This window comes from Opitutaceae bacterium TAV5, assembly GCA_000242935.3.
Taxonomy (GTDB): domain Bacteria; phylum Verrucomicrobiota; class Verrucomicrobiia; order Opitutales; family Opitutaceae; genus Geminisphaera.
In genome coordinates this window covers 628,818-686,488 of sequence record CP007053.1, presented here as the reverse complement: position 1 = coordinate 686,488, position 57,671 = coordinate 628,818, and the positions used below count along the sequence as shown (strand labels likewise).

At 61.3% G+C, this 57,671-nt stretch carries 49 protein-coding genes and 1 tRNA gene (2 of these 50 cut by a window edge); 24 read left to right on the top strand and 26 right to left on the bottom strand.

Annotated features, from left to right (window positions below; genetic code table 11):
* Window positions 1–598 carry the 3' portion of an amidohydrolase gene (locus tag OPIT5_03450; protein ID AHF89464.1) on the top strand. Its footprint begins 260 nt before the window's first position, so only the last 598 of its 858 coding nucleotides appear in the window; the start codon falls outside the window, past its left edge; its stop codon occupies window positions 596–598.
* Window positions 599–732: 134 nt separating this feature from the next.
* Here OPIT5_03450 and OPIT5_03445 read toward each other — a convergent pair whose 3' ends face one another.
* The 3 genes from OPIT5_03445 to OPIT5_03435 form a co-directional block, all read right to left on the bottom strand.
* Window positions 733–1,092: a hypothetical protein gene (locus tag OPIT5_03445; GenBank protein ID AHF89463.1), complete on the bottom strand. Its 360-nt coding sequence runs from the start codon at window positions 1,090–1,092 to the stop codon at window positions 733–735.
* 140 nt (window positions 1,093–1,232) lie between these two features.
* The gene (locus tag OPIT5_03440; protein ID AHF89462.1) at window positions 1,233–1,484 is read right to left on the bottom strand and encodes a 50S ribosomal protein L27; all 252 of its coding nucleotides are present in this window, start codon (window positions 1,482–1,484) and stop codon (window positions 1,233–1,235) included.
* A 72-nt stretch (window positions 1,485–1,556) separates the two neighbouring features.
* Window positions 1,557–1,871: a 50S ribosomal protein L21 gene (locus OPIT5_03435; protein ID AHF89461.1), complete on the bottom strand. Its 315-nt coding sequence runs from the start codon at window positions 1,869–1,871 to the stop codon at window positions 1,557–1,559.
* A 186-nt stretch (window positions 1,872–2,057) separates the two neighbouring features.
* Between OPIT5_03435 and OPIT5_03430 the strand changes: the two genes are divergently transcribed.
* From OPIT5_03430 to OPIT5_03405, 6 genes are all read left to right on the top strand, one after another.
* Window positions 2,058–2,723 carry a hypothetical protein gene (locus OPIT5_03430; GenBank protein AHF89460.1) on the top strand — a complete coding sequence of 222 codons (666 nt, stop codon included), beginning with the start codon at window positions 2,058–2,060 and terminating at the stop codon, window positions 2,721–2,723.
* 168 nt (window positions 2,724–2,891) lie between these two features.
* The gene (locus OPIT5_03425; GenBank protein ID AHF89459.1) at window positions 2,892–4,019 is read left to right on the top strand and encodes a 3'-5' exonuclease; all 1,128 of its coding nucleotides are present in this window, start codon (window positions 2,892–2,894) and stop codon (window positions 4,017–4,019) included.
* A 99-nt stretch (window positions 4,020–4,118) separates the two neighbouring features.
* Window positions 4,119–4,376: a hypothetical protein gene (locus OPIT5_03420; GenBank protein ID AHF89458.1), complete on the top strand. Its 258-nt coding sequence runs from the start codon at window positions 4,119–4,121 to the stop codon at window positions 4,374–4,376.
* 135 nt (window positions 4,377–4,511) lie between these two features.
* The gene (locus tag OPIT5_03415) at window positions 4,512–5,522 is read left to right on the top strand and encodes an RNA 3-phosphate cyclase (GenBank protein ID AHF89457.1); all 1,011 of its coding nucleotides are present in this window, start codon (window positions 4,512–4,514) and stop codon (window positions 5,520–5,522) included.
* Window positions 5,523–5,533: 11 nt separating this feature from the next.
* Window positions 5,534–6,619 carry a prephenate dehydratase gene (locus OPIT5_03410; GenBank protein ID AHF89456.1) on the top strand — a complete coding sequence of 362 codons (1,086 nt, stop codon included), beginning with the start codon at window positions 5,534–5,536 and terminating at the stop codon, window positions 6,617–6,619.
* Between the two features lie 390 nt (window positions 6,620–7,009).
* Window positions 7,010–8,035 (top strand): peptide chain release factor 2, encoded by a 1,026-nt coding sequence (locus OPIT5_03405; GenBank protein AHF89455.1) that lies wholly within the window; start codon window positions 7,010–7,012, stop codon window positions 8,033–8,035.
* A gap of 47 nt (window positions 8,036–8,082) precedes the next feature.
* On the opposite strand, the gene OPIT5_03400 is transcribed toward OPIT5_03405, so the two are convergent.
* From OPIT5_03400 to OPIT5_03375, 6 genes are all read right to left on the bottom strand, one after another.
* The gene (locus OPIT5_03400; GenBank protein ID AHF89454.1) at window positions 8,083–8,556 is read right to left on the bottom strand and encodes a transposase; all 474 of its coding nucleotides are present in this window, start codon (window positions 8,554–8,556) and stop codon (window positions 8,083–8,085) included.
* Window positions 8,553–9,020 (bottom strand): transcriptional regulator, encoded by a 468-nt coding sequence (locus OPIT5_03395; protein ID AHF89453.1) that lies wholly within the window; start codon window positions 9,018–9,020, stop codon window positions 8,553–8,555. Before OPIT5_03395 ends, OPIT5_03400 begins: the two co-directional genes overlap by 4 nt.
* Before the next feature lie 123 nt (window positions 9,021–9,143).
* Entirely contained in the window at window positions 9,144–10,172 is a 1,029-nt protein-coding gene (locus tag OPIT5_03390) for a hypothetical protein (GenBank protein AHF89452.1), read from the bottom strand.
* Between the two features lie 21 nt (window positions 10,173–10,193).
* Entirely contained in the window at window positions 10,194–11,045 is an 852-nt protein-coding gene (locus OPIT5_03385; protein AHF89451.1) for a ligase, read from the bottom strand.
* Between the two features lie 103 nt (window positions 11,046–11,148).
* On the bottom strand, window positions 11,149–12,081 hold the full coding sequence (locus OPIT5_03380; protein ID AHF89450.1) for a dTDP-4-dehydrorhamnose reductase: 933 nt from the start codon (window positions 12,079–12,081) through the stop codon (window positions 11,149–11,151).
* 146 nt (window positions 12,082–12,227) lie between these two features.
* Entirely contained in the window at window positions 12,228–12,866 is a 639-nt protein-coding gene (locus OPIT5_03375; GenBank protein AHF89449.1) for a pyridoxamine 5'-phosphate oxidase, read from the bottom strand.
* Window positions 12,867–13,088: 222 nt separating this feature from the next.
* Between OPIT5_03375 and OPIT5_03370 the strand changes: the two genes are divergently transcribed.
* The 5 genes from OPIT5_03370 (at window position 13,089) to OPIT5_03350 (ending at window position 17,111) form a co-directional block, all read left to right on the top strand.
* The gene (locus tag OPIT5_03370; GenBank protein ID AHF89448.1) at window positions 13,089–13,268 is read left to right on the top strand and encodes a 50S ribosomal protein L32; all 180 of its coding nucleotides are present in this window, start codon (window positions 13,089–13,091) and stop codon (window positions 13,266–13,268) included.
* Window positions 13,269–13,332: 64 nt separating this feature from the next.
* Entirely contained in the window at window positions 13,333–14,451 is a 1,119-nt protein-coding gene (locus OPIT5_03365) for a fatty acid synthesis protein PlsX (protein ID AHF89447.1), read from the top strand.
* A gap of 39 nt (window positions 14,452–14,490) precedes the next feature.
* Entirely contained in the window at window positions 14,491–15,471 is a 981-nt protein-coding gene (locus tag OPIT5_03360; GenBank protein AHF89446.1) for a 3-oxoacyl-ACP synthase, read from the top strand.
* A gap of 7 nt (window positions 15,472–15,478) precedes the next feature.
* On the top strand, window positions 15,479–16,558 hold the full coding sequence (locus OPIT5_03355; GenBank protein ID AHF89445.1) for a hypothetical protein: 1,080 nt from the start codon (window positions 15,479–15,481) through the stop codon (window positions 16,556–16,558).
* Between the two features lies 1 nt (window position 16,559).
* A complete protein-coding gene (locus OPIT5_03350) occupies window positions 16,560–17,111 on the top strand; it encodes a hypothetical protein (GenBank protein AHF89444.1) in 552 nt (183 codons plus the stop codon).
* Window positions 17,112–17,158: 47 nt separating this feature from the next.
* Here OPIT5_03350 and OPIT5_03345 read toward each other — a convergent pair whose 3' ends face one another.
* From OPIT5_03345 to OPIT5_03330, 4 genes are all read right to left on the bottom strand, one after another.
* The gene (locus tag OPIT5_03345; GenBank protein ID AHF89443.1) at window positions 17,159–18,478 is read right to left on the bottom strand and encodes a dihydrolipoamide acetyltransferase; all 1,320 of its coding nucleotides are present in this window, start codon (window positions 18,476–18,478) and stop codon (window positions 17,159–17,161) included.
* Between the two features lie 157 nt (window positions 18,479–18,635).
* Window positions 18,636–19,616, bottom strand: coding sequence for a pyruvate dehydrogenase subunit beta (locus tag OPIT5_03340; protein AHF89442.1), 981 nt, complete (start codon window positions 19,614–19,616; stop codon window positions 18,636–18,638).
* 56 nt (window positions 19,617–19,672) lie between these two features.
* Window positions 19,673–20,806 carry a dehydrogenase gene (locus tag OPIT5_03335; protein ID AHF89441.1) on the bottom strand — a complete coding sequence of 378 codons (1,134 nt, stop codon included), beginning with the start codon at window positions 20,804–20,806 and terminating at the stop codon, window positions 19,673–19,675.
* 121 nt (window positions 20,807–20,927) lie between these two features.
* Window positions 20,928–21,497: an NUDIX hydrolase gene (locus OPIT5_03330; protein AHF89440.1), complete on the bottom strand. Its 570-nt coding sequence runs from the start codon at window positions 21,495–21,497 to the stop codon at window positions 20,928–20,930.
* Window positions 21,498–21,589: 92 nt separating this feature from the next.
* On the opposite strand from OPIT5_03330, the gene OPIT5_03325 reads away from it, so the two are divergent.
* The 5 genes from OPIT5_03325 (at window position 21,590) to OPIT5_03305 (ending at window position 28,773) form a co-directional block, all read left to right on the top strand.
* The gene (locus OPIT5_03325) at window positions 21,590–22,222 is read left to right on the top strand and encodes a hypothetical protein (protein ID AHF89439.1); all 633 of its coding nucleotides are present in this window, start codon (window positions 21,590–21,592) and stop codon (window positions 22,220–22,222) included.
* A 72-nt stretch (window positions 22,223–22,294) separates the two neighbouring features.
* Complete coding sequence (locus OPIT5_03320; protein ID AHF89438.1) at window positions 22,295–24,013, top strand: fimbrial assembly protein; 1,719 nt, start codon at window positions 22,295–22,297, stop codon at window positions 24,011–24,013.
* A 17-nt stretch (window positions 24,014–24,030) separates the two neighbouring features.
* Window positions 24,031–25,071, top strand: coding sequence for a hypothetical protein (locus OPIT5_03315; GenBank protein ID AHF89437.1), 1,041 nt, complete (start codon window positions 24,031–24,033; stop codon window positions 25,069–25,071).
* Window positions 25,072–25,079: 8 nt separating this feature from the next.
* Window positions 25,080–26,015 (top strand): hypothetical protein, encoded by a 936-nt coding sequence (locus tag OPIT5_03310; protein AHF89436.1) that lies wholly within the window; start codon window positions 25,080–25,082, stop codon window positions 26,013–26,015.
* A gap of 70 nt (window positions 26,016–26,085) precedes the next feature.
* Window positions 26,086–28,773 carry a type II and III secretion system protein gene (locus OPIT5_03305; protein AHF89435.1) on the top strand — a complete coding sequence of 896 codons (2,688 nt, stop codon included), beginning with the start codon at window positions 26,086–26,088 and terminating at the stop codon, window positions 28,771–28,773.
* 333 nt (window positions 28,774–29,106) lie between these two features.
* Here OPIT5_03305 and OPIT5_03300 read toward each other — a convergent pair whose 3' ends face one another.
* Window positions 29,107–29,262 (bottom strand): hypothetical protein, encoded by a 156-nt coding sequence (locus OPIT5_03300; GenBank protein ID AHF94007.1) that lies wholly within the window; start codon window positions 29,260–29,262, stop codon window positions 29,107–29,109.
* Window positions 29,263–30,291: 1,029 nt separating this feature from the next.
* Here OPIT5_03300 and OPIT5_03295 point away from each other — a divergent pair.
* Complete coding sequence (locus OPIT5_03295) at window positions 30,292–36,177, top strand: hypothetical protein (protein ID AHF94006.1); 5,886 nt, start codon at window positions 30,292–30,294, stop codon at window positions 36,175–36,177.
* Between the two features lie 323 nt (window positions 36,178–36,500).
* Here the strand turns inward: OPIT5_03295 and OPIT5_03290 are convergent, their stop codons facing one another.
* From OPIT5_03290 to OPIT5_03280, 3 genes are all read right to left on the bottom strand, one after another.
* Window positions 36,501–37,811, bottom strand: a complete 1,311-nt coding sequence (locus tag OPIT5_03290) for a hypothetical protein (protein AHF94005.1) — start codon at window positions 37,809–37,811, stop codon at window positions 36,501–36,503.
* A gap of 647 nt (window positions 37,812–38,458) precedes the next feature.
* Complete coding sequence (locus OPIT5_03285) at window positions 38,459–38,761, bottom strand: hypothetical protein (protein ID AHF94004.1); 303 nt, start codon at window positions 38,759–38,761, stop codon at window positions 38,459–38,461.
* 2,599 nt (window positions 38,762–41,360) lie between these two features.
* The gene (locus tag OPIT5_03280) at window positions 41,361–42,719 is read right to left on the bottom strand and encodes a hypothetical protein (GenBank protein ID AHF94003.1); all 1,359 of its coding nucleotides are present in this window, start codon (window positions 42,717–42,719) and stop codon (window positions 41,361–41,363) included.
* Window positions 42,720–42,905: 186 nt separating this feature from the next.
* Between OPIT5_03280 and OPIT5_03275 the strand changes: the two genes are divergently transcribed.
* Window positions 42,906–43,622: a hypothetical protein gene (locus OPIT5_03275; protein ID AHF89434.1), complete on the top strand. Its 717-nt coding sequence runs from the start codon at window positions 42,906–42,908 to the stop codon at window positions 43,620–43,622.
* A 126-nt stretch (window positions 43,623–43,748) separates the two neighbouring features.
* Here the strand turns inward: OPIT5_03275 and OPIT5_03270 are convergent, their stop codons facing one another.
* The 3 genes from OPIT5_03270 to OPIT5_03260 form a co-directional block, all read right to left on the bottom strand.
* Entirely contained in the window at window positions 43,749–44,699 is a 951-nt protein-coding gene (locus OPIT5_03270; protein ID AHF89433.1) for a protein-(glutamine-N5) methyltransferase, read from the bottom strand.
* Entirely contained in the window at window positions 44,683–45,327 is a 645-nt protein-coding gene (locus OPIT5_03265; protein ID AHF89432.1) for a peptidase M50, read from the bottom strand. Before OPIT5_03265 ends, OPIT5_03270 begins: the two co-directional genes overlap by 17 nt.
* Before the next feature lie 87 nt (window positions 45,328–45,414).
* Entirely contained in the window at window positions 45,415–46,371 is a 957-nt protein-coding gene (locus OPIT5_03260; protein AHF89431.1) for a hypothetical protein, read from the bottom strand.
* 399 nt (window positions 46,372–46,770) lie between these two features.
* Between OPIT5_03260 and OPIT5_03255 the strand changes: the two genes are divergently transcribed.
* From OPIT5_03255 to OPIT5_03245, 3 genes are all read left to right on the top strand, one after another.
* Window positions 46,771–48,117, top strand: a complete 1,347-nt coding sequence (locus OPIT5_03255; GenBank protein ID AHF89430.1) for a sodium:proton antiporter — start codon at window positions 46,771–46,773, stop codon at window positions 48,115–48,117.
* A gap of 131 nt (window positions 48,118–48,248) precedes the next feature.
* Window positions 48,249–49,289, top strand: a complete 1,041-nt coding sequence (locus OPIT5_03250) for a deacetylase (GenBank protein ID AHF89429.1) — start codon at window positions 48,249–48,251, stop codon at window positions 49,287–49,289.
* Window positions 49,290–49,507: 218 nt separating this feature from the next.
* Complete coding sequence (locus OPIT5_03245; GenBank protein ID AHF89428.1) at window positions 49,508–49,915, top strand: hypothetical protein; 408 nt, start codon at window positions 49,508–49,510, stop codon at window positions 49,913–49,915.
* A 180-nt stretch (window positions 49,916–50,095) separates the two neighbouring features.
* Here the strand turns inward: OPIT5_03245 and OPIT5_03240 are convergent, their stop codons facing one another.
* On the bottom strand, window positions 50,096–50,899 hold the full coding sequence (locus OPIT5_03240) for a hypothetical protein (protein ID AHF89427.1): 804 nt from the start codon (window positions 50,897–50,899) through the stop codon (window positions 50,096–50,098).
* Window positions 50,896–52,053, bottom strand: coding sequence for a DNA repair protein RecF (locus OPIT5_03235; GenBank protein AHF89426.1), 1,158 nt, complete (start codon window positions 52,051–52,053; stop codon window positions 50,896–50,898). Before OPIT5_03235 ends, OPIT5_03240 begins: the two co-directional genes overlap by 4 nt.
* Before the next feature lie 320 nt (window positions 52,054–52,373).
* On the opposite strand from OPIT5_03235, the gene OPIT5_03230 reads away from it, so the two are divergent.
* Complete coding sequence (locus OPIT5_03230; GenBank protein ID AHF89425.1) at window positions 52,374–53,390, top strand: glutamine synthetase; 1,017 nt, start codon at window positions 52,374–52,376, stop codon at window positions 53,388–53,390.
* Between the two features lie 174 nt (window positions 53,391–53,564).
* Window positions 53,565–53,639: transfer RNA gene (locus tag OPIT5_03225), tRNA-Cys, on the top strand.
* A gap of 381 nt (window positions 53,640–54,020) precedes the next feature.
* Here the strand turns inward: OPIT5_03225 and OPIT5_03215 are convergent.
* From OPIT5_03215 to OPIT5_03200, 4 genes are all read right to left on the bottom strand, one after another.
* Window positions 54,021–54,269: a hypothetical protein gene (locus tag OPIT5_03215; GenBank protein AHF89424.1), complete on the bottom strand. Its 249-nt coding sequence runs from the start codon at window positions 54,267–54,269 to the stop codon at window positions 54,021–54,023.
* A 51-nt stretch (window positions 54,270–54,320) separates the two neighbouring features.
* Window positions 54,321–55,628: an ABC transporter gene (locus tag OPIT5_03210; GenBank protein AHF89423.1), complete on the bottom strand. Its 1,308-nt coding sequence runs from the start codon at window positions 55,626–55,628 to the stop codon at window positions 54,321–54,323.
* Between the two features lie 18 nt (window positions 55,629–55,646).
* Window positions 55,647–56,396, bottom strand: a complete 750-nt coding sequence (locus OPIT5_03205) for a ribonuclease PH (GenBank protein AHF89422.1) — start codon at window positions 56,394–56,396, stop codon at window positions 55,647–55,649.
* A 61-nt stretch (window positions 56,397–56,457) separates the two neighbouring features.
* Window positions 56,458–57,671 carry the 3' portion of a lysophospholipase gene (locus tag OPIT5_03200; protein AHF89421.1) on the bottom strand. 592 nt of this gene lie beyond the right edge of the window, so only the last 1,214 of its 1,806 coding nucleotides appear in the window; its start codon lies off the right edge, out of view; it ends in the stop codon at window positions 56,458–56,460.

The window sequence follows — 57,671 nt, the reverse complement described above, 5'->3', positions numbered from 1 at the left end:
TGCAAAGTGCGTGCGGCAGCACCCGGACCGGCTGGAGGCATTCGCGACGTTTCACCCGGATGCGGGGGAAGACGAGGTGCGGGCCGAGTTGCGACGCGCCCGCGAGGACGGGTTGACCGGCCTGGGAGAACTGTCGCCGCATTCGCAACACGTGCCGGTGACGCATCCGGCGCTGATGGCGGCGCTCGCCCAGGCGGGAACCTGGGGCTGGCCCGTATGCGTGCATGTGACCGATCCGTTGAGCCGCCCTTACCCGGGGCGGGTGGTGACGCCCCTGGAGGAACTGGTTGCGCTGGCGCGGCGGTTTCCGGAGACGCGCTTCCTCTTGGCACACTGGGCAGGCGGATCCGATGTCCGCGATCTTTGCAATGTATGGGTGGATACGGCGGCGGCGCCTCTCATCTATGGAACCGGCGCGTGGCAGATGACCGGCCGCACCTGCCGGCCGGAGCAGGTGATCTTCGGATCGGATTTTCCGCTGCGTCTTCGCACCGGGCAACCGGCCGCGGAAGGGTGGCGGGCGTTTGTCGCGGAGGCACCGGTTGCGGTCCGCGAGGCGGAGGGGAACTGGAAGGCGCTGCGCGCAACACGGCATTGATGGAGCGGCGGCATTTTTCTGCCAATCCCGCTGCTGGCGACGCAACGCGTCATCGGTCCGGATGGCGAGGCACCGGGCGAGGCGCTGGTGCGCCTCGTCGCAGCGGGATTGGCAGAAAAATGCCGCCGCTCCTTTTACCGCCGCGGTCCGAATTGCCAGAGCAGCAGCGCGCCGATGGCGAGCACGGTAATCCCGAGAACAACCAGCAGCAGGCAACCGCGGCGCACATCGTCGGGCGCGGAGGCCTGGGCGATTTTGTGCTGGGTGATGATTTCCTCGGCCCGCGCCATCGCCTTGGCCGTGCCGGGCGGCTCGGGTTCTCCCAGTGTTTCGTGCGGCTGGTGAGCCGTGCCCGAGGGGGTGTGATGGACGGCAATGACAGGGACATCGGCCGGATCCTTGCCCTCGGCGACGGCGATCTCCCGGTCGAGCCATGCGAGGTGTTCCTCCAGAAGGAATTTTTGCCGGCGGAGATGTTGCAAACGATCAGGCATGATGACGGGAAGGGGATGAACGGTGAACTTCCATGCGACCCGAAGCAAGGGTCCGGGCAAAGCAAAAAAACGCCGGGCAGCGAAGCCCGGCGTCGAAAATGCGGATCGCGCAAGAGGACGCGCGTGTCTCGCGGGATACCTCAGGCTCCCGCTTCGACGATGTTCACCTTGCGGTGCACCTTGTCGAACTGGACGGTGCCGTCCTTGAGCGCGAAGAGCGTCCAGTCGCGGCCGATGCCGACGTGCTTGCCGGCGTGCAGCTTGCTGCCGCGCTGGCGGACGATGATGTTGCCGGCGACGACGGTCTGGCCGCCGAATTTCTTCACGCCGAGACGCTTCGAGTGACTCTCGCGTCCGTTGCTGGTTGAGCCTGCACCTTTTTTATGCGCCATGGCTTGATGTCTCCTTTGTTGTGGTTAAACGGGTTGCTGGATGATGACGGGAGCGTCCGGCAGCGAAGTGCCTCAGGCCGAGATGGACTCGATCTTGATCACGGACAGTTCCTGACGGTGGCCGCGCTTGCGGGTGTAACCCTTGCGCTTCTTTTTCTTGAACACGATGACCTTGTCGCCGCGCTTGTTCTCGAGAATTTTGGCCGTGACCTTGGCGCCGGCGAGGGTGGGCGTGCCGACCTTGAAGGCTTCGCCTTCACCCGCTGACAGCACATCGGTGATCTCGACAGTGGCGCCCGCTTCGGTGTCAGGGAAACGGTTCACGATAAGAATATCGCCTTCGGAAACAGCGAACTGCTGACCTTGGGTTTTGATGGTCGCTTTCATAAAAGTAAAAGGAAGAAGACACGGATTAGTCGTTCGCGATGCAAGGAGATTTTCGGAAAAACCTCGGCGATGCGCGCCGGCCGGCGGCCAGGCGGTCGATGAAACCCGGGAACTTGCAGCCGGACGGCAGCTTTTGCGACTTCTCCCGATGTTTTTGAGTGGAATTTGAGCGGCCCGCCGAACAGGATGGGCGTCATGCGTTTCCTCACACCCCGGTTTTCCGTGCTGTTAATTGCCGCGCTGACGACAGCGCTGGCTGCGCAGGCTCGCATCGGCGAGACCCAGGGCCAGATCGAAGGCCGGATGCTTCGGGAAGGAGTCGGCAAGGCGTTTTCCTCGTGGCCGAAAAACATGACCCCCCGCGACCGCGAGCGGGCGGAGCGAAGCAATCCGCTGCCGGCCCTGCAGCCGTATTTCCCGGAAGGGACGCGCGAGGCCGCTTACTGGAAAACCGCCGTGCGCCAGCGGATCAACGCCGAGGAAGGCTGGCGCGTGCAGGTGTGCTATTTCCGGGGCGTCTCGGTGCTGGAGACTTACCAGCGGGTGGGCGTCGCTCTCAACGACTTCGAAGTCAAGGCCATCCTCAACCTCAACCGCGGCGGCGACCAGCCCTGGGTCAAGGTCGAGAAGGGGGCTGCCGGAGAAAGCAGTTTTGGCGGCTACGGGTACGAACTGGTCCGCGACGGCGCGCCCTGGCTGCGGGCCAAGGTGCAGGACAATATCCTGATCATTTTCAACGTGAAGTTCGACCAGGCCGTTTTCGAGAAGCGGAAGGTGGAAACCGAAAAGGAGCGCGAGGAGCGCCAGCGCACCCAGCAGGAGAAATTGCCCGAGAGCGTGGAGGGTTTGTAACCCTTGCGCAAAGCGCAGGCTTGGATTCGGGCGGGATTTTGCTAATGGCTCTTTCCCGTGCTGACCGGCGGGGTCCCCTCCGCGGCCGGTTGGCCTCCCGGATTATTCATAAACCATTCGATGCCCAAGCGCCTGTTTTCACGCATCCTTCCACGTCGTCTCCGCTGTATGCTCGGAGTAAAAATTCCTGCCCGCCCGCCGTCTTTCCAGTTGATCGACCAGCCTGCGCAACTCGCGCCGCTCCTTGCCGCCATCGACCGCGTCGACGAGGTCGCCCTCGATACCGAGGCGGACAACATGTACCACTACCACACGCGGGTGTGCCTCCTGCAATTTCTCGTCGACGGCGATGTCTACCTCGTCGACCTGATGCCCCCGCTGCCGCTCGCGCCGCTCTGGGAAAAGCTTTCGAAAAAACACCTCGTCATGCACGGCAGCGATTTCGATCTGCGCCTGCTGCACGACCTCTGCGAGTTTCGCCCGAAAAGCCTGTTCGACACGATGCTGGCCGCCCAGCTTCTCAACCGCAAACGCATCGGTCTGGCCGCGCTCCTCTCCGATCATTTTGGCGTCACGCTCGACAAGGGGGGCCAGAAAGCCAACTGGTCCCGGCGCCCGCTCACCGCCAAGCTCCTCGATTACGCCTCGCTCGATGTCTGGCACCTTTTCGAACTGCGCGACATCCTCACCCGCGAACTCGGCCGGCTCGGCCGGCTCGAGTGGCTCGACCAGCAATGCCGGCGCCAGATCGAATCCGGCGCGCTCGGTTTCCCGGACGATGACGAACACGCGTGGCGGGTCGGCCCGGTCGATCGCCTCCGCGGACGCGGCCTCGGGACCTTGCACGCCGTCTGGCACTGGCGCGAGGAGTGGGCCGAAAAGCTCGACGTGCCGCCCTTCAAGGTCTGCAACAACGATTTTCTCTTCCGCATGGCCCTTGCCGCCGAACGCGGCGACGCTCCCGAATCCATCCTTGCGACCGTCAATCTCGGCAAACGCCACGGGCGCCTCGCGCCCTCGCTTGCCGCGGCGGTCCGCGCCGGTTACGCGCGCGACCCGCAGACACTCCCGCGCCGTCCGCGCGCCGAGCGCACCTCGCTGTCCGTCGAGGAGACCGCCCGGCAGGATCGCTTCAAGGCCGTCCGCGACCAGGTCGCCGCGAAACTCGAACTCGATCCCACGCTGATCGCCAACCGCTCCCAGCTCGTGCAGATTGCCCGCGATCCTGCGCGGATCGGGGAAGTCCTGCTGCCCTGGCAAGCCGAGCTGCTCCGGCCCGAAACCGGGCGGGCCTGATCCGGAAAACCGCAAATTCCCGGATTCATTTACATCTCCTGCTTGCCAAAGCCCGAAATGGTTCCCAACGTCCGCCTTTCAAGTCATTCGCTCTCCCCTATGAAATCCAAAGCCCTTCTGTCTCTCGGCCTCTGTGTTGCGATCGTCTCGCTCTCCGGATGCGCCACGCAACAGACCCGCACAGGCCGTACGACCAACGTCCTGGGAGGTCTCGTCACCGTGAAAACCGGTTATTGGCAGAGCCCCAGCCCGACGACGATCGACGGCAACGTCAACGAGCTCTGGGGAGACGCGGGCAACCCGAGCGGCACGCAGGTCTCGCTCGGCTGGGGCCTGATCACCGCCAACGACTACTGAGCCCGTCGGCAGTCCGACACCCTTTCGCCCGCCGGTTTCCTCCGGCGGGTTTTTGTTGGACCGGCGGCGCCACGCCTCCTTTTCAAGGTTGCTTCGCCGGGAGAGCGCCCCTTTTTCTCGCCCCTTCTTTCTCGCATGGCCTTCAACCTGAAACTGGTGCTCAAGGCACTTCTCTTTTCCTCCAGCCAGCCTCTTTCCATCAAGGATATCCAGACGATCCTGGCGCGGTTTCACGAACAGGCGGCCCGGCACCCCGCCATCGAAGCCGAGGACGAAACCGCTGCGTCCGCTGACCCCGTTGGCGATCCGGATGGCGCAGTGGACGCATCCGCTGAACCTGCCGCCCCGGTTGCTCTCGCCGAATCCGGAACCGCCTCCGAAGCCCCCCCCCCCTCGTCCGACGCTGGCGATACCGCCGTCGAACCCGTGCCGGAACCCGTCGATGACGATTCGCTCTACCGCGACGTGCCCTCGCTGGTCACCGCCGCGCAGATACGCGAAGTGATGGACGAGCTCGCCGCCGATTTCCGCGCCGCCAACGACATCTATTTTCTCGTCGACGGGGCACAGGGCTACCGTCTCGTCACGCATCCGCGCTTCGCGCGCTGGATTCGCATCATGCGCGACGAGCCCCCGCCCGTGAAACTCTCGCAGTCGGCGCTGGAAACGCTCGCCGTCGTCGCCTACCGCCAGCCCGTGACCCGTTCCGAAATCGAGTCGATCCGCGGCGTCTCTGCCGACGCCGGCCTCAACAAGCTGCTCGAACGCGAACTCGTTTACATCGTCGGCCGCGCCGACCTGCCGGGCCGTCCGTTGCAATACGGCACCACGGACAAGTTCCTCGAATTTGTCGGGGTGAAATCGCTCGTCGAGCTCCCTGCCTCCGACGTGCTTTCCCCGCGCCAGATCGACGAATGGCTCAACCGCTCCGCCAACACCACGCCCCCCGCCGATGCCGAGATGGGCTTGCCGCTGGAGGACGGCGAGGGCGACTCGCCGAGCCTCGAAACCGTGGAAGTCGCGCACGAACCGGCGGAGCCCGTCGCCGACATCGGGGACGTTGTCAGCGAGCCCATCACCGAAGCGGATCCCGGCCCGGACGACTCCGTATCTCCCGACAACCCGAACCCTGAACTCCAGGCCTGAACTCTGTCCCCATGTCCGATCCTCTCCTGCCTCTCCGCGAAAACATCGACCGGCTCGACCGCCAGATTGTCGAACTCCTCAACCAGCGCCTCGCGCATGCCACCGAAATCGGCCGGCACAAGCGCAGCACCGGCGGCCAGATCTACGTGCCCGAGCGCGAGGACGCCGTCCTGCGGAAAGTCGTGTCCTTCAACCAGGGGCCGATCAAGGACGAGGCCCTGCGCGCCATTTACAGCGAGATCATGTCGGCGGCCATCGCCCTCGAAAAACCGCTCCGCATCGCCTACCTCGGCCCCGAGGCGACCAACACCCACCAGGCCGCGCTGAAAAAATTCGGCGCCAGCGTCGACTACCTCGCGCTCACGACGTTCGCCGACATCTTCACCTCGGTCGAGAAAGGCGAGACCGATTACGGCATCATTCCGATCGAAAACTCCACCGAAGGCTCGGTGCGCGACGCGCTCGACCAGTTTGTGACCTCCGACCTCAAGGTCGTGGCGCAGACGCATCTCGAAATCGCCTACTGCCTCATCACGCGCGAACCGCTGGAAAAAATAACCCGCGTCCTTTCCAAGGACCAGGCCCTCGCACAGTGCCGGCTCTGGCTCCAGTCGCACCTGCCGCACGCCACGCTCGTCGATGCGCCGAGCACCGCGCGCGCCGTGCAGATCGCCGGCGCCGAACCGGGCGTCGCCGCCGTGGCCACCGAACTTGCCGCCACGCACTACAACGTGCCCATCGCCGCGAAAAACATCCAGGACAAGGCGGGCAACACCACGCGCTTTTTTGTCATCGGCAAAAAACCCACAGGCCCGGTCGGCGGCGGGCGCGACATGACCAGTCTCCTCATCTCGCTCGGCGAGGAAGGCTCCGTGCAACCGGGCGCGCTGCTCCGCATGCTCGACCCCTTTGCGAAGCGGGGCATCAACCTTTCGAAGATCGAGTCGCGCCCCAGCAAACTGCGTCCCTGGGATTATTACTTCTACCTCGATGTCACCGGCCACTACAGCGACGCCCTGATGAAGGAAGCGGTGGCCGAATTGCGGACCTTCTGTCCGCTCGTGAAATGGCTCGGCAGTTATCCATCGGGGAACTGAACGCAACGTGGCGCGGGCTTTTTCTCCCAAACGCCCGCCTCCGGAGTGGCACGGCCATCCTGGCCGTGGACGGCGCGGAGCGCCGCCGGTGTGTTTTCAGCCGCTGCGGAGAGGCAACGGATGCGGGCGGGATGCACCGCGCCACTGCCCCCCTCTGTTCTCCGCTCTCAGATAAAGGTTGCCCCGTCGGCGTCGCGTTGCGGTCATGACCGTTTCATTTTTCCGGCCCGCACGATTTTTTTTAACACAACACCACAACCATCCGCCACACCATGATCGCACCCGAGACTTTCGACCACATCGAGAACATCAAACGCCGCGCCGGGCATTTATGGAGGTTTCTTTAACGGGGAACAGAAACTCCGCGAGATCGAGGCGCTCGAAGCGCAGATGGGCGCTCCCGATTTCTGGGACAACAATGACCGCGCCCAGAAACACATCGCCAAACTCAACGGCCTGAAGCGCGTCATCCTCCCGCTTGTCGCCTTCCGCAAGAAAATCGATGACCTCGATGCGCTCAACGAACTGATCGAGCTTGGCTCGCCCGCCGAGCAGGAAGAGTTCGGCGCCGAACTCGCCACCCAGGCCAATGCGATGGTGGCCGAACTCGACGACCTCGAGATTAACGCCTTCCTCACCGGCCAGTTCGACCGCAACAACGCCATCTTCTCGATCCAGGCCGGCGCTGGCGGCACCGAGTCCAACGACTGGGCCGACATGCTTTTTCGCATGTACACGCGCTGGGCCGAGCGGCGCGGCTTCGAGATCGAGGTGCAGGATGTGCAACCCGGCGACCAGGCCGGCATCAGCAAGGCCACGCTCCTCATCAAGGGCGAAAACGCCTACGGCTACTGCAAGGCCGAGCGCGGCGTGCACCGCCTCGTGCGCATCTCGCCGTTCGATTCCAACCAGCGCCGCCACACCTCGTTTTGCGCCGTGGACGTGATCGCCGAGATCGACGACGAAATCAAGGTGGACATCCCCGAGGATGAATTGCGGATCGACGTTTACCGCTCCTCCGGCAAGGGCGGCCAGGGCGTCAACACGACCGACTCCGCGGTGCGCATCACGCACTTGCCGACCGGCCTCGTGGTCGTCTGCCAGAACGAACGTTCCCAGCTCAAGAACAAGGCCAGCGCCATGAGCATCCTCAAGGCCCGCCTGTATGAGAAAAGGCAGGACGAGCAGCGCGCCGAGATGGACCGGTTTTACGGCGAAAAGGGCGAGATCGGCTGGGGCGCGCAGATTCGCAGCTACGTGTTGCAGCCCTACCAGATGGTAAAGGACCTGCGCACGGGCGTGAGCACGAGCGACACCCAGGCGGTGCTCGACGGCGACATCGACCGCTTCATCAACGGCTGGCTCCGCGCCGGCTGCCCCCGCCACCGCAACAAGGATATCCAGATGGAGGACTGAGCGCGGGGCGCGAGAATCAAGAATTAGTAATTAAGAATTAGAGCATATTAAATAAAACTGTAACCGCATGCGGCGAACCAGCCAAGTGCGTCTTGGGGAGTGACGGAGCGTAACGCGGAGGCGACAGCCTTGAGGAGGTCGGGGTGATTACGCGCCTGAGCCTTGCGAAGGAGGGCCTTCACCTTGCTCCACATCATCTCGATGGGGTTGAGGTCGGGGGAGTAGGCGGGAAGGAAGCGGACCTGGGCGCCGACCTGTTCGATCAGGGCGAGGGTGTGTTCGTTTTTATGGGAGCCGAGGTTGTCCATGACGACGATGTCGCCTGGACGCAGCGAGGGGACCAGCACCTCGCGCACGTAGGCCTGGAAGACCTCGGTGTTGGTTGCTCCCTTGATGGTCATGCACGCGGTGGTGCCGTCCAGCCGCACCGAGGAAATCATCGTGGTGGTGTTCCAGTGGCCGTGCGGGGCGTGGCAGACCAGCCGTTTTCCTTTGGGCGAGCGGCCCCGCAAACGCGTCATGTTCGTCTTGGCCGCCGACTCGTCGATAAAGACAAGCCGGGCCGGATCGAACGCGCCCTGGCCGCGTTTCCATCCGCGACGCGCCTTGGCAATATCCGGGCGGTTTTGCTCGGCCGCATGGAGCGTCTTTTTTTATATGTCAGTCCCAGCTTCGCGAGCACCTGATGGATCGCCGGAATCGTGCAGACCAGATCGAGGCGCTCCTTGATCTCGGCCAAGGTCAGGTCCGGATGCCTCGCCACCAACGCCTTCAGCTCCTGGCCGCGTTCAGGCAACAACCGCGCCTTCCTTCCGGAAAACCGGTGCCTGGCTTCGATCTGCCCTGTCCTGCGCCTTTGCATCAACAGCTTCTTGACCATCCCCAACGACACCCGGAAACGCTTCGCTACCTCCTCCTGCGTCCACTCTCCCTCATCGTAGGTCTCCACTATCCGGCGCCTCAAATCCAAAGAAATGCTTTTCATCCCGAAAAATTGAACCATCTATTCCAAAATAGATACAGTTTTATTTAAAATGCTCTAAAAATCGGGTGATCGCGTTCCGCCCGTTTCGGGAAGCGTTCGTTTCAATTCTTAATTCTTAATTCCTCATTCAATCACATCCACCGGCGTCCCCACGCTGACGAGGTCGAGCAGGGCCAGCGCATTCCAGTTGGCCAGACGGAAGCAGCCGTGCGATTCGGTGCGGCCGACTTTCTCCGGCTCCGGCGTGCCGTGGATGCCGTAACCGGGCCGGTCGAGCCCCACCCAGGCGAGGCCCACCGGATTGTTCGGCCCGGGCGGCAGGATCAGCTTGCGGCCGAGTTCACGCGCCTCCGCGGATTCAGGGAACGTCGCCGGGTCGAAGGTGTAGTCGGGCCGATGAATGATCACCGTGACATGCAATTCACCGACGGGGCGTTTTTCGACATTGCGCGCGATGCTCACCGGGAAATGCGCGAGGAGTTTTCCGTCGGCGTTGCGCGCCTGGAGCGTGCGCGTTTCGAGGTGAATCTGCACGCGGGCAGCTTTGCTCCGGACCCGGACCCGGGCCGGCGTTCCGACTGGCGGGGCCACGTCGGGGATGGTGATAACCGCGCCGGGCTCCACATGGTCCCAGTCCACGCCGGGGTTGATTTGCCGGAGAAACGCCGGATCGGCATGCGCCTGCTCGGCCACCATTTCGAGAACGGTTTCCCACGACAGCGCGGTCTGCTGCGACTTGCCGAGCCAGGTCGGACTCAGCGGCAGGAGCATGGCGAGATCCTCTTCGGTGACGGTGCGTGTGGTCAGCGGCGGTGTGTCGAGCTGAAGGCGTTCCTGCGTTGCGGCGTCCAGGGCGGCGGTTTCGGGCAGGTCTTCGTTGCGTTGCCAGGCGCGGAGCGCGGCGAGGGTCTGGGCGCCGACCTTGCCGTCGATCGCGCCGCTCGAAAAATCACGCCGCGCGAGCGCGATTTGCGCCTCCAGCCAGTTGGCCGCGGGGCGCGGATAAATCTCGTGCGGAGCGGGCAGGGGAGGGAGCGGCGGCGGTTTTTCGAATGCGATCGGCGGAGGTTTGGCGGAGAGCGTTCCGGCAACGAGGAGCGCGAGCGGCAGGAGCCGGAAGGCGCGGGGGCAGGGGACGCGGGAAAACATCATGCAGGGCGCGTGCGACAGGGGTTAGCGAAAAGCGTTCCATTCGGGCGAGGCGTAGTGCCCGGCGAGCGCATCGAGTTCGCCTTCGGCAAAGTCGGGCCACGGTGTCTCTTCGGCTTCCAGACGCAGCACGCGGGCGAGCGCGGCGGTGAAGGCGTCGTAAAAGGCGTCGCGGTCGAACGCACGCGGAGAGCCGGAGTCCGCCGGCAGCGCGGTTTCGGCGGCGGGACACCAGACGGAGCCCTGGAAGAGGAGTCCGTTCTTCGTGCGTTTCTGGGCGGCGCCGGCGATTTTCTGTCCGGTGCGGGCGTCGATGACATCGAAGGGTTCGGCCTGCACGAAACACACGGAGGCAGCAGCGGGAGCGGCGGCATTCCTGCCGCTGCGACGACGCGAAGCGTCGCCAGAGTTACCTGTGTCAGGCAGCGGCAGGAATGCCGCCGCTCCGGGCTGGCTTGCGGGATCCTGCAACCGGACGTTGGCGCCTTGCGCGGCGAGCGCGTCGGCGAGCGCCTGATGGATGGCGCGGTAGCTTTCGATGGCGCGGGCGGCTTCGAGATCGTGGCCGCGCGGGATCACGAGCGCGTAAGTCCAGTCGTCGCGATGATCGACCACGCCGCCGCCGGTGGGCCGCCGGCAGAGTTCGAGGCGGTTGCCGCTGACGGGATCGTCCTCGCCGCCGCCGGGAAGCTGCGCGCGCACGGCGGCGATCTTCTGGCTGTAGCCGAAGGTGAACGCCGGGCGGTGCCAGCCGTAATGGCGGAAGCGGGCGGCGGGCATGTCACCGGTTTCCGGATACCGTTTCAGGAGGAGAAAATCCGCCGCCATGTTTTCGGCGGCGCCGGCGGAGCGGATCGGAAGGAGATGGAGAGGCATGGGAGAAAATTTATTGGCCCACGAAACACACGAAAAGACACGAAAAAAGACACCTGTATCCGCATTCTGCTTTTCGTGTGTTTCGCGGGCTCCTTTCCGGTCCTCAGTCCTGCGCGAAGTACCATTCGCGGAAGGGCGGCGGGACGACGAGCTGGTCGAGTTGCGCGTCGAAGGATTCGACGGCGGTCTTGATGTTACCGGCGAGCGGCTTGAGGATGAGGCTGAGATCGGCCGGGCGCGTGGCCGCGGCGGCGGGATCGCTGGCGCGGGACACGGGGATGAGTGGCGCGGCGGCCTCGCCGAGCTTGAAATGCGCGCGGATGCGGCGGGCGATGTCGTAGCGCGAAAGCGTTTCGCTGCCGGCCCAGTGAAACACGCCGCGCAACGCCGGGCGTTCGCACAGTTCGAGCAACACCTCGGCGAGGTTTTCCGCCGTGCAGGGTTGGCGAAACTCGTCGGTAAACAGGCGGGGCGCGCGGCCTGCCGCCCAGTCGGCGAAGAGCTTTTCGTGCAGGCTGCGCCGGCCGGAAAGGCTGTTGCCGGTGAGCAGCGGGGCGCGCACCGTGGCGGCAAACTCGGGCGCGGCGGCGGCGAGGGCCTGCTCGCTGGCGAGTTTCTGGCGTCCGTAGCGGTTGAGCGGCGAGGGCGACGCGCTCACCGCATAGGGCGGATGCGAGCCGTCAAAAACCTGCTCGGACGACACGTGCACGAGACGCGCGCTGAGGTGATGGGCGACGGTCGCCAGCTCGGCGGGCAGGTCGACGTTGAGGCGTTGCGAGAGCACGGGTTCGGCGTCGCAGCGGGCGGGGTCGGCGATGGCGGCACAGTTGACGATCGCGTCGGGAAACATGTCGAGCACGGTCGTGGTGATCGCGCCGGGGGTGAGCAGATCCGCCTCGAGGTGCCGGGCGGCGCCTTCGATGTTGTTCCGGTAGCTGCCGCCGAGGACGGCGAGCACGCGATGCCCGCGGCGCTTCGCCGCGCGGGCGAAAGCACTGCCAACCAGACCGGACGCACCGGTGAGAAAGATGTTCATACGGGGAGGAGGCTGAAAACGGAAAAGCTGAAATGCTGAAAACTGAAAAGCTGAAATCAAACCTTCCGAACAACTGCCAGACCACATCCGCAAAACTCCGGTCTTTCAGCTTTTCAGATTTCAGCATTTCAGCTTTCAGGCAAAGGCTACGGAGCCAGGCGTTCGACAATCCACTCGCCGCTCTCGTTGCGGCGGTAGCGGAGCCGGTCATGCAGGCGGCTGCGGCGGCCCTGCCAGAACTCGACCGTCTGCGGCACGAGCCGGAAGCCGCCCCAGTGCGGCGGCAGCGGCACCTCGCCGTCGGCATATTTTTTTTCCACGGCCTTGAAGCTGTCCTCCAGTGTCTTCCGGTTCGGGATCACCGTGCTCTGCGGCGAGGCCCAGGCGCCGAGCTGGCTGGCGCGCGGCCGGCTGTGGAAATACGCGGCGCTCTCCTCGCGGCTGATCCGGGTCACCGCGCCCTCGGCGATCACCTGCCGTTCGAACGGATACCAGGGAAACAGCAGGGAAGCGTGCGGGTTGAGCGCGAGTTCGCGGCCCTTGCGGCTCTCGTAGTTGCCGAAAAAGACAAAACCACGCCCGTCCAGCCCCTTGAGCAGCAGGATGCGCGACGACGGCCGCCCGTCGGGCGTGGAGGTCGAGACGACCATGGCGTTGGGCTCGGGCAACCTGGCCGCCTGGGCCTCCTGGAACCACTTGTCGAACTGGCGGAAGGGGTCGCGGGCGAGGTCCTTTTCGAGGAGCCCGGCCAGGGAGTAATCTTTGCGGAGGTCGGAAAGAGCCATGATTGCCGTCGACGATGCGCTCGCGTCCGCCGGCTGTCGCGCCCAAAAATGGACTTTGCGCGCGCAAGGCAGCCAGGTTCCCGCTTTCTGTTTTCCCCGCAATCCCGTCTTGACCCGGTCTCGCCGGACCTTAGCCATAGTTCCTTTTCGCCCGACGCAGCCTTGTCTGCGGGCCGGTTACATATTGTCTTTAACGATCTTAATTTTTAATCCACCAGTACCATGGCCAATCCGAAACGCAAGCAGTCCAAGAGCCGCAGCTCCCATCGCCGCACCGCCAACGCCTTCAAGGCTCCCGAAATCAGCCGCGATCCCGCTGACGGCAGCGCCGTGCTCCGCCACCGCGTCAACACCAAGACCGGCATGTATCGCGGGCGTCAGGTTCTCGATGTGACGGTCTGAGCGGGCCCTTCGGGGCGCGTTCCGGTCACATCGACAGCCTATACCAAACCCTCCATCACCCGCGATGGTTCCGCATACCGGCGACACCGGCCGCATTGCTATCGATGCAATGAGCGGCGATCTCGGACCTTCCGAAGTCGTCGCAGCCGTGAAGCTGGCTTTCGACGAGTTCCCGCAGATCAACCCGATCACGCTCGTCGGTGCGGAGGAGGTTCTCCGTCCGCTCATCAGGCAGAACGGGCTCGACCACCTTCCCGAGCCGCGCCTCGCCGTGCAGCACGCCAGCGAGGTCATCACCATGGAGGACAAGCCCCTCAAGGCCCTGCGCGCCAAGAAGGACTCGTCCATGGTCCGGGCCATCGAGCTCGTGAAAAAAGGCGAGGCCGCCGCCATCCTCAGTTGCGGCAACACCGGCGCGCTCATGGCCGGCGGCACGCTCCGCCTGCGCACGCTCGACGGGATCGACCGTCCCGCGCTTTCCGCCATTATCCCGAGGAAAAACGGCTATTTCGTCCTCATCGACGCCGGCGCCAATCCCCTCGCCGAGCCCGAGCATATCGCGCACAACGCCCTCCTCGGGCATCACTACGCCCGCGTCATCCTCGGCGTCGAAAGCCCCCGTATCGGCCTGCTCACCATCGGCACCGAAGAAGGCAAGGGCAACCAGCTCACCGCCGCCGCCCACACCATGCTCAAGCAGGTCGGCGCCACCGGGCTGCTCGATTACATCGGCCCCACCGAAGGCTTCCAGATTTTTACCGATCACTGCGACGTGGCCGTGTGCGACGGTTTTACCGGCAACCTTCTTCTCAAGAGCTGGGAATCGCTCCTCCACTTTTTCTCCGGCGAGCTCAAGACCGAGCTCAAGGGCAACCCCATGCGCATGGCCGGCGCCCTCCTCTCGGGCGGCGCGTTCCGGGCGCTCAAGAGCCGGCTCAATCCCGAGCGCTACGGCGGGGCGCCGCTCCTCGGGCTGCGCGGCAATGTGCTCAAGGCCCACGGCTCTTCAAACCGCGCGGCGATCAAGAGCGCCATCCTCTCCGCCAGCAAACTCATCCGCGCCGACCTGCTTTTCCACATCGAGAGCGATGCCGCCCGGCTCAATGCCGCCATCGCTCCCGTTTCCGCTTCTTCAACCAATGCACCGGTTTCCGGTGCCTCCGCCCCGACAGTCACCCCGTAATGCGGAGGTGACCGGCCGGCTCTCCTGCAAACCCTTTCCATGTCTTCCTCTGCCTTCGCGATCCTCGGCACCGGCTCTTTCGCCCCGGCCAACGTGCTCACCAACGAAGAACTTTCGCGCCGCGTTGACACTTCCGACGAGTGGATCGTCACCCGCACCGGCATCCGCGAGCGCCGCATCGCCCGTCCCGACGAATCCACCTCGTCCATGGCCGCCGCCGCCGGCAGCGCTGCCATCGCCGACGCCGGTCTCACGCCTGCCGATATCGATCTGCTCATCGTCGCCACCTGCACCCCTGACCAGCCGCTCCCCGCCACCTCCACGATCGTCCAGACCCGGCTCGGTCTCACCGACAACACCGCCTGCTTCGATCTCAACGCCGCCTGCTCCGGTTTCATCTACGGGCTCGACACCGCCTGGGCGATGCTTTCCAGCGGCCGTTACCGGCACGCGCTCGTCATCGGCGCGGACAAGCTCTCCACCTTTCTCGACTGGAGCGACCGTTCCACCTGCGTCCTGTTCGGCGACGGCGCCGGCGCCATCGTCCTCGGACCCTCGAAAGAGGGCTCGTCGGCCCGCGTCATCGGCTCCCGCCTCGGTGCCATTCCCGGTACGGCCGATCTGCTTTACATCCCGGGTGGCGGCAGCACGCCGCCCTCGCCGGATTCCCCCCGCTCCATTCACATGAAAGGCCGCGAGGTCTTCAAGTACGCGGTCCGCGGCATGCAGGAATCCGCCCGCGCGCTCATCGCACGGCACGGCATCGACCCGGCCGACATCGCCTGCGTGATTCCCCACCAGGCCAACCTCCGCATCATCGAGGCGATCGCCCAGTACCTTCATTTTCCGCTCGACCGTTTCTTCATCAACCTCGACCGCTACGGCAACACCTCCGCGGCCTCCATTCCCATCGCGCTCGACGAGGCCCGCCGTGCCGGACGCATCAGCCAGGGCGACCTCACCCTTCTCGTTGCCTTCGGGGCGGGCTTGACCTGCGGGTCCGCGCTGGTTCGCTGGTAGCCATTTTATGCTCCCGCACTCCCGGCTACGCCGACTGGCCCGTTTCGTTTTCCTCGCCACCCTTGTCGCCGCCACCTTCCTGGCAGGCCCCCCGCTCCGTGCTGCGCTCGTCTGGACCCCCGCCGGCGGCTGGCAGGTCGAAGGCGGCGCGCTCGCCCCGTGGTTTTCCTCGGCCGACGGCCGCAACGCCCTCGAGCTGATGAACAAGGCCCGCGCCGACGAGGAGGCCGGCCGCACCTCCGCCGCGATCAAGGGCTACATCAAGGTCACCAAAAACTACGCCACCTCGATCTACGCCCCCGAAGCCCTTTTCCATCTCGGCAGGCTCTACGAAAAGGAACGCAAATACCCCAAGGCCTTTGATTCCTACCAGGATATCGTTACCAAGCATCCCAATTTCAACAAATTCAACGAGACCATCGGCGCCCAGTACCGCATCGCCACCGGGCTCGTCGACGGCGCCCGTGGCCGCATCTTCGGCATCTTTCCGGGCTTCCGGAACCGCGGCAAGGGCATCGAGCAGCTCGAAAAGATTCTCGTGAGCGCCCCGTACAGCGAGTACGCCCCGCTTTCCCTCATGGCCATCGCCAAGGGCCACACCAAAATGGGCGACCCCGACGGTGCGATCGATGCGCTCGACCGCATGATCAACAATTACCCGCAGAACTTCCTCGCTCCCGACGCCTACATCAAGCTCGCCCAGGCGCACGCCGACCTCGTTTCCGGACCCAACTACGACCAGGCATCCAGCCAGCAGGCGCTCACCTACTTCGAGGATTTTCTCATCCTCTTCCCCAATGATCCCAACGCCGCCGCCGCCACCCGCGGCGAAAGCGACATGCGCAGCATGCTCGCGCAAAGCCGGATCAACATGGGCAATTTTTATTACCGGCACCGCTCCAATTACACCGCCGCCCGCGTTTTTTATAACGAAGCGATCACGCTTTATCCCGATTCTCCGGTCGCGGCCGATGCCAAAAAACTTCTCGCCGAGGTCGACGCTTCCGAAGCCCGCAGCAAGAGCAGGGAGGAAGCCGCGCCCGACCGCTCCACTCCCGCCCCGCAAAAGCGTTTCTGGATTTTCTGACATGCGCCGCCGCTTCGCCGTCGCCCCTCACCGCCCGGCCGTCGCTGCCGGCCTCCTCGCTTTCGCCGTCTGCACGCTTTTCGCGCTGGCCGGTTGTTCCGGCTATCGGCTCGGTACGGGAGTCCGCGCTCCGTTCGACACGCTCTATATCGCTCCGGTGGGTGACTCCGCCGCCGTCCCGCAAGCCCAGGCGGTAGTGACCACGCAACTACGCGAGGCGTTTTTGCGCGACGGCCGTGTGATACTCGTCAATACACCGGAAGACGCCGACGCCGTCCTCCGCGTGGATCTCGTCGGTTACGACCGCAACGCCACGGTGGCGCGTTCCGATGACACCGGGCTGGCGCGCAAATTCGATGTGAAGCTCGAGGCGAAAGTCTCCCTGGTGGACATGCGGGAAAAAAAGCCTCTCTTCGCCAACCGCATGATCGTCGCCGAGCGCCAGCTTTTCGCCGACAACAACCAGCAGATCCAGGCAGAATACCAGTTGCTGCCGCTGCTGGCCGAAACGCTCGCGGACAAGGTCCGCGGGGCGGCGCTGGACACCTGGTAAAGGAGCCGCGGCATTCCCGCCGCGGCCAGCCTGTAGTTGCGCGCGTATTACACGAGCAGCAGCAGCGGGTTCTCCAGCACTTCCTTGAGTGCTCCGAGGAATTTCGCGCCGACGGCTCCGTCCACCACGCGGTGATCGCAGCTCAGGGTCAGCGTGAGCACCTGGCCGATGACGATCTGGTCATTTTTCACCACCGGTTTCCTGACCGTCGTGCCGACGCCGAGGATCGCGGCATTGGGCGGATTGATGATCGGCGAAAAACGCGGAATGCCCATCATGCCGAGATTGCTCACGCAGAAAGTGCCGCCGCTGAACTGGTCGGGCTTGAGTTTTTTGTCCTTGGCGAGCTTGCCGAGCGTCCTGGCTTCGGTCGCAATCTGCACGACGCTCTTGTCGTGCGCATCGCGGACGACCGGTGTAATCAGCCCGTCGTCGATGGCCACGGCAAAGGAAACATGAGCCGCGGCGTGGTACTTGATGGCAGTATCGGTCCAGGAAGCGTTGACCGCCGGCACGCGGCGGAGGGCCTCGGCGCAGGCTTTGAGGATGAAGTCGTTGACGGAGACCTTGACGCCGGATTGTTCGAGCGCGGTGTTGAGCTGCTGCCGGAGCGTGAGGAGCGGTTCGGCGTCGATGTCGATATCGAGATAGAAGTGCGGGATCGTGGTCTTCGATTCGAGGAGGCGTTTGGCGATGACGCCGCGCATGGTCGATACGGGCACGGAGCGTTCTTCCTGGATCGGCCCTTTGCCGAGGATCACTTGGGCGGTGGCGGAAGTGGCGGGTTTGCCGGCTGCCGGTTTGGCGGGCGAGGCGGTGCCGGCTTTTTCGGCGGCGAGCACGTCTTCGCGGAGGATGCGGCCGCCGGGTCCGCTGCCCTTGATCGTGGAGGGGTCGATGCCCTTGCTGCGGGCGAGCTTGCGGGCGAGCGGCGAGATGCGCAGGCGTTCGTCGTCGGCGCCGCTTGCCGGAGCCGCATCGGCCTCGGGGGCCGGCGCAGGGGTGGCGGCGGATGCGGGGGCGGCGGGGGCCGGAGCGGGTTCGGCGGATTTGTTTTCCGGTTTCGCTTCGGCGGGAGCTTCGGCTGCGGGAGCGGCAGGAGCGGCTTCGGGGGCATCGACTTTTTCCCCGGGTTTTCCGACGGCGCAAAGCGGGGCGCCGATGGCGACCTGGGAACCGGCCGGCGAGAAGATTTTGAGGAGCGTGCCGTCGAAGAAACATTCGAGCTCCATCGTGGCCTTGTCGGTCTCGACTTCGGCCAGCATGTCGCCGGTGGCGACGGTGTCGCCTTCCTTCTTGAGCCACTTGACCAGCGTTCCCACCGTCATGGTGTCGCTGAGTTTCGGCATTTCGATGATGTCGGCCATGGTGCGTGCGTTGTTAAGGTGTGGATGCGGAAAGAAAAGAAACTAACCACAGAGACACGGAGGCACAAAGAAAATGCACAGGGTGTTTTCCGAAAACTTCTTTGTGGCCCGGTCTCTGTGTCTCCGTGTCTCTGTGGTTAACAGGTCTGTTGGCTTGTCAGCCGTTGACGGTGGCGAGGGCGGCCTTGAGCACGCGTTGCGGGTTGGGCAGCTGTTCGGCCTCGACGGGCGGGCTGTAGATGGCGGGCGCGTCAATGGTGGCGAGGCGCTGGATGGGGCCGTCGAGTTCGTCGAAGGCTTCGTTCTGGATCATGAAAGCGAGTTGCGAGCCGACGCTGGCGAAGGGTTTCTGCTCCTCGACGATGAGCACGCGGTGGGTCTTGGCGACGGATTTCCTGACGGTGTCGAAATCGAGAGGGCGGATGGTGCGCAGGTCCACGATCTCGGTGGAGATGTCGTGCTCTTTCTCCAGGATGGCGGCGGCGGCGAGCGAATGGAGGACGGAGCGGCCGTAGGTGACGATGGTGAGATCGGTGCCTTCGCGTTTCACGTCGGCCACGCCGAGGGGGATGAGTTCGCCGTTGTCGGGGACTTCGCCTTTCTCGCCGTAGAGGATGGTGTTTTCCAGGAAGAAAACGGGGTCGTTGTCGCGGATGGCGGACTTGAGGAGGCCCTTGGCATCGCGTGCGGTGGAGGGGACGACGACTTTCACGCCGGGGTGATTGGCGAGGACGTTTTCCGGCGTGTGCGAGTGGGTGGCGCCGACGTTGGTGCCGCCGTTGGCCGGGCCGCGGATGACGATGGGGCAGTTGATAAGGCCGCCGCTCATGTAACGGACATTGGCGGCATTGTTGAGGATCTGGTCGAAGGCGACCGAGTAGAACGACCAGAACATGAGTTCCATGACGGGCCGGATGCCGAGCATGGAGGCGCCGACGCCGAGGCCGATGAAGCCGGCTTCGGAGATCGGCGTGTCGACGATGCGCTTGGGGCCGAACTTTTCGAGGAGCCCTTCGGAGACCTTGTAGGCTCCGTGGAACTGGCCGACTTCCTCGCCGAGGAGGACGACGTTTTCGTCACGTTCGAGTTCTTCGGCGAGAGCGGCGCGGACGGCTTCGCGGTAGGTGATGACGGGCATGGTGTGTGGAAAAACTGAAAGGCTGGAAGCGGAAATGAAGGTGAGTGCGGTGCGCGTTACGCGAAAAAGAGGCGTCCTTTGGAGGTGCGCTGGTCGGGGTGGTCGGCTTCCCAGTAGACGTCGCGCTGGATGTCGTCGGGCGTGGGGAAGGGACTGGCCTCGGCGAAGTCGGCGGCGGTGTCGGCCTCGGCGCGGGCTTCGGCATCGATCTGCTCGATGAGGGCGTCGGTGAGAACCTTCTCGCCGAGGAGAGTCTGCTGGAAGAGATGGATGGGGTCCTTGGTCTTCCGGTATTCCTCGATCTCGTCGCGGGTGCGGTAGGTCTTGTCGGGATCCGCCACGGAGTGGCCGCGGTAACGGTAGGTGTCGATCTCGACGACGGCGGGTTTGGATTCCTCGCGGGCGCGGGTGAGCAGCGCGTGCATCTTGGCGCGGACTTCGTAGAGATCGTGGCCGTTGATGACTTCCCATTTCATGTCGTAGCCGGCGGCGCGGGTGGCGAGTTCGCCGGCGGAAGAGCGGGCTTGGCTCGTGCCCATCGAGTAGCCGTTGTTCTCGATGACGAAAATGCAGGGGAGATCCCAGAGAGCGGCGAGGTTGTAGGCTTCGTGGACTGCGCCCTGGTTAACGGCGCCGTCGCCCATGAAGGCCATCGCGGCGCCCTTGAGTCCGCGGTATTTTACCGCGTAGGCGAGGCCGGTGCCGAGAGGGATCTGGCCGCCGACAATACCGTGGCCGCCCCAGAAGTTGCGCGAGGGATCGAAGTAGTGCATCGAGCCGCCCTTGCCTTTGGAGCAGCCGGTGGCCTTGCCGTAGAGCTCGGCCATCAGCGATTTGGTGTCCATGCCGACGGCGATGGCGTGGCCGTGGTCGCGATAGGCGGTGATGACGTGGTCATGCTCGCCCATGAGGGAACAGCAGCCGACAGCGACGGCTTCCTGGCCGATGTAGAGATGGAGAAAACCGCCGATCTTCTTGGCCTGATAAGCACGCAGGGAACGCTCCTCGAAGCGGCGGATGCGGACCATCTTGCGGTAGAGTTCCAGGCGAGCCTCGGGAGTGAGGCCGGCATTGACCGGAGCTTGGGCGGCGGCGGGGCAAGTGACTCCGGCAGGGGCGGGGGTATCGGCAGGCGGAGCTGGTTTTCGGGCGGATTTCGACTCGGCGGTGGCAGTGTTTTTTTTGCTCACGATGGCGGTTGTGATTGAAATGAAACGGTAAAGTGTTCGGTCGCGGAACTGGAAATCAAGAGTGTTCGGTTTGCAACTTTCGCAGTGTCAGCAGGAAAACTGATACTCCGACCGGCGGATATTATGCGTGGTCGTGGGCGAGGGTGGCGTCGCCGCTGTTGCCGCCGATGACCTGTTCGGTGGTGATATCGAGCGGACGCCCGGGCGCGCAGTTGGCACGGAGGGCAACGAAGCCGTGGCGGTGACGGTCGTAAATCTGCCAGAGCGCGGTGCGGTCGGTTTCGGGGAGGGGGAGTTTTTCGAGTTCGGTGCGGGAGAAAAAACCGAAATGGCCTTCGCTGATATCGGGAGGCAGGTGCGGGACGGGTTTTTTGCAGCGGAAGAGAAAGAGGAGCCAGTGGGATTGGCCTTCGTAGGCTTTTTCCGCGATCATGGCGAAGAGATGGAGGTCGGCGGATTCGACCTCGAAGCCGGTTTCCTCGCGGGTCTCCCGGACAGCGCATTCAAAGGGGGATTCCCCGAGGGCCGTTTCGAGCTTGCCGCCGATCGGGCTCCAGGCGCCGGCGTTGGGCTGGCGGGCGCGGAGGATGAGGAGATGTTCGCCACGGCTGTTTTCGAGGAAGACGAGGACGGCGATCTTGTGCGAGAGGACGGCGGCGGACGATAGCGGTGGTGGTGGCAGCGAGGACATGATGCGGGCGGTGCGCGCAACAAACTTTAGCAGGACGAATCTTTGAGCGTGACGAGCGTGCGGGCTTCCTCAATGGTTTTGTGATTATCCCCATGAAATTGCCACAAGTCATTCGCCGGATAGTTCCATTTTTCGTGGTTGCTGCTGTTGCCGCCGTTGCCCAGCCCGTTCCGGGCGGGGCCGAGGGCAGCAAGAAAACAGTGGAGGTCAGCAACGTAAGATTCAACAAGGTGCGCGGACCCGGCTCCTCCGACCAGTGGCTGGAGAGTGAAGTCGAGCTCAACGTCAAGGCCCCCGGGAGCGGTTCTGACCGGTTTCTCAACCGGGTGCGCGTGACGCTCAATCTCGCGGTCGAGGTCACGCCGGCGCCCAAAGACGGTCCGGCGATCCAGCTCTATCGCAGTTCGGCGGAGGCGGTTGCGCTCGAGAACGGCCGTTCCTGGGTGCGTTTTTACCTGCCGCCCGAGATCGTGAAGCGCGACGGTGTGCCGGCCAACCCGAAATATTATCTGGTATCGCTCGCGGTCGATGGCGCGGAAGTGCCGCGGGAAGCGCTGGGCCGGGCCGCCATTTCCTCCGGCTTGCCGAACGCCGAGACTTTCATGACCGAAATCGCCGGCAAGGCCGGGGCCAACGACGGGCTTTTGCAGCCCCAGTATCTCACTCCGTTTCTGACGGATTCCAGCAAGAAAACATCAACCTTCATCCGTCGGGAACAACTTTGATCGTGTTGTCGCAAGTTTGTTCTTGCTGCAATCCGGCGATTCTGAAATCGACACGACTTTCACTCTTCCCCTATGGCATCCCCTCGAGTTCTCGCCGTTGATTGTGGCGCTGGCCACGTTGCATGTGGTCTCTTTACCAGAGATAAAGCCGGGCGGCTGACCCTCGAGCGTCTGGCGCTCGATACGTTCAATCCCGACGCTGCCCAGGAAGCCGACTGGCCCCGGTTTTTCGGCGAATCGCTGGCCGAGATCGTGAAGCGGGAAAAATTTTCCGGACCGGTCACACTCGCCCTTCCCGGTCACCACACGCTGAGCAAGTTCATCAAGACACCGGCGGTAGACAAATCGAAACGCGAGCGGATCATCGCCTTCGAGGCCCAGCAAAACATCCCTTACCCGCTCAGCGAAGTGGTCTGGGATCATGTGACGGTGGCGGATGACGGCCTCGACATGGAAGTCATGCTGGCCGCCGCCAAGCTCGACGTGGCCGAGGCCATCTGCGGCGCGGTAGCCGAAGCCGGCCTCACGGTCGAAAACGTGACGGCTTCCACGGTCTCGGCCTTGCGCTGTTTCCGGGCGAGCTATCCGGAACTTGCCGGCGGGGCGATCATTGTCGATATCGGCGCCCGTTCCACCGATCTGATCTTTGTCGAGCAGCAGAAGTTTTTCATCCGCACCATCCCGCATGCCGGGAACACGATGACCCAGCTCGTGGCGGACGAGATTCATCAGGACTTTTCGCATAGCGAGGCCCTCAAGGTGCAGGTTCTGAGCGGCCAGAGCGAGTTACCGGAAAATTCTCCGGCGCGTCTGGCGGTGAACAATGCAGTCCAGAGTTTTATCAGCCGCCTCGCCCTGGAAATCACCCGCTCCACGGTCAACTACCGGCGCCAGAGCGGGGCTGCGCAGCCCGAAGCGCTGCTGGTCACCGGTGGCGGTTCGCTCATTCCCGGCCTGGCGGAACAACTCGGGGAGCGGCTGAAAATGCCGGTCGAGAATTTCGACCCTCTCCGCGCGGTCAAGACGACCGCGAGGACGGCCGACGCCGCCCAGGTGGCTCCGCTTCTTCCTGCACTGGTTGGCCTCGCGGTGGCCCCGGCCAAGGATGAAAAAATCCTCAGCATGGTGCCGCCATCGATCCGGAAGCGCCTCGAATTCCAGGCCCGCACCACCTGGATCGTGGCGGCGGCAGCGATCGTTCTCCTGGCGTTTGTGCCTCCGATGGTCCAGACCTTCCGGCTCGGCCAGAGTCTCAACAAGCAACTCAGTCGACTCAACGACGCGGTGCTTCCGCTTCAGGTGGTCCAGGACAAGAATGATGCCAACCTTCGCAAGATCGAGACCATCCGGGCGCAAGTGAACGCCATCCACGGTCTGGCCGAAACCAAGTCCAACTGGATCAATTTCTTCTCCGATCTTCAGGGACGCCTCGAAAAAACCGGAGACGTCTGGCTCGACCAGCTCGAAGTGATGCGCGCAGGCGGCGGCGGGGGGGGCGGACCCGGTGGAGGCGGTGGCGGAGGCCTGTTCGGCGGCGGCGGTGGTCAGGCGCCGGCTCCGGCAAATGACGACAAAACCGTGCGCCTGCATGTCAGCGGACGTCTTCTCGACGTGAAAAATCCGGTTTCCCGTGTCAGCCAGGATTCCTACGAAAAAGTCCGCAGCCTGATCCAGGGTTTCAGCGACTCGCAATTTATCTCGGCGGTCGAAAGCGAAAAATTCGATCCCAACACGCCAGGCATTCTCCAGTTTGACTTCGTACTCGTGGTCGATCCGAAGCGTCCTCTCTGAACCGCTCCCTCCCCATCATGGCCAGGCTCAAATCACATCCCGTTTTTTTCGTTGTCATCATCATCCTGTTTCTCGCCATCGTCGGTGCCGGCACGCTGCTTTTTGCGATGCGCAGCATCAACGCTTCCACGCAGGCGGAGATCTCCCGGAAGGAAGCGGCGCTGCAAGGCTTTGCCCGCAAGAATCCCTTTCCCGACGCCACCAATGCCAAGGCGGTGGAAGACGATCTCGAACGGCTGACGGGCCTGCTCGAGACCTATCGTAACGAGCTGCGTGGCCGTGGCAGCGTCGCGGCGGAAATCCTTGCCGCCGCACCGCCCGCTGAACCCACCCAGGCCCTGTTCAGCATCGTCCAGTATGTGGATGACATGCGCAAGCAGGCCGACGCGGCCGGCGTTCGCACCCCGGCCAATTTCCAGTTCGGTTTCGGCTCCTATATCGCCAACAAGCAGGGGCCTCCGCAGGAGCAGATCGCTGCCGTGGACCGCCAGCGCCTTGTGTCCACGCATCTCCTCCGGTCACTCTTTGCGCTCAACGATCCCCGCCAGCCGATCGAGTTGCTCTCATTCAACCGGGAGCAGGTAAGCGGAGGCGCGCAGCAAGCCGGCGCCCCTGCTGCCCCGACGAGGGGAGGGGGACCACGAGGTGGTCCCGGTGCACCGCAGCCAACCGATGGCGCAGGTGATTTTTTCACGATGGATTCCCGTATTTCATCACGGGCTCCCGGCTTTGTGGAGGCCTCGGCGTTTCGCATCAGTTTTGTCGGTTACACGCAGGCCTTGCGAAAATTTCTCAACGAGTTGGCCACCTTTCAGGTGCCGGTCGTGGTGAGAGGTGTCGATGTCGTTCCCGCCGCCGGCGGGCAACCCGGAGGCAATCCTCAATCGCCGCCTCCACCGAGGCCTTCCGGGTTTGGCGGAATTTTTGAGCCTGCCCCCGAGGAAGCCGCAAAAGCCAATGCCGCCGTACCTCTCGTGCAGCCGGGCCGCTCGCGTTTCACTGTCATCGTGGAGTTTATCAACCTCGTCGAACCCGCCGTCGCCGCAACCCAGCCCTGATTCCCCTCATGTCCGCCACCACTTCAGATAAAGTTCTTCTCGGGGTTGCCGGCCTGCTTTTCCTCGGAGCCAGCGCCTGGGCCTGGTTTCAGGAGACCGATCTTGGCGATGCGGCTGTCGTCAATGCGCCGACCAGCGGTAAAAATTACGAACCCGAAGAAATCGTCACCCTCGATATCGAGACCCAGGCTTGGCCCGATCCCAAGCCTCTTTCTCGCGGAGAGGAATGGCTCTTCGATGTCTTCACTCCGCCGGTGATCTATTACGACGCGAACACGACGCAATTTACCGTCACCCCACCGATTCCGCCGGAAGAAGTGAAACCTGTCATTTTCGGACTCGAGCTGCTGGCGGTCGAGCGCGACGATTTCCGGCTGCAATTGACCGGCTTTATTGGCTCGGGAGACTCCGCCCGCGGTACCTTCGAGGACGTGCAGAATCAGGATGTCATCATCGGCGCGGTCGGGAAAAAAATCCCGCATCTCAATCTCGAGGTCACCAAATTCAGCGTGGCCCGCCAGCGGAAGGTTCCGCCCGATGGAGGCACCCCGATCATTGTGACCGCGGCTTTCGCGACTGTCCGTGACACCCAAACCGGCGAAGAGACCGAACTGGTCAGCACCGAACGGACCAAGTTGCCTGTCTCCACGGCGACTTTCCGCATCACATCCTCCGGAGAAGTGAAAAAGGCCAAGAGCGGCGACAGTATTGTCGCCGATGACACCACCTGGGCGATTGAGCGGGTGACGGACACTCCGCCATCGGCGACCGTGACCAGGCGCAAGGCCGGTGAGGAGGCCGACGCCGAGACGAAGGTTCTGGAAGCGACCGGCGCTTCCCCCGCAACTTCCACCAACGAATCTGCACCCGGGCCAGCTCCGGAGGCACCAACCAGCAACAATGATCAACCAGCACCACCAGCGGGAGCTTTTCCCGGTTTTTAGGCCGAAGCCGATTTTTTGAGTCGTTTTTCGGAAACCAATCTCTCAATACTTTATTTTTTACGTCCCCTAGATGAAATCCATCCGTCTCCCCAAGTCGATCATTGCAGCTCTGGCCGTGCCGGCGCTTTTCGCGATGACGCTTCCCTCCAACCTCTCGGCTCAAAGCCAGACCGAGACCAAAATTCGCCTGATGGCCGATGCTCTGAGCGCACGAGACAAAGGAGATCTGGCCACGGCCAAATCCAATCTCGAACAGCTCCGCCAACTCGCGCCTGATGACGTCACGGTCCAGCGCCTGCTGGCCAGCGTCAATGCGGCCCAGGCCCAGGGTGGCCTCGCAGTACCGGCGGCTCCGGTGGACTCGACCGCCGTAGCTCCTGAAGGCATTGCCGAAGTAAGCTACCCGCCGCGCAAGGACGCAGGTGCCGGTGGCGGTAGTGGCGCGGCTTCAGCGGCGGCAGCACCTCTCGACCCGGCCAGCCAGCTTACCCAGGCTGAAGAAAGCCGGATTGCCGACCTCCTCAAAAATACGGAGTTGCAGCGCAAGCACGCCCGATCCTTGGCCAAGGAAAAAGATTATGACGGTGCCATCACCACGCTTGACGAGACCATCCAGACGCTTCCCGACAACACGCTGACGCTCGATACGATCACCACGCTTGAAAAAGAAAAAGGCACTTATGCCTTCGCCAAGGCCCAGTATCTGCTGAACAAGGGAGACTCGGAAGGTGCTCGTGCTGCTCTCGATGCATACGCCAATTCGTCAATGGCCAGCGAAAAACGCATCAAACAGGCAGAGGCCCGGATTGCCGCCAGGGAAAATAATCCGGAAAATCATCCAATCGAGGAAGTAAATCCCAAATTTGTTGCTGACCAGAAGGTGATCCAGCAACTGACCACCAAAGGCCGGGCCCAATATCTGGCAGGAGATATCGATGGTGCCCAGGAAACCTTCCGCCGCGTCGAGACGCTGTCTGCTGCCGATCCTGCGGCCAAGTATTTCCTCCGTCGCATTGCCGAAGAGAAAGGCGCGATGGGAAAAGCCAATCGTGAAAAAACAACTGCTCTTGCCATGCAGCAAGTCGCTGAGGCATGGCAGCTTCCGGGTGTTTATCGGGATACGGTAGATCAGGTTGTGGCGGACCCCCGAACTAATCCTCTCCGCGAAAAAATTGCCAGACTGATCATGCCCAGTGTCGATCTGCGCAACATGCCTCTCTCTCAGGTTGTCAGCACACTGGGTGCGCTGGCGGAAGACGCCGAACGCGAGCAACCGACGCTGGCCGGGAATCCGCGTGTGAACATCGTTCTGCTCGACCAGGAAAACAAAAATCCGCAGGTCAATCTGCGTCTCCAGGGCATGCCGCTCAAACGCGTGCTGGATATTCTGGTTGAATCGATCGGTTACCGCTACGATGTGACCGATATCGTTTCAATCAAGACGGGTGGAAGTGGCCCCAACATGCTGGAAATGGAAGTCTTCCCGATCAGCAAGGCGGCGATTATCCGGATGACGGGTGTGGGCTCGGGAAGCTCTGCTCCGGCGGCTGCCGCAGATCCTTTTGCCGCCCCGGCGGGTGGTGGTGGCGGCGGTGGCAGTGGCGGGGGTGAGGCGGACGGGATCAGGAATTTCCTGCAAAACGCCGGCGTCCAGTTTGGTCCCGGATCAGCCTTGGCCTATGACGGTGCCGCCATTTTTGTAACGCAAACCACCTCCAATCTGGAGCGTGTGCGCAACATCCTCGCTCGGTTCAACGATGTCCGACAGGTGGAAATTGAAGCCAAGTTTATGGATGTTCAGGCCGGTGCCCTTGATGAATTGGGGGTCCAGTGGGGGGCAACCAAGGTGTCTCTCAGTGGTCACGGCGCTACCATCACCTCTCCGACTCGTTCACTGTCGGGAGCTTTTGGTATTTCCCAGTCGGCCAGTTCTGTGACAATCAATGGAAATTCATATCCGAGTGGCGCTCCTACTCTGCCAGGAACAGTGACCGATGGTAGCGATACGAGCGACATTGCCAGCTTGTCGGGTTGGATCGGTGATTTTTCAGTCAGTGCCAGCATCCGGGCTATTGCCCAGAATCAGGCAACCGAATTGTTGAGCGCGCCGAAGGTGACAGTTCTGTCCGGAAATCCGGCCCTGATGGTAGTCGCTCAGGAGCTTCGCTATCCGCAAAGCTTTGGTGAAATCGAATCCGAGGTCGGGACTGCCGGTGTCACGATCACGGCCGGTACGCCGGAAGAATTTGTCACTCGCAATATTGGTGTGGAACTCCGTGTTACACCGACGGTTGAGGATGACAACTATTCGATCACCTTGGATCTCAATCCCAAGGTCACCGAATTCGAAGGGTTTGTGGAATACGGTGGTCTGAGTATCGCCATTTCCGGTAACAATACCGTGACGGTGCCCTCCGGTTTCTACCAACCGATCTTCTCGACTCGCGAAGTGACGACCAAGGTGACGGTCTGGGATGGTGCTACTTTGGTCATGGGCGGTCTGACCCGTGAAGAAGTGAAACGTGTTAACGACAAGGTTCCAGTTTTGGGTGATATCCCGTATCTCGGCCGCCTGTTCCGCTCGAAGGGTGAAACCTCCCAGAAGCGTAATCTGCTCGTCTTTGTCACGGCCAATCTTGTCAGCCCCGGTGGTTCGCCGAAACGGCAAACCCTGCAAGGCGTTCAACCCAATGCCCAGTTCCAGAATCCGACACTGGTTACTCCGGCCGGCTCCGAGCCTCGTGTCCGCTCCAGATAACTGCTGTTATACTGCGACATCCGGTTGTGACTTACACCATCTCCAGTAAATGCCTTATTCTTGCGCTAACAGACTCTTTCTCTGCTTTATCACTCCATGAATGCTAAACGTTTTCCAACAATCCTCGGATGGCTCATCCTTGGAATATCCCTCGTTACCTCGGTCTTCGCTCAACAATCTGTTGACGAGGTTGTTACCCAATTCGCAATACGGCAGGATACTGGTGCTGGCCTAGGAAACACACTTGAAGGAGTGCAAGGCCTGAAGGCCGGTGATCCTCTGACTGTTCGCGTCAGTGCCCTCAATGCCAAAGGAGATCTCGTTAGCGGCTATTCAGGCAGCGTCTATGTGACGCTCCATGCCGATGTCGGCCAATCCACCGGGTACTGGATTCCGCTCGCCGGTGGGCAGGGAGTCCTGAATATTCCCGAGATCCGGCATGCGGCTACCTACGTCTGGCAACAGGACTACAATGACGGGGCCTATCATCCTCGCGGTATGAGATTCAGTGTGGAAGGTCTCGGACTGGGTGGAAACAATATTGCAACCGACCAAGCATCGGCAACCTACGACTACAGTACCGATTCGGATGGAAACCGGACGGTCAGAAGCTTCGCCAACGTGCATCAGGGATTCTTCTCGGTCATGCCTGCCTATTTTGGTGTTACCTACACGGGAAGCACGATGCCCCTGAACCGCTATTTTCACCAAGAAGGAAGCGGGAGTGGCATTATCCAAGGTGTAACGACTCCGGTTCGTGTCACCGCCTATAATGTCGATGGCTCGGTTGCCACCGGTTTCAGCGGTGGTGTTGTCCTGAGTTCGACTGCCGCGGATATTGGGCAGATTTCAGCCGATATCACTTATGGTGGCATTGTGGACGACGTTTTTATTGCGGCAGCAGATGTCACTGCGAATGCGACGATCACCGTTACAGCGACATCCGCATCCGCGCTGGGAATACTCGACGTTCCTGTGGCGTATCCAGATTCCTCGGCGCAATTCGATGTGGTGGCACCCAAGAACAACGGCACTTTTCTGGAAGCGACCAGCTTGGAATTTGTTTCAGGGGGAACCCAGGCAGGACAATCGACCACCCTGAGATTCAAGCTGAAAGACACCCGCACCCCCACTCCAACGCCTGGTTACTTCGAGACTCTTGATATTCAATATGTCCTTTACGATGCGAATGAGGGGACCTACTTGTCATGGACGGAGAATCGGACCGTTTCGGTCCCCACGGATGGTAGTGAAAGCGGCTATTATACAATTTCATTCGATCTGCCAGAAACACTAACGACCGGCAGTTATACTTTGGACGTTCGCCCCGGCAGGTCGGTGGCCAATGCGGGATCGATTGCCGTGGCGATTGCGACGCCTCCCGATCTGGCCATAAATACGTTCAATTATGCGGCAGGTGAATACCGTGGCGGCGACGCCATCCGAGTTGATCTCGCATGGAGCAACCTTGGTACCAATGCCGGCACTACGAGTAGATCGTCGGCGCTTCCGGCGACCTTGGCGGCAAGATACACCGCGCGCATCCAGATTTCCCCGACACCCAACTGGGACGACAGCGGAGCCTTCCTGATCTGGCAGGAAAGTTTTCAGGGCAACAATGCCGGTACAAATGCAGTCCTGGTTCCGGATCCTTTGGGAGGCTCGCGTTACCTTTGGGAGGCCGGCAAGCTCCTGCCCGGCCAGCAGATCGCGATCAGCCGGTACATCAAACTGCCCGAGAATTTTGCAGGCACCTATTATATCCTTGCCCGCATTAACGCGGCTGGCACCAGCGGACGTGACGACGACGCCCGATTCGCAGATGAAAACGACGCCAGCGCGAGCGGTACGCTTTTCTGGGGAAATAACACCACAACGGCGGCGGAAGCGCAGAAAATCATGATTCTGCCGAAACAGGCCACAAACACCTTCCGGGCCAGCCTGTCCTCCTCCGGTGGTGCTTCGTCAGGATTGAGTGACAATCCCTCCATTTCGCAGGATGGCCGCTATATTGCGTTTCAGAGCAAGGGCCAACTGGCGGGAACGACGGACTCGGCTTATTATAACATTTATGTCCGCAATACCGAGGGTGACACCACGGATCTGGTCTCTGTGGCCACATCCGGCGCTACGGATGGCGACAGTACATACCCTGTGATCAATGCCGGTACCGATGCGGTCAGCAGCCGGTACGTCGTGTTCCAGTCGGCTGCGAGCAATTTGGCGGCCGGCGTGCATAACGGGATGGCCAACATCTACGTGCGCGACATTCAGCTCAAGACGACCCACAAGATCATGCCCGACTCGAGGAACGACAGACCGCTTCCTCAGCCAGATAGCGGTAGCAGCCTGCCTTCCATTAGTGCGGATGGTCGCTATATCGTCTTCGAGTCCACCGCGACGAACTTGCTGAAAATCGCTTCCGGCAGCACCCGGAACCCCAATGGCAAGCTGAAGACGCAGGGAGTCATGCAGATCTACCTCTATGACCGCGGACCAGCCAATGAATCAGGCGAGTTCACCGCAGACGGGTTCCCGCAGGTTTACCTCATCAGCGACCAGAACGCGGGAGCAGCTTTCGATGATCCGGCAGCGGCGATCAGTGCGGCTTCCCGCCCGAAAATCTCTCTCGATGGCAATCACATCGTCTTTGTCACCAAGGATAAAGGAGTTCTTGGATTGGCTGCCAATTCTCCGTTCGACCAGATTGTGCTCGCCACCAACCCGGCGACGGATGCCACCGGTGTGCTCCGTTTTCTCCCCGTTTCCCGGGATATTTCGCAGTCCGACCTGACTCCCGGCAATAATGCGAGTGGCTACCCGGCGATCAACGAGGACGGCAGCTATGTGGCCTTCTCATCTGCCGCCACCAACCTGACCCTCGGCAATAGTCCTGCCGACAGTTACAATGTCGGCGTCCCCCATGTGTTCCGCGCGGCGATCGACACCTCGGCATTTGCCGTTACCAGGATCGTCCGCCTGAACTCGACCAAGCGGGACAATCCTCACGGTTATCCCGACGGTTATGACCAGTACCGGTATGACGCTGACGACAATGCACTGTACTCGCATTCAGGATTCGAACCCGACAATCCCCTGACAAATCCTCCCGATCTGGGCAGCCTTGAACCGTCGATGGACAAGACGGGCAACCTGATCGCTTTCGTCAGTGAGTCGCGCGATTTGCTGCCTCCTCTGCCCGTCAGGAGCGTCGATGGCACGACGTTCCTAACCCGCCGGGTCGCCAACTACATCGACAGCAACGAGGCGTCGGACGTCTACTTCTACGATCTATCGTCCTCGAGCGATGGGGACATTTATCCGGTCGCGCAGCGGGCATCGGTCAGCCGTTTCGGTTATGAGGCGAGTCGCTGGACGTTGCAGCCGATGCTGTATACAACCCAGATCCCGACGAGCCGCCGCCCGGTGGTCAGCGCCGACGGCCGGTTTGTGGCGTTCACCTCAGATGCCAAGGGACGCAACGGCCTGATTTTCGGTGCGACCAACTACGATTACGAAGCGACCAACGGTGCGATCAAGGATGTGTATGTCTTTGATCGCAAGGCAAATTACCAAGATCCCAAGGGTGATCTGCCCGTGGTTGAGCTGATGCCCTTTATCACGAATGTGAATGTGGGCAGGCAGGTGACCTTTGTCGCGCAGGCTTCCAGCACGATGAGCGCCATTGCGAGGGTCGAGTTCTTCGCCAACGATGTCCTGTTTGCCACGGTCACCACGCCGACCGTTCCCGGTGGCGGCAATTTCACCGCCACATGGACAGCGCCATCGCCCGGCACGGGCAATACCAGCACGCGCAACTACAGAATTGAAGTGGTCGCTGTGGATGATCTTGGCGTCCGGTCCGCGATCAGCGGCGGTGACGCGATCACTGTGACTGCTCCGAAAAACGTGGCTCCGGTGATTACCGTGACTGCGCCTGAGGCAAGCGATGTCTGGGGACGAGGTTCCACGATTCCGCTGATAGCCTCATTGACGCCGGGGCAGGATACGGTTTCCAGCATCGAGTTCTGGGCGTCAAGCATCACGTCCGGTGCGACCTTGCTCGGGACGGTCGCCATTCCGTCCGATTCCGAAGACACCCATTTCAAGGTCAACTACCCGGTGACGCTTGCAATCGACAGCTACAATATTACGGCTACGGCAAGAGTTTCCGGTGCGGCGGGAATCGCCAGCAATGCTCTCTCTGCTGCCGTGCCGGTATCGGTGATCAGGACCTCCCTTGCTGCGACTCCGGCACTGCCTACCAATGTGGTGCTGACGCTCAATCCGGCGAGTTTGTCTCTGGGGCAATCGACCAGCATTTCGGTGAGCGCCGAGGCGGCGTCCGGATCTGCGATATCCGAAGTTTCCATCTACGTTGACAACGAAGTGGTGCAGACGATCACCTCATTCCCCTACACAGCCAACTATACGCCGGCGTACACCGGGACATACAAGGTCTTTGCGACGGTGGCCGATTCCAGGGGCAACATGGTGACGACACCGGAACAGACCCTGACCGTTGGCGAGGCACCGGTCTTCACCGAAGACCCGACGCTCGTCATCAACGGAGGCAATACGACGATTTCCCTGGGCGAAAGCCTCGGGTTCAGCGTGACCGCCAATCCGCCTTCGGGTGTGACCATCAAGAGCGTCACCTTCTATGTCGGTTCGGATGCTGTCGGGCTGGCCACGGCTGCGCCCTGGACTGCCTCGTACACGCCAACCCAGGCCGGCTCCTTTACCGTTTATGCAGTGGTGCTGGATTCGCTCGACCGCCCCCTCAAGACGGTTGACCAGATCGTGACGGTGTCCCCGGTGATCCCGCCTGCCGTCTCCCTGTCGGTTACACCGGCGTCGGTAGAAATTGGCAGTTCGGTCACCATCTCCGGAACGGTCACCGTTACGGGAGCGACGCTGACCAGCATCACGATCTATGTGAACGGTGAAGCTTGGGCGACCAGGAGTTCGAGTCCGTTCTCCGCCACCTTCACGCCCCCTGCCACAGGAGTGTATGCAGTTCACGCTGTGGCCACCGATTCTCGCGGTTCTTCCGCACCATCGAACTCGGCGACCGTCAACGTGACCCAAGCTCCTTGGGTGGGAGTGGCCAACGAGGCCTTTCAGTTGCTCTATGGCCGGGATGCTACAACAGCCGAGGCCGCCTCCCTGTATGGCATCCTTGGCATGGATATGACCACGCCTGCCGCCATCGCGCAGCTGTTTAGTAGCGATGATCTTTCCTATAATGGAATTCCCAATGTAGTAATCTCCTCTTATTTGGCAGTGATGGGAGCATACCCCGACTATGAGGATTATCTGATCGGGGTCCGGTTGCTGGAAAGCGGCTATTCATGGCAAGGCTACATCAACTATTTGCTGCAGGCGCCTGCCTACGCCAGGCTGTTTGGACAGCTTATGCCGTGGCCAACGGGTGTGGGACAGCTGAGTCCCGAAGCATGGCAGAAACATGTGGATGAGTTTGCCCTTCGGACCTATCGCAATGTTTACAATAATTCTCCCAAACGGGACTCTGATAAACTTGCACTATATCAAGAATTCCGTGGGTACATGGGAACTATTCCCAGCACCGATGAGTCCGTCCAATATTCGACTCACGCTAATGCGGTGTACGAGTGGCTTTTCGAGAAGGATACCAAAGCCAAGTTATATTATCAGACACAGGTGGCTGCAGTGATCTTGGCCTTTACCGGACGGGAACCAACTCGTGCCGAGGTTGAAGCAAATACAGCTGCTGTCCAGGCCGGGCGCCTCAAGGACGTGGCCGAGTACTATGCCCTGGGAACCGATGAGCGTCCGACCGAGGTGATCAAGCCGGTGATCCAGAGTCTGGTCGCGGAGACGGATTCGGTTGTCGTCGGCGATCAGATTGAACTGAAAGTAACCCTTTCGCAGGGTAATATTCCGTCGTTCCAGTGGCTCAAGGCGGGTAAGGCAATCACTCCTGGTGGCCGGATCAGCAGCGCCGTCGACGCAACCGGCACTACCGCCACCTTGGTGATCGGTGATGTCGTGCCGGCCGACGCTGCCAAGTACACCGTAAAAGTCAGCAATACCAAGGGAGTGGTGACCAGCAAGGCCGTCACGATCAAGGTGACTCCAGAGGCGCCGATCGTACCTGTTGACCGGGTTTATCTGAAACTCGGTGGCGCAGCGACGACTGCACTGACCGTCAGCAATCCTGCGATGAACACTGCGGGCGGTGTTACCTATTATACAAAGGGTCTGCCAAAAGGGCTGAAACTGGACAAGAATACCGGCGTTGTCACCGGAGCCGTGACCGCCAAATCAGGCGAGTATTCAGTGCAGTACTGGACCAAGGTCGGTAAATACACGAGTGAGACGGTCTATCAGACGATCATTGTGGAAGATCCGCTTCCTGCGATTGATATCGGCACAAATGGCCAATATGCGTGGACACTCGGAAGCGGTGTCTTTGACGAATCGATCAAGAATACCGATCCGGAGGCGACGGGCCTGACTTATGAAGCCAAAGGACTGCCCAAGGGATTGAAGCTCGACAAGAAGACCGGCCAGATTTCCGGCACAATCACGGCCAAACCCGGCACCTACACCGTCACCTACTGGTCGAAAGTGGGCAGCAGCAAGAGCCAGCCGATCACGCTCACCTTTACGGTGAATGGTTTCCCGTTCGAGGGAGACTACGACGCGCTGTTCGTCGACTCCGGCAACCAAGGGCTTCCGGCCGGCAAGGTTACCGTCAAAATCACCTACAATGGTGCCTTTACCGGCAAGCTATACTACCAGAACAACAAGACATACTCACTGAAGGGTACCTTCGGGCTGAGTTCCTCGCAGACTTCAGCCTCGGTGGAACTATTCAATGTGGCCCGCTCCGGTCTGAATCTGGATCTGTATGTTACTTCGGCTGGCAAGCTGGAGGTTTCCACGCTGATTGATAACGGCAGTGGCTACTGGGTGAATGCCCAGTATGGCTTCGAGAGCATCAAATTGACCAACCCCAAGGCCCCGGTTCGTTCCTATACCGTGGGCGCGCAGGATGTGTGGATCAACGAGGTTGGATCGCAAACCTTCTTCGATCCCATCATGGCTGATCCATTGCAGGGAGACGCCAAGGTCTCGGTCAACGCCAAGAACGTGCTGTCCTTCAAGGGTAAATTGGCCGATGGTACCAAGATCACGGCCTCCACAACCGGATCCGATGATGGTTCCTATCTGCTCTTCGTTAACCCGAACAAGAAGATCTGGGGTGGTTACTTCGCGGGTGAGCTGAATCTGGTGAACAACCGGTTCGACGATCCGGATCAGAGTGATCTCCTCTGGAGTAAGCCGGCAGCGGATAACAACAAGATTCATCCGACCGCATTTGGTCCTCTCGATGTTTCCATCCAGAACAAATAAAACCGTCAGCTCTGACCGGCTTGTGAGCAACGACAAGCCGGAACGTGGCACCGCATCTACCCCCCTTTTGTCAGTCTGACCAAGCTGGCCATCCCGATCTGATATCAAGTTGCACTCCGTTGTATCAAAGAGGAGAGGAGGCGAGGGCGTCGCCACTCCCTCACCCTCACTAGCTTCGCATATTTTCATATCTCTGATCACAAAATGGTATCAGAGAATAAGAAAATAATGATGGCTCCGTGTGATGTATAAAAAACTCCCGCAACGCGATGGTTGCGGGAGTGCAGGTTGGAAGAAGCGGGAATTAACCAGCAGACCCGGGTTTATTTTGTTTCGATAGTGACGTCCAGAGGACCAAACGCGCCCGAATGAATTTTATTGTTATCAGGTGACGGTTTGCTCCAGCGCAGGTCGTTCTGATCGGGATCGTCGAACCGGTTGTTGGCCAAGTTCAGATTCAATTCGCCCGAGAAGTAACCTCCCCATATTTTCTTGTTCGGATTAACGAAGAGAAGATAAGAGCCGTCATCAGATCCGGTGGTGGAAGTCGTGATCTTGGTGCCATCGGCAGCGGTCCCCTTGAAGGAGAGTACGTTTTTGGAACTCACCGAAATCTTGGCGTCTCCCCGCAACGGAGCAGTCGTAAGAAGATCAAAGAAAGTCTGCGATCCGACTTCGTTGATCCATACCTCCTGCGCGCCCACCGTGTAAGTGCGGACCGGAGCCTTGGGATTGGTCAGCTTGAGGCTTTCGAAGCCGTACTGGGCCTCGACCCAGTAGCCGGTGGCACCATCGGCAAGAGTGGAGGCCTCCAGCTTGCCGCCGACGGTGACGTACAGATCCAGATTCAATCCGGAACGTCCGACATTATCCAGAACTACCGAAGCTGCATCCTGAGCCCCGTTGAGTCCAAAAATTCCCTTGAAGGAATAGGTCTTGTTATTCTGGTAGTAGAGCTTGCCGGTAAAGGCACCATTGTAGGTGATCTTGACGGTAACCTTGCCCGCCGGAAGGCCATGATCGGTCGAGTCCACAAACAAGGCATCGTAATCACCCTCGAACGGGAAGGCATCGACCGTGAACTGCAGCGTTACCGGATCGCTCTTGGTGCTGCCGGCCTTGGACCAGTATGTGACCGTGTAAGTACCGGGCTTGGCAGTAATGTTACCGTAGATCTGACCTGTATTCTTATCAATTTTCAGGCCTTTCGGCAGTCCCTTCGCCTCATAGGTCAGGCCGGCGGCTTCCGGAGCAGTGTTTTTGACTGATTGGTCAAAACTACCGCCACCATGTGTCCAGGCCAGCGCGCCGTCTGTTCCGATCGGGGCCGGAGGGAGCGGCGGTTCCACCACAAAGGTCAACGTCTGAATGGCGCTCTTTGACTTTCCTGCCTGCGTCCAATAGGTCACATTATAAGTACCGGCTTTTGCAGAAATCGAACCGGTGATTTCGCCCGTAAGGGCATTGATTTTGAGCCCCTTGGGCAAGCCCTTTGCATAGTACTTCAACCCGCTTTCCGAACTGCCGAGGCCGACATCCAAGGTCGGAGCAGAACCGGCCTTGTAACTCACAGTATCTCCCAGGTAAACAGGCGGGAGGCTCAGGACCTTCAGAGTCGCACTTTTGGAAGTCACCTTACCTTTGGAATTCTCTACCCGAACACTATACTTGGCCGCATCAGCCGTAGAAACATTAACAATTGTATAACTGCTTTCTGTGGCACCGGCGATCGGTTTACCGCCTTTGAGCCACTGATAGGCAGGAGGCGGCGTTCCGCTGGCAGTCACTGCAAACGTAGCGGTACCACCAGCCGTCACCTCGAAATTTGCCGGTTGCGAAGCAATCACAGGTTTACTCGGCAGAGGATCCCCCGAAAACGTATAAGCAGCATCTATGATTGGTTTCTTCGCCATACTATCAACCTCCGCCGGATCAGGACGACGATCATCAAGTATGATAATCAAGGCTGCCACTTGCGCTCGCTTGTAGGAGGTGCTTTCGGTCGAAACGAAGTTATATATAAATTGTGCAGTCGCAGCCCCATAGCCTGATCGCAGATAATCATAGAAAAAATCCGTATAAGCCAAGGTATCGGTATCACGCTTGGGCTTACCTCCATACAGATTACGATAAACCTGCAACGCTATCTTCTTGCAGAGAGCCCTGTAATCTGCATCCTGCAAGGTAGTTGGATCAATCAGTTGGCCGAAACGGGATGCATAGTCGACACTCGCATAGAGCGTATTCAGATAGGTAGCCAAGCTTCCTGCCTTGATGGCGCTCATCGCATTCTCATACTCCTCTGGAGATTGATAAAGGCCCAATGCAGCCCGGTAGGCAAGGATCGCTTCGGCTGACGAGTTTGGAATGCGAAATTCGTCGGACTCAACTGCATAGGCAGCCGTACCAGCCAAGGTAATACCCCCTTTAAGAGCAAGATTGATAGCCGCGATATCGGTCGGTTGGGCCGACCGGAAGAAGAGTGACTGGTACACTGCATCAACAATTTCATCTCCCTCGATCGGTATCTCACCTTCACCACCGTCATCTCCGCCTCCTTCTTCATTAGAAGGTGTTTCGCCATTGCGCAGGTCGATCAGAAAAATGTCGCGTTTCCCATTGTCGTCCAGTGGCCGCAGGTTGGAAATACCAAACGTGTAACTGCCCCGATTCTCGGCATCGGATGCGAATACCAGATATCGTCCGTTCTTACTCATGGTAACGCTTCGAGATGCTGGAACATGATACTGCCCGAGAATTCCATTCGTCACTGCGCCGAATTTGTTCAGACTGAGAAGCTCGGATGAAGGAGCCAGAGTAGCGTTGGCAGTCGCGCCAGCGCCCGTGCCGTTGATCGTCACCGTCGGCGATGTACTAAAACCGGCCCCGGCGTTGGTAATATCGATACGAACAACAACGCCTTGCTCGATCCAGGCAACCGCCTTGGCACCGCTTCCACCTCCTCCACTAATACTCACTGTGGTCGAGTCCTGCGTGTAACCTGAACCGCCGTTGGTTACGATAATGGACTGAATACCTGTATCCAGGCGATAGACATCGTCGGAACCATTGTCATCGAAGTACCTGGCGATATCAGGGGTAAAAAAGGGCGTTCCATCGGAGCGAATAACATAGGGATACTGCAAATCCGAAGCCATTGTCCGGTAGCCGATAAATCGGCCATTACCACTGATCATGGGTTCTTCGGAATCATCATTGGCGAAGACAGTACCGTACTGCCCTGCCGAAACCAGACGCAGAAACCGATTACCCGACTGATCCATCTGGCCCGATCCGCTCACGTCGCGATTGATAACATAAACCTGGGAGTACGTCCCCGAATAGACCGGGCCGGCTCCTGATGGTACCAGCACTCTGGTCGAACGCGTGGCAAATGCGACGTACCGGCCTGTCTTGCTGATAGCCGGATCAAACGAATCCCTATCAAGCTGTTCGGCAAAATTTCCTGTGCCATCCAAGGCAATGCTCACCCGGTCAATATCCACCAGCGTTCTGGATGCGGAGTCCAGTGTGGCAACATAAATATCCGAAACCGTGGTGCTCTTGTTGCTCACCAAATTGGTCGCATAGGATCGAAAAGCCACTGCGGAACCATCACCGCTGATCTTTGCCGAACTGCTGGTCGCATTACCCGAAGTACCATAAATATTATGACTTACCAGGGTAATACCGGAACCGTTACGATGCACGAGAAAGATATCGCGCACACCATTCGTATCGCCTGCGACCAAGTTGAATGCATCGGATTCAAAGACGATCCAAGTACCATCGTCGCTAATCGAAGGAGCATAAGAACCTCTGTTGGCCTGGGCGTTGTTCAGGCCCTTGCTCAATAAAGTGATTTTACCGCTATTGATTTCGTAGAGAAAAATATCAGTCGCATTATTAGTATCATTCGCTACCAGATTGGAAGCTTCGGACTCGAAGACAATATAGCCACCACTCACGCTAGCCCCTGCATTGATCATCGAAGAGCGTGAATTGCCGTTGCCACCAGTCCCGGAAAGATTCTTGCTAACCAAAGTTATCGCCCCCGTAACTGTATCCTTAAGATAAACTTGAGTATAATTAGCCGGGACTGACACGCCCGCCAAATTGGAGGCTGCCGAGTAAAATACAACATAACGACCATTTTCGGAAACTGTAGGCATGTCGCTGAACTCATCGGCCGCGCCGCCCGAGGTTGACTCACTTACGCGAGAAACAATAGGACTGTCTGCTGAAGCGATACTAATCCGGGTACCGGCTGTTTCGCCGACAGGTGGGTAATTATTGGTCGTATCGGGATCCGCCACACCACTTCTGACATAGGCGCGGGCTACTAAAAAATAGTTGCCGGTAAAATTACGAGGCAATCGCGCGGTATGCACTGTGCTACTCCATAAACCAGGTCCATGCTGATTCTGAAAATCGACCCCCGCATTGATAGCAGTTCCCCCGAATACATGGGTTTCACGATAATAAAGCTCATAGTTATCCTGGTTCTCCGGATCGCCATCTGTGGTGAGAAAAGTCTCTATCCAAAACTCTTGCCGCCCAGGAGGAGGAGGGGTTCCTACCGGATTGACCTGGAACCAAATCCGCCATGAGATAGGATCCCCGGGTTGAAACGTCCCAACTGTAGGGGTATCAATTAACTCGACCCTGGCGACCCTGATATCCTGTCCTCTGGAGGTCGTTGCTGTAAGGATGCCCGCGAGCATGAGCAGGCTGATCCGCCCCCATAATCTTTTAAACCAGTGTTTGTTTGGTGTAATCATGTCGAGTTTCGTTTATTGAAAGGTTTTGGGATTCCCGGCGTTCACCTGGATTGAATGCGGAATGCCGGGGAAATCGCATCTGTTTCTGGATTAAAGAGCTGTCAATGTTTGCGAAGGAGTGTGGGCGAGATCAGTGGTGCGACAGTTCTTTGCCATCATGACTCTGAAATCTGTGCAGCAATCCTCTGCGCTGATGGCCGGCAAAAGAGACCTCAGCACAGAGAAAGAGTCTGCCGGGGTTAACCCGGGAGAGGGGCTTCGTCTTGGCAAAATCATATCATGGACTCCCCCAATAAAGTTGAAGTCCTCCATCCCGGGAACCTCATGCAGGTGCAGCATCCCCGTGCTTGCCCGGAGGTTTTTCGTGATACGTTCCGCCGGAATGATTCCTTGCCGCGCCTGTCAGGTGAGTTCTCTCAGGCGCGTGCGGATTTTTTCGGTCTCCAGGGCGTTGGCTGTGGGCTGCTGCCAAAGGGGAACGAGCCAGTCGGGCATCATGTTGTCCGCGTAGTACATCATCGTCACTCTGGTGTCCTTGTGCCCTCCCTGCTGGGCGGCGGCGAGCAGCCCTTCGTTCTTGGCTTTGTTGCTGATCCAGAGTTTGCGAAGTTCGTGCGTGGGCTTGTTGACGTTGACCCCGCGCGCTTTCAGCCAAGTGTTGAGACGGTCCATCGCGTCCTTTTGTTGGATGGGACCGAGTTCCTTGATGGTGGCGGCGACCCAGCCGGGAATGATGGCTTTGCGGCCGTGGCCGTGCTTGGGGTTAAATTTACCGTTGGCTGCGATTTGCAGTATGAAGCGGTCATCGTCGGCTTCATCCAGCCAGCCGGGCTGATAGGCAACGGCTTCGCCCGAGCGCAGGCCGCATTGGGCACACAGGAGAAAGGCACGGTAGGCGTCAGGGTCGTCGCACCGGAGGCGGAGAGAGTCGCTCATGACACGCAGGATAATGCCCGAATCGAGAAGCTGGAAATACTTCCTGGCACCGAAGGCAGGTTCTTCGAGGAAGGGCTTCAGGTCGGGAAGCTTGAGGTTGGCGTGTTCTTTGTAGTGCCGGAGCGCCTGCTTGCCGAAGAGGGCGCGGGCGTTGCGCAGGCAGGAGTCGGCGGTGATGCGAGCGGTTACGATTTCTTCTTCGTCGGGTTCGTCTTCGGCAGGTGGTTCGGAGGCGAGTTTGAAATCAACGACGAGGCGTGAGGTGAGGTGGGTGGCGGTGAGTTTTTCCAGTTTCTCAATGTCCTCGGGTTTGCGTCCGCTAGCGGGAACAAACGAGACACCGGCGCGGTACGCTTCGACCTTGCGAATGAGAGTGAACAGGGAGTTGCGGTAAACCTTGAAGGCGGCGGCACTGACGGGTTTGCCTTTGCGTCCGATGACGGCAAGGGCACTCCGAAAGGCAGCGAGGATCTGGCCTATGGTGGCAGGCCTGTTATCGCGTTGGATGGCACGGGGGTTATATTTCCGAAAGGCGGCATCGAGGGTATTGCCGGGGATGGAGAGGAAGGCGGTGATTTCGTCGGCGAGCCTGTCGGCGGCTTTCGGAGCAACGCCGAGCGGGAACCATACGCTTTTGCCGACAACCATCTTGCGAATGTAAAAGGGTTGAGTGAGCGCCAGGTTACCTCGCCTGTCCCGGAAACGTTGACGGAAGACGGACACTCCGTAGGTCGCGCTGCGAAAGCCGACAAGTTTGCCGTCCGCCGTGAAAGTGTGGGTTCCGGATTGACCGGGGTGACGAGGAAATTTTTTCGACGTACTCATGAATTGGATGCCGAGAAAGTGTCTTGGCAAAATCCAGGCAAATTAAAAAACATTCATGATTCTGCGTGCGGTTTGGATCAACCGGTTCGTGGTGGGTGCGGGTGCTGCCCGGGGTCTGTCCAACCTCCAGATAGCAGTTGCAAAGGCTCCGGTTGTTTTTCAGGAATTTCACGTCCTTCGCGTGTTATGCGTCCGTTGCGCAAGATCGGAAACAGCAAGGACCCCAGTATGACTTCTGCCCGTCACCAACCTCCCCGTAAGAACCGTGGTATCCGCTGGATGATTGTTGTTTTCATCCTGCTGGCATTGGCTGCCGTCGTATTTGTGTGGTCTAGGCGTGAAGGGGTATCCGGTTCCCCGACAGGATCAATCACTGCTCCTGGCAGGGATGGAACCGGTTCCCGACCAACCGGAAAGGCGGGGACCGTTGCCCAAACGGATCTTGCCGCGACCGAAAATGTGGCAGCAGCCGCTTCGGCAGTGGATGCGGTTCCGGATGTCGGTGAACTGATCGCGGACACGTCCTTGTCCGATCCTGAACTGGTGCGGCGGCTGTCGGTGATTGTGCTGGACGAAAAGAGTCCCGGAGAGACCCGCAGCGAGGCGCTGGCTCATCTGCTCAACCTCACGACCGAAGAGGACGAGAGCATCCTGTTCACGCTGGCCGGATCGCCCAGACTGAATGAATCCTTGGGGGATGATCTCTTCAGGGATGCCCTCAATCGTCCTCTGGCCACGCAGGCTGAACTGGCGCTCGTGCTGCTTGGCCGCCGTGAACCGGCCCTGCAGAAAGAAGCGCAGGAGCATCTCGTGTTTTTGCTGGATGAAGATCTCGGCGGCAACCCGAAGGCGTGGCGCAAGGCGGTTGACGCGGCCAAACAGAAGTGGAGTAACGCTCCCTGATACCAACGCCCCAAAACCTTCAGATTTTTACACAAAGATCGCCAAGGCCGCGAAGTTCCAGAGCGCTAACCCTTTGTGACCTTTGCGATCTTTGTGTGAAAGTCCGGAGGCTTCGAAACGTGGGTGTCAGCCCGCCAGCAACTTGTCGGCGCGAATCAGGCAGATGCAGTTGCTGCCATCTTCGGTGGGCAGCCATTCGGGGGCGAGCGACGCGAATTCGCGGTTGATGGCCTTGCGCAGGGCGCCGACTTCGAGAACGACAATGCCGTGTGGCGCCAGCTTGGTGCGGGCCTGACGGAGCAGCTTGCGGATAATCACGAGCCCGTCAGGGCCGCCATCGTGAGCAAGTCGCGGCTCGGCCCGGAATTCCGGGGCCTGCCGGTCCACATGGGCGCTGGGTTCATAGGGAGGATTGCTCAGGATGATGTCGTACGGTTCCACCGGCACCTCATCGAAAACATCGCTCGCGTGCAGACGGATGCGCGATTCCAGCTTGTGTGCACGGACGTTGATGGCGGCGACATCGAGCGCGTCGGTGGAAAGATCGATCGCATCGACCCGGGCGAGAGGAAATTGCTGTGCGAGCAGGATGGCGAGGCAGCCGGAGCCGGTGCACACGTCCGCTATGCGCCGGACTACCGGCGCCGGAGCAGGGTCATGGGCCAGGAGGCCTGGCAGGGTCGGGATGACTTCGACAAAATAACTCCGCGGAATGATGACGCGTTCATCGACGTAAAAACGCTGGTCGGCCAGCCAGGCTTCCCGGGTGAGGTAGGCGGCGGGGATGCGCTGGTCGATGCGCTTGCGCAAGGCGGTTTCGACGGCAGCGGTTTGTTTGGCATCCAGAGTCTGGTCGAGGACCGAGGGATCGCTGTCGAGCGGGAGGTGGAGCGTGCGCAGGAGCAGGTAAAGCGCTTCATCATGGGCATTGCCGGCAATCTGGCCGAGCGCGAGCCGGGCGCTTTCATAGCGGGCGATGGCATAGTCGAGCCACTGGCCGAGGGTGCGTTGCGGGGTGGCGCGAGCGGCCGCCGGACGTTTACGGCCGAAATCGGTGGATTTACGCGACGATGCCATAAACGATCCGGAACGGGATGGTGGCGACCTGGAAGATCCTGCCGATGACGTGCTGGGAGGCCGGGAGATTGATCGCCACGAGGAGCACGAGCCATCCCCAGCGGGCAAACGAGGCGTACGTCTCCTCCTTCATGCCGAACCAGTACATGAGAAACTTGGACCCGTCGAGTGGCGGAATCGGCAGGAGATTGAAAACCATGAGGCTGACGTTGATCAGCATGGTCAGCACGGCCAGTTCGTGGAGGCGGGAGCCGCTGCCGGAGAGGAGCCCGGCAACCACGGCGGCGAGGAGTGCGAGCAGGAAATTCATGGCGGGACCCGCTATCGTCACGAGGCTGCGCGCACCTTTCTGCCGCAGGTTGTCGGGGTTGATGATAACCGGCTTGGCCCAGCCAATCATGCCGAAACTGCCGAAAACACCGAGTGCACCGAGGAGCGGGATGAGCACGGTGCCGATCGGGTCGATGTGGACGAGCGGGTTGAGCGTAACCCGCCCCTGGCTGCGGGGGGTGTCGTCACCGAGGCGGTCGGCCATGAAGGCGTGGCCCCACTCGTGAAGGGCCAGGCTCAGCAGGATGATGATGACAATGACGAGAGCGTGTTGAATATGGGCGGGATCCAGGTCCATCGAGGATTCGTGTGTGGCAGCGGTGAGCGGAAAATGAAAAAGGAATCGGGACTGTGTCGCGGAAACGGACTGTCGTGCAACCCGCAATCAGGGTCCGGGCGAGGGCTGTTGCGCCGGAGCGGGAGCGGCGGAGGGCGGTGTCGGGATCGTGACCGGAAACACGATACGAGGCGCGTTTTTCGGGTCCGGTTCGCTGGCTGGCGGCGCGGCAAGTTCGTCGAGGAGGCGCTGCCGGTTGCCGGCGAGGACGGGATCGTTGACCTCGTCGACAATCGCGCGGGCTTCGTCGCGCCGGTCAAGGCGGATGAGGACGTTGGCTTCGTGGAGCCGGATGGCCTGTTTTTCCAAGGGCGTGCGCATCCGGGGGGCGAGGGCCTGCCAGGCGGCAAGGGCCGCTTTCCAGTCCGGTGCGAGCAAGTCGTACCAGGCCATCGCATGACGATAGGCATAGTCGATCCGGTCAGGGGCGAGGGAGGCGGCGCGGCCAAAGGCTTCGAGCATGGTTTTGTCGAGAGCGGCCGGAGTCCAGTTGCCGCTGGCGATAAAGTCGTCGCGTGATTCGATGAGGAGGGTGCCGAGCTGGTAGTGGTAGAGCGGTTCTTTTTCATCCAGGCGGATGGCTTCGAGGTAATACTGGAGGGCATCGAGCGGATGGCCTTCCTCGGCCATGTAGTTGCCCAGCTCGTTCTTGACGCGAGGGATACCGGGGTCGAGCTGGTTGGCACGCAGGAGCAGGCGGGCGGCGCGCTGGCGTTCCCCGATGAGCGGCTGATTGAGCAAGGCGGCGTAGCTTACGTAGGCGGCGGCGAAATCGGGATGGGCGGCGATGAAATCGTCCCAGGCATAGACGAGTTTCTGGAATTCGTTCTCCATGTCGCTGATTTCAGCCTGGGTGGTTTTGGTGCTGGCGGCGGCGAGCAACCGGTTCTGGCGTTCGACGAGGGCTTTGAGTCCGTCGCGCTCCGATGCCGTTTCCGCCGGCAACGCGGAGGCGAAGACGAGGGCGAACGCGGGCAAAAACAACAGGCGGTGCAATGTGAGCATAATGGGCGGAGGCTGGCGGAGAGACACGCTGCGCGCCCGGTGGTGCCGTGGCAATGCCGGCTGTTTTTGCAACAAAAGTATCTGTTTGGCGACAGCGCCGCCGCCGGGAAATCCGCCCCGTGGCTGCGAACGCAAGTTCGCAGACCGTGTAACCACCCGGGCTCCGAGAGCTTGCGTTCGCAGCTACAGGCACGGGCACATCCGCCGGTTTTCTGTCAGGTGCGGTAATAGCGGGTATTCGCGGTTGCTCTAAACGGTTGCGCAGTGCGTTGCGAGTCGCCATGGCAGGCAAGATCTGCCTGAATGGTAGCTGGTTTTTGCCCGCCATCGACTGGCAACCTGCATCAGGCAGGTTTGCCGTGCCGGTTCCGGGCCTCCCACATCGCCATGTCCTCGACCATCGCCTCCCTTTCGTCTTCCGCAGCGCCGGACACTCCGCTCTGGCTCGTTATCCCGTTCGGGTTGCTGCTGCTGCTCATTGCCGTCATGCCGCTCACACCCGGGCGGCTGAAACACCTTTGGGAACGTTTTTACGCGCATGCGGCTATCGGCCTTGGAATGCTGGTGGTGGCGTATTATCTGCTGGCGATGCCCGGCGGCGGATCGATGGTGCTGCATACCGGGAAGGAGTATCTCTCGTTTATCTGCCTGATCGGTTCCCTTTTTGTCGTGGCAGGCGGGATACATATCAGCGTCCAGGACCGGGCAGCGCCGATCACCAACGTGATTTTTCTCCTGGTGGGCGCGGTGCTGGCCAATTTCATCGGCACGACCGGCGCTTCGATGGTGCTGATCCGGCCGTGGATCCGGATGAACAAGATCCGCATCAGTGCGTATCACATCGTGTTTTTCATTTTTGTGGTATCCAACGCGGGAGGAGCACTCACGCCGATCGGCGATCCGCCGCTGTTTCTCGGCTACCTGCGCGGCGTGCCGTTTTTCTGGCTGATCGGCCATGTGTGGATGCAATGGCTGGTCACCATCGGGCTGTTGCTGGCAGTGTTTTACGTTTATGACCGGCGCAGTTTCAGGCACGCGCCGGCAACGATCCGGGAATCGATCGCGCATCCTCCCGAGGACGTGCGCTTCGAGGGGAAGCTCAACCTGCTGTTTCTGGCAGTGATCATCGGCGCGGTGTTCATTCCGGAATCCCTGCTGCCGCATCTGCGCGAGCTGGTGATGGTGGCCGCCGCCGCCGCGTCGTTTGTGCTGACGCCGCAGCGCGTGCACCAGGCCAATCATTTTACCTTCGGTCCGATCCGGGAGGTGGCGTTTCTCTTCGTGGGAATTTTCGCCACGATGATCCCGGCGCTCGGCTACATCGACCAGCACGGGCAGGAGTTCGGCCTGAAAAAACCGGTCACCTACTACCTGACTTCCGGCAGCCTGTCGGCGGTGCTGGACAATGCGCCGACTTACGCGACGTTCCTGCGGCTGGCGGAAACCACGGTGCAGGCCGACTACCCGGAGGCATTCGCCGGCCAGGGAGAGGAACGGACGGAAAAACAGGTGCTCGATGTGATGCGGGATCATCCGACGGGGCGGAACCTGATCGTGGCCGTGAGTCTGGGGGCGGTGTTTTTCGGAGCGATGACCTACATCGGCAACGGCCCCAACTTCATGGTCAAATCGATTGCCGACAGCGCGGGCATCCGCATGCCGACTTTTTTCGGTTACATCTTCAAGTACAGCCTGCCCGTGCTGCTGCCGATCCTGCTGCTGGGCGGATGGATTTTCCTGTCGTAGGGGCCAGAGTTATCCGGGGCGGGAGCAGGCGGAACAGGCGTGTGGCAGCTTGCGCCAGGCGTGGCATTTTGCCGACATCGGGGTATTTTACTGAAAACCGGAAACCACGCACCACACAGGCATCACGATTCATGAGTTTCACACACGATTTTCCCTTCGATCCCACCGGCGGTTATTCGCCCGAACAACTGCTGTCGCTGCGGCTCGGTGAACCGGCAGATTTCGAGGCGTTCTGGCGCGAGACGTTCGCGCTGGCGGAGCGCGTGCCGCTGGACTGGCGTATCCGCCCTTCCGTGACGCATCCGGGTGATGCGCGGACGGAGGTGTTTGATGTGGAGTTTGCCAGCCTGGCGCCGGAGGCGTCGGGCGCGGCGCGGGCCGGGGCGGAGGCGTGGTCCGGAAAAAATCGTGTCGGCGGCTGGCTGACGCGGCCGCGGGGACGGCCGGCGCGGCGCGGTGTGGTGCATTGCCACGGCTACGGCGGACGCGAGGGGCCGGACCTGTCGCCGCCGTTGCCGGAGGACGCCGATGCGGCGGTGATTTTCCCGTGCTGCACGGGGCTGCCGACGCGAAGCCTGCACACGGGGATCGGTTCGACGGGAGGAGAACATGTGCTGCACGGGATCGGGAACCGCGAGACGTACGTGCACCGGTTTTGTGCGGCGGATATATGGCGGGCGGCGTCGGTGTTGCTGGAGGCGGTGCCGGAGTTGCTCGAGGGCCGGGGGGCGGGCTCGGCGGGCGGGAAACTCGACTATATCGGAGGGAGTTTCGGGGGCGGGATCGGCGCGCTGGCGTTGCCGTGGGATGCGCGTTTCCGGCGGGCGCATCTTTCGGTGCCGAGTTTCGGGAATCATCCGTTGCGGCTCGGCTTGCCGTGCAGCGGGAGCGGCGAATCGGTGCGGCTGCACGCACAGCGTCATCCGGAGGTGCGCGAGGTGCTGGCGTATTTCGATGCGGCGGTGGCGGCGCGGCGGATCACCATTCCGGTGCTGGTGGAGGCAGCGTATTTCGATCCGGCGGTGCCGCCGGCAGGGCAATTTTCCGTGTATCACGCGCTCGGCGGGCTGAAGCAGCTGCATGCGTCGGCCGCCGGGCACTTCGACCACGCGGGCACACCGGCAGAGCAGGCGGCGTTGCGGGCGGAACTGGTGGCGTTTTTTGCGGAGTGAAGATTTGATTGTTGGAAGTTTGAAATTGGCAGTTGGTAACCGGAGGGCCGGAAGCCGCAGTCGGGGGGACGTGAGACAGAAAACGAACCGCCCGCCTCGAACTTCCAACTTCGAACTTCAAACTTCCAACTTCGGATTCTTGCTCCAGACTTCCCCCGCCTCCGGCTCCGCCGGTAGTCTGCGCGGCACTACCACCCGCTGCCATTCACTTCCGATTCATGAAAGTCACCCGTGCCCAGATCATCGTCCGTGGACTTACGCTCCGCTGCCCGAATTGCGGCGGACGCACGCTGTTCAGGAAAGGAGCGCCGTTCCGGCTTAACCGGGAGTGCCCGCAGTGCGGGTTGCGGCTGGAGCGTGACGAGGGGAGTTTTCTCGGCGCGATGTCACTCAACTACATCGTCACCACGCTGGGTTTCCTGGTACCGGTGCTGTTGCTGTACCTGGCCGGAGTGTTGTCCGGGCTGGCTGCGGCCATCATCGCGGGGGTGGGGGCGCTGCTGTTTCCGGTGCTGTTTTACCGGGCTTCACGCAGCTGGTGGCTGATGGGTTATTATCTGTTTTTCCCGGGACACCTGTCGGCGAATCTTCGCGAGCTTCGGGAGGGCGAGGACGAGAATATCTGAAGGGCCGCGGAGTGCGACGGGCGTTCCCCGCATGGCCGACGCGCACGCGACGCCGACGCCTCATACCAGCGTCCCGAATGTTTTTGATTTTACACCAAGGCAGCAAAGGACGCGAAGAAGATAACTGGCAATTCTTTGCGCTCTTTGCAGCCTTTGTGTGAAAATCTGAAGGCTTTGGTATCAGAAGAGTCCGATGAGCTTGAGGCCGGCGAGCGCGCTGAGGCCGAGGGCCAGCGCCTCGAAGAGCGCCTGGTTGATGCGCGGCAGCAACCACCGTCCGAAAAACGCGCCGGCCAGCACGGCTGGCGCGAGCAGCAGGTTGAACGAAAAACTCCGGGTCGTGATCAGGCCGAGGTTCATCATGAAGGGCACCTTGAAACAGTTGAGCAGGAGAAAAAACACCGCTGCTGTGCCGACGAACTGCATCTTGGGCAGGCGCATCGCGATCAGGTAAATCGCCATGAGCGGGCCGGCGGCGTTGGACACCAGGGTGGTGAAGCCGGCGAGCACGCCCATCGTGGGGGCGAACCAGGCGCCGTGCTCCGCGTCCTCGACGACCGGACCGGCGACCGGGGCCGGCGTGTCTTTTCCGGGCGAGATCCGGAGGTGGGCGCGACGGGTGGCCTGGCGGCGTCGCCAGAGGTGGAGCGCGAGGAGCGCGAGGACGATGGCGCCGACCATCACGCGCGCCTGCCGGTCGTCGATACGGTTCATCGCGAGCCAGCCGATGATCACACCGGCTCCGGTCCACGGAAAGAGTTTTACGAGATGCGACCACTGCGCGTGCTTGCGATAGGCGGCGACTGCGACGACATCGGCGAAGATCAGCATCGGCAGCACGAAGCCGCTCGCTTCCTTTGCCCCCAGGAGCATTGCGAAGATCGAGACAAAGAGCATGCCGATGCCGGCGACGCCGGTTTTGGAAATACCCACCAGAACGGCGCCGAGGAGGGCGAGGAGCCATTGCCAGAGTTCGAGATTCATACGAAAGGGGGAGAGGGGGGGGAGCCGCTGAAGGCGCCGCTGGCGACATGCAGAACCTGCCAGTCGCCGGGAGCGGTGTCGGGCAGCGTGGTGCCGGTGGCGATGACCTGGCGCGTGTCGCCGAGCGAGGTCCAGAAACGGCGGCGGCGCGCAGGATCGAGCTCGCCGAGAACATCGTCGGCGAGCAGCACGGGTTCGATGCCGGAGCGCGCCCGGAAAAACTCCACCTGCGCGAGCCGCAGCGCGAGCGCGAGGCTGCGTTGCTGCCCCTCGGAGCCGAAGTCGCGCGCGGGACGCCCGCCGACCTTGAACACGAGATCGTCGCGATGCGGACCGGTGAGCGTGGCGCGCATTTGCAGGTCGCGCGTCCGGTGGCGTTCGAAGACGGCCAGCCAGGCGGCGGCATCGCGCGCGGAAAGGGCGGGGGAGGGGGCGGGATCCGGATCGGGCGTGGCGGTGTCCCCGGCTTCGGTCCCGGCGGTGTGCGCGGAGAGCGTCAGCGAAGTGGGTTCGGCATGGTCGGCGATCTGCGCGTAGGCGCGGGTGACGTGCTCCGCCAGCTCGGCGACGCTGGCCTGGCGTTTGCGGACGAGACCGGCGGCGGCGGTGGCGAGCGGATGTTCGAAGGCGGCGAGTTCGCGGGCGGGAGCCTGCCGCTTGAGCAGGCTGTTGCGGCCGGCGAGTGCCTGGTGATACGCCTGCAACGCGCTCAGGTAGGCGGCGTCCGTCATGGCGAGCGTCAGGTCGAGCCAGCGGCGGCGCAGCGCGGGCGCGCCACGGATGAGCTGCTGATCCTGCGACGAAAAAACAACCGTCGGGAAACGCCCGAGGTGTTCGGAGACCCGCGGGACGCGCTCGCCGTCGCACCACACCTCCTTGCCATCGGTGCGCAGTTTGATGAGGAGGCGTGTGTCGCCGAGATGCTCGTGCCCGAACTCGCAGGCGAGCGCGGCTTCGGCCTGGCCCTGGCGAATGAGGACGCGGCTCTCGGTGGCGCGAAACGATCGCAACGCGCTGACAAAACCGGCCGCCTCGAGGAAGCTGGTTTTCCCCTGCCCGTTGCCGCCGACCAGAAACTGCAAACGGCCCTCCAGCCGGATGTCGGCGAAGGCGATGTTGCGGAAGTTTTGCAGTGTGATCCGGCGCAGACGCATGGAGGAAACGGGTGAACGTGAAACGCCGGGCGGCGGACGTCGAACCTTGTTCTCCGGTGCGCGTGATTCGTCGCCATTCAGGCACCCCTGGACGCCGTCATGTTTGTGAAAAATACCTGTTATCCTCGTCTGATCAGGACGTAATGAATGAGAGCGCAATCCCGCTTTATTCCGGATTGGTATTGGCATGAACCATGCTACTTTCGGCCCGGAAAGTCTTTGAGAAACCCTTCTGCTTTGTAGTGGCGCCAATTTACTGTCGCCAAACGCCAGACAAGGCTCCTCAAACGCTCTTCGCTAAAACCACCACGCAACACACTATGGCCAAAATCAAACTGGAATACATCTGGCTCGACGGCTACTCGCCCATCGCGAATCTCCGCAGCAAGACCAAGATTATCGATGGCGATCCCGCCACCCTGAAGCTCGAGGAAGTTCCCGACTGGGGCTTTGACGGCAGCTCGACCCAGCAGGCCGAAGGCCGCAGTTCGGACTGCATTCTCAAGCCTGTCGCCCTTTTCCCGGACATCACCCGCTCCAATGCGTTTCTGGTGATGTCGGAAGTTCTCCTTCCGACCGGCGAGCCGCATCCGACCAATTCCCGCGCGACCATCGTCGATGATCCCGACACCTGGTTCGGTTTCGAACAGGAGTACTTTTTCTTCCAGGACGGCCGCCCGCTCGGCTTCCCCGAGGAAGGCTTCCCGGCCCCGCAAGGCCGCTACTACACCGGCGTCGGCTACAAGAACGTCGGCGACATCGCCCGCGAGATCGTGGAGGAGCACCTCAACATCTGTCTCGCGGCCGGCATCAACCACGAAGGCATCAACGCCGAAGTGGCCAAGGGCCAATGGGAATTCCAGATCTTCGGCAAGGGCTCCAAGACGGCTGCCGACGAAATCTGGGTGGCCCGCTACATCCTCGAGCGTCTCGGCGAGAAATACGGCGTGGACATCGAGTGGAGCTGCAAGCCCATCCGCGGCGACTGGAACGGTTCCGGCATGCACTCCAACTTCTCGACCAAATTCATGCGTGAAAAGGGCGGCAAGGAGTACTTCGAAAAACTCATGGACGCCTTCCGCAAGCACCACGACGAGCACATCGCGGTGTACGGTCCGGACAATCACCTGCGCCTGACCGGTCTCCACGAGACCCAGTCGATCGACAAGTTCTCCTACGGTCTCGCCGACCGCGGTTCCTCGATCCGCATCCCGCACTCGTTCGTCAACAGCGGCTACAAGGGTTACCTCGAAGACCGTCGTCCGAACTCCGCCGCCGACCCGTATCTGGTCGCCTCGCGGATCCTGAAGACGATCTCGACCGTCCCGACGACCTGATTCATCTTGCGATCAGTCGCGACGCCGCCTTTCCCGTCGGGGGAGGCGGCGTTTTTTTCGGGAAACGGGGAAGCGCCGGCGGGGTTCCCTCCCGCTCCGTTGCGAAAATCCGCTTTCAGGACTTGCGCCGTTTCCGGAATCCCTGCAACGTCGGCGCCCTCTTTGTTTCAGTCTGGCGCGGTAGCCAAGTGGTAAGGCCGAGCTCTGCAAAAGCTCTATGCGTCGGTTCGATTCCGACCCGCGCCTCCAGATTTCCGGTAAAACGAAACCCGTATCTGATTTCAGAATACGGGTTTCGTTTTTGCGCTGTTGAAGCCGGGATTTCCCCCCCTTGGCTTGGTATCGCCAGAATCAGCACGAACCAACCGCGAATGAACGCGAATCGGCGCGAATAATACCAAAGCCCCAAAGCCTTCGGATTTTTACACCAAGGCCGCAAAGAGCGCAAAGGATTGCCAGTTACCTTCTTCGCGTCCTTTGCGGCCTTTGTGTAAAATCAAAAACATTCGGGACGCTGGTATAAAACCAATGGATTTCGACCGTCTTCCGGCTTCGCGTCAATTCGCGTTCATTCGCGGTTAAAAACCGAAAAAGACGTGAACCCTGACCCGGCCGAAGAGAAGGCCGGATTTACTTGCGGGTTTCCGCGTTGCGTTCGCGCTGGGCGCGGAGGACGACGCGAAACATCTGGATCGCCAGCCAGAAGGTGCCGCTCATGCAGGCGGCAGCGAGACCGGCCCAGAGTGCGATCATGGCAGGATCGTTCGACGGCACATGCGAGCGAAGGATCGAAAACATGAACGTGAAAAAACCGATGACGAGAATGGCGTCGATCAGCACGCTGACGGGTGTGGCAAGTTTTTCTCCGGTCCGGGACATGAGAGCTAATGAGCCGTGAAGCGGGATTTTGTCCAGGGGATTTTGCACCCTTCACTCATGACGCAGGGCTTCGATCGGGTCGAGCGAGGCGGCTTTCCAGGCCGGGTAGAGGCCAAAACCGACCCCGATGCCGCCGCAGACGATGAGCCCGACCGCCGCCCAGGCGAAGGGGAAGACCGCGCCGGCCTTCAGCATCCATGCCACGATGTTGCCGACCACCACCCCGAAAAGCACGCCACAGATGCCGCCGAGCAACGAGAGGGTCACGGCCTCGATCAGAAACTGCACGAGAATGCCGGCCTTGCGCGCGCCGATGCTCTTGCGGATGCCGATCTCGCGCGTGCGCTCGGTGACGCTGACGAGCATGATGTTCATCACGCCGATGCCGGCGGCGACGAGGGCGATGGCGCTGATGATGAACGAGCCGATCGTGATCATGCCGGCGATCTTGTTGAAGGTCTCGATGAGCGAATCGTTGGTGTAGACTTCGAAATCGTCGGCGTCTTCGGGTTCGAGCTGGCGGACGAGACGCATGACGCCGATGGCGCGGTCCTGGGTGGCGGGAAGCTCGGCCTGGGAGGGCGCCTCGATGTTGAGGCTCACGGAGCGCCCGCGCTGGCCGAAATCCTGGAGCCAGCGGGTCACGGGCACGAGGAGGCGTTTGTCCTGGCTTTGGCCGAACGAGGTGCCTTTCGGCGCGAGCGTGCCGACGACGGTGTAGTTCCTGCCGCCGGCCCGGATCGTCCGGCCGATGCCGCTCTCGTCGGGAAAGAGGCGTTGTACGATCTCGTCGCCGATGACGCACACGGAGCGGCCGAACTCGACGTCGCCGCCGGTGAGGTTGCGGCCGCGGGCGATCTCGAAGTTGGCGGCGGGCACGTAGTTCTCGTCGGTGCCGATGAGCTGGAGGCTGGGGTTGGTGCGGCGCTCGCCGTAAACCGCCCTCTGCCTTTCGCGGTCGAGCTGGAGGCACACGCGCACCGGAGCGGAGAGAGCGGAGGCGGCTCCGTCATGGCCGGAGGCGGGCGCGGCGTCGGCGGCGTCCATGGCGGCGAGCCGTTGTTTGACGCGCGCGGCCTCGGCGTAGGAGACAGGGCGGCGGTTGGCAAAACGCTGCCGCGGATCGGTGAAGTTGATCGCAGGGTACCGGGTGATCTGGAAGCTGTTCGCGCCGAGGACGCTCAGGCCCGATTCGACGGAGCTGCGGAGCGCGCTGATTGCGGTCATCACGCCGATGACGGAGAACACTCCGACGGCGATGCCGAGCATCGTCAGCGAGGACCGCAGCTTGTTGGCGGTGAGTCCGGCGAGCGCGAGTTTGAGAATCTCGAAATAGAGGAGAATCCGGACGCGGGGCATGGCGCGGAGGCCGCCTGTTCACGTTGCGAGCAACTGACGGGTGAGGAAGGCGGTTTGCAGGGCGGAGATTTCTTTCAGACCCTTTTGCGCGAGGGCGATGAGGGCTTGCAACTGCTCGTAGGAGAACGTGGCTTCCTCGCCGGTGCCCTGGACTTCGACGAACTGGCCGCGACCGGTCATGACGACATTGAAATCGACCTGGGCGTCCTTGTCCTCGAGGTAGGGGAGGTCGAGGAGTTCGCGTCCGTCGAGCACGCCGACGCTGATGGCGGCGATGGAGTCGGTGAGCGGATTTTCCGCCAGCTTGCCGGAGTCGATGAGCGTCTGGATGGCGAGGCGAGCGGCGAGCCAGGCGCCGGTGATGGAGGCGGTGCGGGTGCCGCCGTCGGCCTGGAGGACGTCGCAGTCGATCCAGAGGGTGTTTTCGCCAAGCCGGGCGAGATCGAGGACGGCGCGCAGCGAACGGCCGATGAGCCGCTGGATCTCCACGGTGCGGCCGTCGAGCTTGCCTTTGGAGATGTCGCGCGCCTTGCGGTCGTGCGTGCTGTAGGGGAGAAGCGAATACTCGGCGGTGAGCCAGCCGCCGGGGATTTTTTGCTGTTTCATCCAGAGCGGCACTTTTTGTTCGATGGTGGCCGCGCAGATGACGCGCGTGTTGCCAAACGAAACCAGCACGGAGCCGGTGGCGTGCGGGGCGATGTTGGCCTCGAACGAGATGGGGCGGAGTTGGTCGGCACGGCGACCGTCGGCGCGGGTGAAATTGCTCATGAAGGCCGTAAGCCTGACAACCCGGAGCGAGCGGCGGCAAGCCTCGTATGCCGCGACTCCTTCAATCCACTTCGGCCACGCGCAGGCGGAAATTGAAGCCGGCGCTGCCGGCACCGATCTTGAGAAACACGTCATTGATCCCCGCGCGCAGCGTCACCGGCAGGAAAACCGGCACGGGATGCGGACCGTCCAGCGTCATGACGCGCTCCCCGTTGATCCACAGGTGCGCGTAATAATCCACCTCCGCCGAGAGAATGGCCGGGCCGCCCTTGTCACTCCGGATTTGCGTGGTGGCATAGGCGATGCCCGGGGCGGTGGAGCCGGTCAGGGCATGGAAGTCCACGCGACCGGTGGCGGCGCCGGCGGTCTCCGTGTCGGTCACCGGTCGCCATGACACGGACTTGGCGGTTCCGGAATCGGGGAGGGGTTCGCCGGGCTCGGGCAGGAATTTTTCCGTCAGCGCCTCGCGGGCGTCGAGCGGTGCGATGCCGTCCGGGCCTGCCGCCGCCGGGAAAGGGCCGGCCCAGCGCCAGGTCGCGGCGGGCAGGGTGGCGAAGCGCAGCGCCTGGAGTTTGCCGGCATCGAATGTCCCGGCGGGGCTTGGTTCGCGGGTTGCTCCGGTCTCGCCTGCGACGAGCAGGTAGCCGAGCCGGACGTTGCCACCGGATTTCGGGACGCCGGCAGTTTCTCCCGGCGCGGTTGCGGGCGGGAGGACGAGCGTGAGCACGTGCTCCCGGGCGGGCAGGTTGCGGGCGACGAGGTACGAGGTGTAGCCCGTGCGGCTGTTGGTGAATACTTGCGCGGGCAATGCTCCGTCCACGCTGGCGTAGAAGGAGCCATGGTCGGGATTGAGTTCGTAAAACAGGCCGACGGTCGTGCCGCGAAACGGCAGGTGTAACACCGCGCCGGGTTGGCTGGCGGCGAGCACGCCCTGGAAAAAACGGCCGTACCACGTGGTCGGGGCCGGGGCCGGTCGCCAGGCGCCGGCGGGGTCGGAGAGCCCTTGCAGCGGAACCATGCGGGCGTCGAGGAGGAGCGGCTTTTCACTCAGCGGCGCCGGGAGCGCGGCAGGCTGCGGGTCGGCGTCCGCACGGGCCGAGGAGGCCGCGAGGCGGCGGGCTTCGTCGGCCAGCGGCCGGAGCGTGGCAGCCATGGCGCGGGCGTAGAGAGCATGGCCGGTTTTGTTCGGGTGGACGTTGTCGCTGAAAATCTCCGCCCAGGCTGCGGCGGCGGCCTCGCCGCCTCCGCCGCGATCGACGCCGCGGGGCAGCGGGA

What these genes read in the sequence shown, in the direction of transcription:
- OPIT5_03445 (AHF89463.1), bottom strand. Translation starts at nt 1,092, where the DNA reads ATGCCTGATCGTTTGCAACATCTCCGCCGGCAAAAATTCCTTCTGGAG.
- OPIT5_03440 (AHF89462.1), bottom strand. Translation starts at nt 1,484, where the DNA reads ATGGCGCATAAAAAAGGTGCAGGCTCAACCAGCAACGGACGCGAGAGT.
- OPIT5_03435 (AHF89461.1), bottom strand. Translation starts at nt 1,871, where the DNA reads ATGAAAGCGACCATCAAAACCCAAGGTCAGCAGTTCGCTGTTTCCGAA.
- OPIT5_03430 (AHF89460.1), top strand. Translation starts at nt 2,058, where the DNA reads ATGGGCGTCATGCGTTTCCTCACACCCCGGTTTTCCGTGCTGTTAATT.
- OPIT5_03425 (AHF89459.1), top strand. Translation starts at nt 2,892, where the DNA reads ATGCTCGGAGTAAAAATTCCTGCCCGCCCGCCGTCTTTCCAGTTGATC.
- OPIT5_03420 (AHF89458.1), top strand. Translation starts at nt 4,119, where the DNA reads ATGAAATCCAAAGCCCTTCTGTCTCTCGGCCTCTGTGTTGCGATCGTC.
- OPIT5_03415 (AHF89457.1), top strand. Translation starts at nt 4,512, where the DNA reads ATGGCCTTCAACCTGAAACTGGTGCTCAAGGCACTTCTCTTTTCCTCC.
- OPIT5_03410 (AHF89456.1), top strand. Translation starts at nt 5,534, where the DNA reads ATGTCCGATCCTCTCCTGCCTCTCCGCGAAAACATCGACCGGCTCGAC.
- OPIT5_03405 (AHF89455.1), top strand. Translation starts at nt 7,010, where the DNA reads ATGGGCGCTCCCGATTTCTGGGACAACAATGACCGCGCCCAGAAACAC.
- OPIT5_03400 (AHF89454.1), bottom strand. Translation starts at nt 8,556, where the DNA reads ATGACGCGTTTGCGGGGCCGCTCGCCCAAAGGAAAACGGCTGGTCTGC.
- OPIT5_03395 (AHF89453.1), bottom strand. Translation starts at nt 9,020, where the DNA reads ATGAAAAGCATTTCTTTGGATTTGAGGCGCCGGATAGTGGAGACCTAC.
- OPIT5_03390 (AHF89452.1), bottom strand. Translation starts at nt 10,172, where the DNA reads ATGATGTTTTCCCGCGTCCCCTGCCCCCGCGCCTTCCGGCTCCTGCCG.
- OPIT5_03385 (AHF89451.1), bottom strand. Translation starts at nt 11,045, where the DNA reads ATGCCTCTCCATCTCCTTCCGATCCGCTCCGCCGGCGCCGCCGAAAAC.
- OPIT5_03380 (AHF89450.1), bottom strand. Translation starts at nt 12,081, where the DNA reads ATGAACATCTTTCTCACCGGTGCGTCCGGTCTGGTTGGCAGTGCTTTC.
- OPIT5_03375 (AHF89449.1), bottom strand. Translation starts at nt 12,866, where the DNA reads ATGGCTCTTTCCGACCTCCGCAAAGATTACTCCCTGGCCGGGCTCCTC.
- OPIT5_03370 (AHF89448.1), top strand. Translation starts at nt 13,089, where the DNA reads ATGGCCAATCCGAAACGCAAGCAGTCCAAGAGCCGCAGCTCCCATCGC.
- OPIT5_03365 (AHF89447.1), top strand. Translation starts at nt 13,333, where the DNA reads ATGGTTCCGCATACCGGCGACACCGGCCGCATTGCTATCGATGCAATG.
- OPIT5_03360 (AHF89446.1), top strand. Translation starts at nt 14,491, where the DNA reads ATGTCTTCCTCTGCCTTCGCGATCCTCGGCACCGGCTCTTTCGCCCCG.
- OPIT5_03355 (AHF89445.1), top strand. Translation starts at nt 15,479, where the DNA reads ATGCTCCCGCACTCCCGGCTACGCCGACTGGCCCGTTTCGTTTTCCTC.
- OPIT5_03350 (AHF89444.1), top strand. Translation starts at nt 16,560, where the DNA reads ATGCGCCGCCGCTTCGCCGTCGCCCCTCACCGCCCGGCCGTCGCTGCC.
- OPIT5_03345 (AHF89443.1), bottom strand. Translation starts at nt 18,478, where the DNA reads ATGGCCGACATCATCGAAATGCCGAAACTCAGCGACACCATGACGGTG.
- OPIT5_03340 (AHF89442.1), bottom strand. Translation starts at nt 19,616, where the DNA reads ATGCCCGTCATCACCTACCGCGAAGCCGTCCGCGCCGCTCTCGCCGAA.
- OPIT5_03330 (AHF89440.1), bottom strand. Translation starts at nt 21,497, where the DNA reads ATGTCCTCGCTGCCACCACCACCGCTATCGTCCGCCGCCGTCCTCTCG.
- OPIT5_03325 (AHF89439.1), top strand. Translation starts at nt 21,590, where the DNA reads ATGAAATTGCCACAAGTCATTCGCCGGATAGTTCCATTTTTCGTGGTT.
- OPIT5_03320 (AHF89438.1), top strand. Translation starts at nt 22,295, where the DNA reads ATGGCATCCCCTCGAGTTCTCGCCGTTGATTGTGGCGCTGGCCACGTT.
- OPIT5_03315 (AHF89437.1), top strand. Translation starts at nt 24,031, where the DNA reads ATGGCCAGGCTCAAATCACATCCCGTTTTTTTCGTTGTCATCATCATC.
- OPIT5_03310 (AHF89436.1), top strand. Translation starts at nt 25,080, where the DNA reads ATGTCCGCCACCACTTCAGATAAAGTTCTTCTCGGGGTTGCCGGCCTG.
- OPIT5_03305 (AHF89435.1), top strand. Translation starts at nt 26,086, where the DNA reads ATGAAATCCATCCGTCTCCCCAAGTCGATCATTGCAGCTCTGGCCGTG.
- OPIT5_03300 (AHF94007.1), bottom strand. Translation starts at nt 29,262, where the DNA reads ATGATAGGCCCCGTCATTGTAGTCCTGTTGCCAGACGTAGGTAGCCGC.
- OPIT5_03285 (AHF94004.1), bottom strand. Translation starts at nt 38,761, where the DNA reads ATGGCGAAACACCTTCTAATGAAGAAGGAGGCGGAGATGACGGTGGTG.
- OPIT5_03280 (AHF94003.1), bottom strand. Translation starts at nt 42,719, where the DNA reads ATGAGTACGTCGAAAAAATTTCCTCGTCACCCCGGTCAATCCGGAACC.
- OPIT5_03275 (AHF89434.1), top strand. Translation starts at nt 42,906, where the DNA reads ATGCGTCCGTTGCGCAAGATCGGAAACAGCAAGGACCCCAGTATGACT.
- OPIT5_03270 (AHF89433.1), bottom strand. Translation starts at nt 44,699, where the DNA reads ATGGCATCGTCGCGTAAATCCACCGATTTCGGCCGTAAACGTCCGGCG.
- OPIT5_03265 (AHF89432.1), bottom strand. Translation starts at nt 45,327, where the DNA reads ATGGACCTGGATCCCGCCCATATTCAACACGCTCTCGTCATTGTCATC.
- OPIT5_03260 (AHF89431.1), bottom strand. Translation starts at nt 46,371, where the DNA reads ATGCTCACATTGCACCGCCTGTTGTTTTTGCCCGCGTTCGCCCTCGTC.
- OPIT5_03250 (AHF89429.1), top strand. Translation starts at nt 48,249, where the DNA reads ATGAGTTTCACACACGATTTTCCCTTCGATCCCACCGGCGGTTATTCG.
- OPIT5_03245 (AHF89428.1), top strand. Translation starts at nt 49,508, where the DNA reads ATGAAAGTCACCCGTGCCCAGATCATCGTCCGTGGACTTACGCTCCGC.
- OPIT5_03240 (AHF89427.1), bottom strand. Translation starts at nt 50,899, where the DNA reads ATGAATCTCGAACTCTGGCAATGGCTCCTCGCCCTCCTCGGCGCCGTT.
- OPIT5_03235 (AHF89426.1), bottom strand. Translation starts at nt 52,053, where the DNA reads ATGCGTCTGCGCCGGATCACACTGCAAAACTTCCGCAACATCGCCTTC.
- OPIT5_03230 (AHF89425.1), top strand. Translation starts at nt 52,374, where the DNA reads ATGGCCAAAATCAAACTGGAATACATCTGGCTCGACGGCTACTCGCCC.
- OPIT5_03215 (AHF89424.1), bottom strand. Translation starts at nt 54,269, where the DNA reads ATGTCCCGGACCGGAGAAAAACTTGCCACACCCGTCAGCGTGCTGATC.
- OPIT5_03210 (AHF89423.1), bottom strand. Translation starts at nt 55,628, where the DNA reads ATGCCCCGCGTCCGGATTCTCCTCTATTTCGAGATTCTCAAACTCGCG.
- OPIT5_03205 (AHF89422.1), bottom strand. Translation starts at nt 56,396, where the DNA reads ATGAGCAATTTCACCCGCGCCGACGGTCGCCGTGCCGACCAACTCCGC.